55 protein-coding genes and 1 tRNA gene (2 of these 56 only partly in view) are annotated in these 56753 nt (G+C 70.9%); 39 read left to right on the top strand and 17 right to left on the bottom strand.

The features are described 5' to 3' along the window. The 8 genes in view from ACNF49_RS42045 to hisF are tightly spaced (at most 32 nt apart) and all read left to right on the top strand, a layout consistent with a single transcriptional unit that may run on beyond the window. A protein-coding gene (locus tag ACNF49_RS42045; protein ID WP_482941241.1) for a histidinol-phosphate transaminase crosses the window boundary here: on the top strand, positions 1-962 show its 3' portion. The gene continues 139 nt to the left of window position 1, outside the view; 962 of the gene's 1101 nt are visible here — the last part of the coding sequence; the start codon falls outside the window, past its left edge; it ends in the stop codon at positions 960-962. After that, positions 959-1552 carry an imidazoleglycerol-phosphate dehydratase HisB gene (gene hisB / locus ACNF49_RS42040; RefSeq protein WP_357968121.1) on the top strand — a complete coding sequence of 198 codons (594 nt, stop codon included), beginning with the start codon at positions 959-961 and terminating at the stop codon, positions 1550-1552. The genes ACNF49_RS42045 and hisB overlap by 4 nt, the downstream gene beginning before the upstream one ends. Further along, positions 1549-1704, top strand: a complete 156-nt coding sequence (locus tag ACNF49_RS42035) for a CG2302 family histidine operon protein (protein WP_352326349.1) — start codon at positions 1549-1551, stop codon at positions 1702-1704. Before hisB ends, ACNF49_RS42035 begins: the two co-directional genes overlap by 4 nt. Next, complete coding sequence (hisH, locus tag ACNF49_RS42030; protein ID WP_357968122.1) at positions 1701-2336, top strand: imidazole glycerol phosphate synthase subunit HisH; 636 nt, start codon at positions 1701-1703, stop codon at positions 2334-2336. Before ACNF49_RS42035 ends, hisH begins: the two co-directional genes overlap by 4 nt. Next, positions 2333-2662, top strand: coding sequence for a hypothetical protein (locus tag ACNF49_RS42025; protein ID WP_352358374.1), 330 nt, complete (start codon positions 2333-2335; stop codon positions 2660-2662). Before hisH ends, ACNF49_RS42025 begins: the two co-directional genes overlap by 4 nt. Continuing rightward, positions 2663-3385 carry a bifunctional 1-(5-phosphoribosyl)-5-((5-phosphoribosylamino)methylideneamino)imidazole-4-carboxamide isomerase/phosphoribosylanthranilate isomerase PriA gene (gene priA / locus ACNF49_RS42020; RefSeq protein ID WP_352326353.1) on the top strand — a complete coding sequence of 241 codons (723 nt, stop codon included), beginning with the start codon at positions 2663-2665 and terminating at the stop codon, positions 3383-3385. It begins immediately after the preceding gene. Positions 3386-3417: 32 nt separating this feature from the next. Then, positions 3418-3807 carry a Rid family hydrolase gene (locus ACNF49_RS42015; protein WP_352326354.1) on the top strand — a complete coding sequence of 130 codons (390 nt, stop codon included), beginning with the start codon at positions 3418-3420 and terminating at the stop codon, positions 3805-3807. Beyond that, complete coding sequence (hisF, locus tag ACNF49_RS42010; RefSeq protein ID WP_357968125.1) at positions 3804-4565, top strand: imidazole glycerol phosphate synthase subunit HisF; 762 nt, start codon at positions 3804-3806, stop codon at positions 4563-4565. Before ACNF49_RS42015 ends, hisF begins: the two co-directional genes overlap by 4 nt. A gap of 57 nt (positions 4566-4622) precedes the next feature. Here hisF and ACNF49_RS42005 read toward each other — a convergent pair whose 3' ends face one another. From ACNF49_RS42005 to ACNF49_RS41995, 3 genes are all read right to left on the bottom strand, one after another. Further along, positions 4623-5984, bottom strand: a complete 1362-nt coding sequence (locus tag ACNF49_RS42005) for a glutamine synthetase family protein (RefSeq protein ID WP_357968128.1) — start codon at positions 5982-5984, stop codon at positions 4623-4625. A gap of 62 nt (positions 5985-6046) precedes the next feature. Further along, positions 6047-6208, bottom strand: coding sequence for a hypothetical protein (locus ACNF49_RS42000; protein ID WP_185844438.1), 162 nt, complete (start codon positions 6206-6208; stop codon positions 6047-6049). Positions 6209-6371: 163 nt separating this feature from the next. Continuing rightward, complete coding sequence (locus ACNF49_RS41995) at positions 6372-7016, bottom strand: TIGR03085 family metal-binding protein (RefSeq protein WP_357968131.1); 645 nt, start codon at positions 7014-7016, stop codon at positions 6372-6374. Positions 7017-7133: 117 nt separating this feature from the next. On the opposite strand from ACNF49_RS41995, the gene ACNF49_RS41990 reads away from it, so the two are divergent. Then, positions 7134-8936: an ABC transporter ATP-binding protein gene (locus ACNF49_RS41990; protein ID WP_482945657.1), complete on the top strand. Its 1803-nt coding sequence runs from the start codon at positions 7134-7136 to the stop codon at positions 8934-8936. Then, positions 8933-10711, top strand: a complete 1779-nt coding sequence (locus tag ACNF49_RS41985; protein WP_482941240.1) for an ABC transporter ATP-binding protein — start codon at positions 8933-8935, stop codon at positions 10709-10711. The genes ACNF49_RS41990 and ACNF49_RS41985 overlap by 4 nt, the downstream gene beginning before the upstream one ends. Positions 10712-10735: 24 nt before the next feature. Here the strand turns inward: ACNF49_RS41985 and ACNF49_RS41980 are convergent, their stop codons facing one another. Continuing rightward, the gene (locus ACNF49_RS41980; RefSeq protein ID WP_357968137.1) at positions 10736-11113 is read right to left on the bottom strand and encodes an ATP-binding protein; all 378 of its coding nucleotides are present in this window, start codon (positions 11111-11113) and stop codon (positions 10736-10738) included. Between the two features lie 4 nt (positions 11114-11117). Then, on the bottom strand, positions 11118-11954 hold the full coding sequence (locus ACNF49_RS41975) for an MEDS domain-containing protein (protein WP_357968139.1): 837 nt from the start codon (positions 11952-11954) through the stop codon (positions 11118-11120). 142 nt (positions 11955-12096) lie between these two features. On the opposite strand from ACNF49_RS41975, the gene ACNF49_RS41970 reads away from it, so the two are divergent. From ACNF49_RS41970 to trpA, 9 genes are all read left to right on the top strand, one after another. Then, positions 12097-12471, top strand: coding sequence for an STAS domain-containing protein (locus tag ACNF49_RS41970; protein ID WP_482941239.1), 375 nt, complete (start codon positions 12097-12099; stop codon positions 12469-12471). An 8-nt stretch (positions 12472-12479) separates the two neighbouring features. After that, the gene (gene hisI, locus ACNF49_RS41965) at positions 12480-12815 is read left to right on the top strand and encodes a phosphoribosyl-AMP cyclohydrolase (protein WP_357968144.1); all 336 of its coding nucleotides are present in this window, start codon (positions 12480-12482) and stop codon (positions 12813-12815) included. An 11-nt stretch (positions 12816-12826) separates the two neighbouring features. Continuing rightward, positions 12827-13549, top strand: a complete 723-nt coding sequence (locus ACNF49_RS41960; protein WP_482941238.1) for a TIGR02234 family membrane protein — start codon at positions 12827-12829, stop codon at positions 13547-13549. A gap of 44 nt (positions 13550-13593) precedes the next feature. Beyond that, positions 13594-14361, top strand: a complete 768-nt coding sequence (locus ACNF49_RS41955; RefSeq protein ID WP_498703361.1) for a DUF4190 domain-containing protein — start codon at positions 13594-13596, stop codon at positions 14359-14361. Between the two features lie 144 nt (positions 14362-14505). Continuing rightward, positions 14506-15078, top strand: a complete 573-nt coding sequence (locus ACNF49_RS41950; protein ID WP_357968152.1) for a CD225/dispanin family protein — start codon at positions 14506-14508, stop codon at positions 15076-15078. Positions 15079-15097: 19 nt separating this feature from the next. Next, positions 15098-15529: a DUF2752 domain-containing protein gene (locus tag ACNF49_RS41945; RefSeq protein ID WP_357968154.1), complete on the top strand. Its 432-nt coding sequence runs from the start codon at positions 15098-15100 to the stop codon at positions 15527-15529. Positions 15530-15648: 119 nt separating this feature from the next. Continuing rightward, complete coding sequence (gene trpC / locus ACNF49_RS41940) at positions 15649-16488, top strand: indole-3-glycerol phosphate synthase TrpC (RefSeq protein WP_125630391.1); 840 nt, start codon at positions 15649-15651, stop codon at positions 16486-16488. A gap of 20 nt (positions 16489-16508) precedes the next feature. After that, positions 16509-17732 carry a tryptophan synthase subunit beta gene (trpB, locus tag ACNF49_RS41935; protein ID WP_482945656.1) on the top strand — a complete coding sequence of 408 codons (1224 nt, stop codon included), beginning with the start codon at positions 16509-16511 and terminating at the stop codon, positions 17730-17732. 85 nt (positions 17733-17817) lie between these two features. Beyond that, positions 17818-18612 carry a tryptophan synthase subunit alpha gene (gene trpA, locus ACNF49_RS41930; protein WP_357968156.1) on the top strand — a complete coding sequence of 265 codons (795 nt, stop codon included), beginning with the start codon at positions 17818-17820 and terminating at the stop codon, positions 18610-18612. 82 nt (positions 18613-18694) lie between these two features. Here the strand turns inward: trpA and ACNF49_RS41925 are convergent, their stop codons facing one another. Further along, on the bottom strand, positions 18695-20422 hold the full coding sequence (locus tag ACNF49_RS41925) for a glycoside hydrolase family 35 protein (RefSeq protein ID WP_482941235.1): 1728 nt from the start codon (positions 20420-20422) through the stop codon (positions 18695-18697). A gap of 106 nt (positions 20423-20528) precedes the next feature. Here ACNF49_RS41925 and ACNF49_RS41920 point away from each other — a divergent pair, with 106 nt between their 5' ends. The 7 genes from ACNF49_RS41920 (at position 20529) to ACNF49_RS41890 (ending at position 27056) form a co-directional block, all read left to right on the top strand. Then, on the top strand, positions 20529-21368 hold the full coding sequence (locus ACNF49_RS41920; RefSeq protein ID WP_357968161.1) for a helix-turn-helix transcriptional regulator: 840 nt from the start codon (positions 20529-20531) through the stop codon (positions 21366-21368). Positions 21369-21512: 144 nt separating this feature from the next. Then, positions 21513-22022, top strand: a complete 510-nt coding sequence (locus ACNF49_RS41915) for a MauE/DoxX family redox-associated membrane protein (protein ID WP_357968163.1) — start codon at positions 21513-21515, stop codon at positions 22020-22022. Further along, complete coding sequence (locus ACNF49_RS41910) at positions 21994-22758, top strand: DsbA family protein (protein ID WP_357968166.1); 765 nt, start codon at positions 21994-21996, stop codon at positions 22756-22758. Before ACNF49_RS41915 ends, ACNF49_RS41910 begins: the two co-directional genes overlap by 29 nt. 111 nt (positions 22759-22869) lie before the next feature. Then, positions 22870-23823 carry a prolipoprotein diacylglyceryl transferase gene (gene lgt / locus ACNF49_RS41905; RefSeq protein WP_482941234.1) on the top strand — a complete coding sequence of 318 codons (954 nt, stop codon included), beginning with the start codon at positions 22870-22872 and terminating at the stop codon, positions 23821-23823. Further along, a complete protein-coding gene (locus tag ACNF49_RS41900) occupies positions 23820-24524 on the top strand; it encodes a VIT1/CCC1 transporter family protein (protein ID WP_357993584.1) in 705 nt (234 codons plus the stop codon). The genes lgt and ACNF49_RS41900 overlap by 4 nt, the downstream gene beginning before the upstream one ends. A gap of 872 nt (positions 24525-25396) precedes the next feature. Beyond that, entirely contained in the window at positions 25397-26404 is a 1008-nt protein-coding gene (locus ACNF49_RS41895) for a hypothetical protein (RefSeq protein ID WP_482941233.1), read from the top strand. 61 nt (positions 26405-26465) lie between these two features. Then, positions 26466-27056, top strand: a complete 591-nt coding sequence (locus ACNF49_RS41890) for a hypothetical protein (protein ID WP_482941232.1) — start codon at positions 26466-26468, stop codon at positions 27054-27056. A gap of 100 nt (positions 27057-27156) precedes the next feature. On the opposite strand, the gene ACNF49_RS41885 is transcribed toward ACNF49_RS41890, so the two are convergent. Then, positions 27157-28638 carry a bis-aminopropyl spermidine synthase family protein gene (locus ACNF49_RS41885; protein WP_482941231.1) on the bottom strand — a complete coding sequence of 494 codons (1482 nt, stop codon included), beginning with the start codon at positions 28636-28638 and terminating at the stop codon, positions 27157-27159. Positions 28639-28950: 312 nt separating this feature from the next. Here ACNF49_RS41885 and gltB point away from each other — a divergent pair, with 312 nt between their 5' ends. From gltB to pyk, 7 genes are all read left to right on the top strand, one after another. Then, on the top strand, positions 28951-33456 hold the full coding sequence (gltB, locus tag ACNF49_RS41880; RefSeq protein WP_482941230.1) for a glutamate synthase large subunit: 4506 nt from the start codon (positions 28951-28953) through the stop codon (positions 33454-33456). Positions 33457-33469: 13 nt separating this feature from the next. Further along, positions 33470-34948 carry a glutamate synthase subunit beta gene (locus tag ACNF49_RS41875; protein ID WP_482941229.1) on the top strand — a complete coding sequence of 493 codons (1479 nt, stop codon included), beginning with the start codon at positions 33470-33472 and terminating at the stop codon, positions 34946-34948. Positions 34949-35050: 102 nt separating this feature from the next. Continuing rightward, positions 35051-35632, top strand: coding sequence for a TetR/AcrR family transcriptional regulator (locus tag ACNF49_RS41870; protein ID WP_482941228.1), 582 nt, complete (start codon positions 35051-35053; stop codon positions 35630-35632). An 89-nt stretch (positions 35633-35721) separates the two neighbouring features. Further along, entirely contained in the window at positions 35722-37167 is a 1446-nt protein-coding gene (locus ACNF49_RS41865; protein WP_482941227.1) for an MDR family MFS transporter, read from the top strand. 817 nt (positions 37168-37984) lie between these two features. Continuing rightward, complete coding sequence (locus tag ACNF49_RS41860) at positions 37985-39004, top strand: S8 family peptidase (RefSeq protein ID WP_482941226.1); 1020 nt, start codon at positions 37985-37987, stop codon at positions 39002-39004. Next, positions 39001-39351, top strand: a complete 351-nt coding sequence (locus ACNF49_RS41855) for a DUF2784 domain-containing protein (RefSeq protein WP_357968196.1) — start codon at positions 39001-39003, stop codon at positions 39349-39351. The genes ACNF49_RS41860 and ACNF49_RS41855 overlap by 4 nt, the downstream gene beginning before the upstream one ends. 35 nt (positions 39352-39386) lie before the next feature. Continuing rightward, positions 39387-40817: a pyruvate kinase gene (gene pyk / locus ACNF49_RS41850; RefSeq protein WP_357968198.1), complete on the top strand. Its 1431-nt coding sequence runs from the start codon at positions 39387-39389 to the stop codon at positions 40815-40817. A 240-nt stretch (positions 40818-41057) separates the two neighbouring features. Here pyk and dapD read toward each other — a convergent pair whose 3' ends face one another. Together dapD and ACNF49_RS41840 are read right to left on the bottom strand one after the other, a co-directional pair. Further along, positions 41058-42020 carry a 2,3,4,5-tetrahydropyridine-2,6-dicarboxylate N-succinyltransferase gene (gene dapD, locus ACNF49_RS41845; protein ID WP_482941225.1) on the bottom strand — a complete coding sequence of 321 codons (963 nt, stop codon included), beginning with the start codon at positions 42018-42020 and terminating at the stop codon, positions 41058-41060. Between the two features lie 24 nt (positions 42021-42044). Next, positions 42045-42467 (bottom strand): pyridoxamine 5'-phosphate oxidase family protein, encoded by a 423-nt coding sequence (locus ACNF49_RS41840; RefSeq protein WP_357968201.1) that lies wholly within the window; start codon positions 42465-42467, stop codon positions 42045-42047. Positions 42468-42696: 229 nt separating this feature from the next. Here ACNF49_RS41840 and ACNF49_RS41835 point away from each other — a divergent pair, with 229 nt between their 5' ends. Continuing rightward, entirely contained in the window at positions 42697-43290 is a 594-nt protein-coding gene (locus ACNF49_RS41835) for a TIGR03086 family metal-binding protein (protein ID WP_482941224.1), read from the top strand. A 97-nt stretch (positions 43291-43387) separates the two neighbouring features. Here the strand turns inward: ACNF49_RS41835 and ACNF49_RS41830 are convergent. Then, positions 43388-43460, bottom strand: a tRNA-Leu gene (locus ACNF49_RS41830). A gap of 89 nt (positions 43461-43549) precedes the next feature. Here ACNF49_RS41830 and ACNF49_RS41825 point away from each other — a divergent pair. The 3 genes from ACNF49_RS41825 (at position 43550) to ACNF49_RS41815 (ending at position 47136) form a co-directional block, all read left to right on the top strand. Beyond that, a complete protein-coding gene (locus ACNF49_RS41825) occupies positions 43550-44134 on the top strand; it encodes an ANTAR domain-containing response regulator (protein WP_357968205.1) in 585 nt (194 codons plus the stop codon). A gap of 151 nt (positions 44135-44285) precedes the next feature. Further along, a complete protein-coding gene (locus ACNF49_RS41820) occupies positions 44286-45578 on the top strand; it encodes an ABC transporter substrate-binding protein (RefSeq protein WP_482941223.1) in 1293 nt (430 codons plus the stop codon). 250 nt (positions 45579-45828) lie between these two features. Then, a complete protein-coding gene (locus ACNF49_RS41815) occupies positions 45829-47136 on the top strand; it encodes an ABC transporter substrate-binding protein (RefSeq protein ID WP_357968209.1) in 1308 nt (435 codons plus the stop codon). Positions 47137-47139: 3 nt separating this feature from the next. Here ACNF49_RS41815 and ACNF49_RS41810 read toward each other — a convergent pair whose 3' ends face one another. Next, on the bottom strand, positions 47140-47853 hold the full coding sequence (locus ACNF49_RS41810) for a hypothetical protein (RefSeq protein ID WP_498703349.1): 714 nt from the start codon (positions 47851-47853) through the stop codon (positions 47140-47142). Between the two features lie 325 nt (positions 47854-48178). Here ACNF49_RS41810 and ACNF49_RS41805 point away from each other — a divergent pair, with 325 nt between their 5' ends. Next, positions 48179-49474 carry an ABC transporter substrate-binding protein gene (locus ACNF49_RS41805; RefSeq protein WP_357968212.1) on the top strand — a complete coding sequence of 432 codons (1296 nt, stop codon included), beginning with the start codon at positions 48179-48181 and terminating at the stop codon, positions 49472-49474. A 65-nt stretch (positions 49475-49539) separates the two neighbouring features. Here ACNF49_RS41805 and ACNF49_RS41800 read toward each other — a convergent pair whose 3' ends face one another. The 6 genes from ACNF49_RS41800 to ACNF49_RS41775 all read right to left on the bottom strand — a co-directional run bounded on the left by ACNF49_RS41800 (position 49540) and on the right by ACNF49_RS41775 (position 54765). Continuing rightward, positions 49540-49941: a hypothetical protein gene (locus ACNF49_RS41800; protein ID WP_352358300.1), complete on the bottom strand. Its 402-nt coding sequence runs from the start codon at positions 49939-49941 to the stop codon at positions 49540-49542. Between the two features lie 59 nt (positions 49942-50000). Further along, positions 50001-50798, bottom strand: coding sequence for an ABC transporter ATP-binding protein (locus tag ACNF49_RS41795; protein ID WP_352331023.1), 798 nt, complete (start codon positions 50796-50798; stop codon positions 50001-50003). Continuing rightward, positions 50795-51733, bottom strand: a complete 939-nt coding sequence (locus tag ACNF49_RS41790; protein ID WP_482941221.1) for an ABC transporter ATP-binding protein — start codon at positions 51731-51733, stop codon at positions 50795-50797. The genes ACNF49_RS41795 and ACNF49_RS41790 overlap by 4 nt, the downstream gene beginning before the upstream one ends. Then, a complete protein-coding gene (locus ACNF49_RS41785) occupies positions 51723-52721 on the bottom strand; it encodes a branched-chain amino acid ABC transporter permease (protein WP_352358296.1) in 999 nt (332 codons plus the stop codon). Before ACNF49_RS41785 ends, ACNF49_RS41790 begins: the two co-directional genes overlap by 11 nt. A gap of 16 nt (positions 52722-52737) precedes the next feature. Next, complete coding sequence (locus ACNF49_RS41780; protein ID WP_482941220.1) at positions 52738-53895, bottom strand: branched-chain amino acid ABC transporter permease; 1158 nt, start codon at positions 53893-53895, stop codon at positions 52738-52740. Between the two features lie 519 nt (positions 53896-54414). Then, positions 54415-54765: a PaaI family thioesterase gene (locus tag ACNF49_RS41775; RefSeq protein WP_387645449.1), complete on the bottom strand. Its 351-nt coding sequence runs from the start codon at positions 54763-54765 to the stop codon at positions 54415-54417. Positions 54766-54896: 131 nt separating this feature from the next. Here ACNF49_RS41775 and polA point away from each other — a divergent pair, with 131 nt between their 5' ends. Next, positions 54897-56753, top strand: partial view of a DNA polymerase I gene (gene polA, locus ACNF49_RS41770; RefSeq protein ID WP_357968220.1) — the 5' portion only. The gene runs 834 nt beyond the window's last position; 1857 of the gene's 2691 nt are visible here — the first part of the coding sequence; the start codon lies at positions 54897-54899; its stop codon lies off the right edge, out of view.

The raw sequence follows: 56753 nt of genomic DNA, 5'->3' as shown, positions 1-56753 counted from the left end.
CGCCCTCGCCCGCGCTGGTCGCCGACCTGGCCGAGGCCGTCGCCGCGAACGCCGGCGAGCTCAACCGCTACCCCGACCGCGACGCCACCGAGCTGCGTGCCGACCTGGCCGCCTACCTGGGCCACGGGCTGAGTCCCGAGCAGGTGTGGGCGGCCAACGGCTCCAACGAGGTGCTCCAGCAGATCCTGCAGGCCTTCGGCGGCCACGGCCGCACCGCCATCGGGTTCGAGCCGTCGTACTCGATGCACCCGATCCTCACCACCGGCACCAGCACCGAGTGGATCAGCGCCGTCCGCGAGGACGACTTCTCGCTCGACCCCGGCAAGGCCGTCGCGGCGATCGAGGAGCACCGGCCCGACATCGTCTTCCTGGCCTCGCCCAACAACCCGACCGGCACCGCGCAGCCGCTGTCGACGATCGAGGCCGTGCTGGCCGCCGCGCCGGGCGTGGTGGTGATCGACGAGGCCTACGCCGAGTTCGCCCGCCAGGGCACTCCGTCGGCGCTCACGCTGCTGCCGCGCCACCCGAGGCTGATCGTCACCCGCACGATGTCCAAGGCGTTCGCCATGGCCGGCACCCGCCTCGGCTACCTGGCCGCGCACCCGGCCGTGGTGCAGGCGCTGCTGCTGGTGCGGCTGCCGTACCACCTGTCCACGCTCACCCAGACGGCCGCGCGGGTCGCGCTGCGCCACCGCGCCGAGCTGCTCGGCACGGTCGACGCGCTGCGCGCCGAGCGCGACGCCACGGTCACGTGGCTGCGCGGCAAGGGGCTGTCGGTGGCCGACTCCGACGCCAACTTCGTGCTGTTCGGGCGGTTCCCCGACCGGCGCAAGGTGTGGGAGGGGCTGTTGGCACGCGGCGTGCTCATCCGCGAGGTGGGCCCGCCAGAATGGCTGCGTGTGTCGATCGGCACCGGCGAGGAGATGGCGGCCTTCCGCGCCGCGATGGAGGAGGTTCTGTGAGTCGCGTAGGGCGCGTGGAGCGGGCAACGAAGGAGACCTCGGTCCTGGTCGAGGTGGGCCTCGACGGCACCGGCCTGGTCGACGTCTCGACCGGGGTGGGCTTCTTCGACCACATGCTGGCCCAGCTCGGCAAGCACGGTCTGTTCGACCTGACCGTCAAGACCGAGGGTGACCTGCACATCGACGCCCACCACACGATCGAGGACACCGCGCTGGCGCTGGGCGCGGCCTTCCGCCAGGCGCTGGGCGACAAGTCCGGCATCCGGCGGTTCGGCAGCGCGTCGTGCCCGCTGGACGAGTCGCTGGCCCAGGTCACGGTCGACCTGTCCGGGCGGCCGTACCTCGTGCACACCGAGCCCGAGGGCATGGCCCCGATGATCGGCCCCGACTACGACACGACGATGACCCGGCACATCCTGGAGTCGCTGGTGGCCCAGGCGGCCATCTGCCTGCACGTGCACGTGCCGTACGGGCGCAACGCCCATCACATCGTCGAGGCCCAGTTCAAGGCGCTGGCCAGGGCGATGCGCGAGGCGTCCGAGCTCGACCCGCGCGCCTCGGGCGTGCCGAGCACCAAGGGCGTGCTGTGACCGACAACCTCATCGCGGGCGTGATGGTGTTCCTCGGGCTGTTCCTCGCCGGAGGCGTCTTCTCGCTGGCCAAGCAGGGTCTCAAGGTGGGCGCGGCGTGCTGCGCGCTCGGCGCGGCGATGGCGATCACGGCGGGGGTGTTGTGGTGGTGAGCAAGAACATCGTGGTGCTCGACTACGGCTCGGGCAACCTGCGCTCGGCCGAGCGGGCCCTGGCCAGGGTGGGCGCGGACGTCACCGTGACCGCCGACTTCGACACGGCGCTCAACGCCGACGGGCTGGTCGTGCCGGGCGTCGGCGCGTTCGCGGCCTGCATGGCCGGGCTCAAGGGCGTCCACGGCGACCGGGTCATCGGCCGCCGCCTGGCCGGCGGTCGTCCGGTGCTGGGCATCTGCGTCGGCATGCAGATCCTGTTCGCCCGGGGCGTCGAGCACGGCGTCGAGACCGAGGGCTGCGGCGAGTGGCCGGGCACGGTCGAGCGGCTGGAGGCGCCCGTGCTGCCGCACATGGGCTGGAACACGGTCAAGGCGCCCGCTGACAGCGTGCTGTTCGCCGGGCTCGACGCCGCCACCCGTTTCTACTTCGTGCACTCCTACGGCGTGCGCGAGTGGGAGCTGCATCCTGCCGACCCCGGTTTCGCCGCGCCCGTGGTGACCTGGGCCGAGCACGGCGTGCCGTTCGTGGCCGCCGCCGAGAACGGCCCGCTCATGGCCACCCAGTTCCACCCGGAGAAGTCCGGCGACGCCGGAGCCGCCCTGCTGAGGAACTGGCTAGAGACGGTATGAGCAAGGAGCGGGCGCGCCGGCGGGCCGAGCGGGAGGCCGAGCGGGCGCGCGCGATCCGGCGCAACGAGGAGCGGCAGGCGCGCCGCGCCCGGCGCCGCGCCCTGACCGCCCGCCTGATCCCGCGCCCGGTCAGGTTCGCCCGGCAGGGCGGCCTGATCGCCCGCCGCCATCGCGCCCAGAACGTCGCGGTGGCGCTCGGCTTCCTGATCGTGCAGGCGATCGTGTGGCTGGTCTGGGGCTCACCGGCGGTGAGCCTCGCCGTGTTCGTCTTCTCCCTGCTGCTCGCACCTGTTGTCGTGACCCTCGCTTTCGACCGGAGGACCTGAATGTCGCTCGTATTGCTTCCCGCCGTGGACGTGGCCGATGGCCAGGCCGTACGCCTCGTCCAGGGTGAGGCCGGGACCGAGACCGGCTTCGGCGAGCCGCTCGCCGCGGCGCTGGCCTGGCAGGAGGCGGGCGCCGAGTGGATCCATCTGGTCGACCTCGACGCCGCGTTCGGCAGGGGCTCCAACAAGGAGCTGATCAGCGAGGTGATCGGCAAGCTCGACGTCAAGGTGGAGCTGTCCGGCGGCATCCGCGACGACGAGTCGCTGGCCGCCGCCCTGGCCACCGGCTGCCGCCGGGTCAACATCGGCACCGCCGCCCTGGAGAACCCCGACTGGTGCCGGAAGATCATCGCCGAGCACGGCGACCGGATCGCGGTGGGCCTCGACGTGCGCGGCACCACGCTGGCCGCCCGCGGCTGGACGAAGGAGGGCGGCGACCTGTGGGAGGTGCTCGACCGCCTGGAGGCCGACGGCTGCCCCCGTTACGTCGTCACCGACGTGACCAAGGACGGCATGCTCCAGGGGCCCAATCTCGACCTCTACCGGCGGATCTGCGCACACACCGACAAGCCCGTGATCGCCAGTGGCGGAGTGTCCAGTCTTGACGACCTGGTGGCACTGGCTTCTCTCGTCCCGGACGGAGTGGAGGGAGCCATCGTGGGCAGGGCCCTGTACGCTCACGCGTTCACTCTGGAGGACGCGCTGGCCGCGGTACGCGTTTAGCTTCGCCGGGAGGGGGCGGAATGAGCGTCAGCATGGAAAGCACCGGTCCGAGGGTGTTCTCGGGCGGCATCTGGGAGGAGAAGTACGGCTACGCCCGCGCCGTGGTCGTGGGAGAGCGCGTGATCGTCTCCGGGTGCACGGCCACGATCGACGGCGAGGTACGCCACGTCGGCGACGCCTACCGGCAGAGCCTGACGGCCATCGACATCGCGCTCGACGCCGTCGAGGTCGGCGGCCTGACCCGCGAGGACGTCGTCATGGTCCGCTACTACGTGGTGGAGCAGCGCCACTTCGACCTCGTCGGCCGGGCCATCTACGAAGTCTTCGGGCACGTGCGGCCCGCCTGCACAGGAGTGAGGGTCGCCGGGCTGGTCGACCCTCGAATGCTGGTCGAGATCGAAATCGAGGCACTGCGAGCATGACCGTAGCGGTAAGAGTGATCCCCTGTCTCGACGTCGACGCCGGGCGTGTGGTCAAGGGCGTCAACTTCGAGAACATGCGCGACGCGGGAGATCCGGTCGAGCTGGCCAGGCGCTACGACGAGGAGGGCGCCGACGAGCTGACCTTCCTCGACATCACCGCCTCGTCGGGCGAGCGGGAGACCATGCTCGACGTGGTGCGCAGGACCGCCGAGCAGGTGTTCATCCCGCTCACCGTGGGCGGCGGCGTGCGCGTGGTCGACGACATCAACCGGCTGCTGCGGGCCGGGGCCGACAAGGTGTCCCTGAACACCGCGGCCATCGCCAGGCCCGAGCTGCTGACCGAGGCGTCGCGGCGGTTCGGCGCGCAGTGCGTGGTGCTGTCGGTCGACGCCCGCCGGGCGCCGGGCATGCCCAGCGGGTTCGAGGTGACCACCCACGGCGGCCGGCGCGGCACCGGCATCGACGCGGTGGAGTGGTCGGCGCGCGGCGAGGAGCTGGGCGTCGGCGAGATCCTGCTCAACTCCATGGACGGCGACGGCACCCTCGACGGCTACGACCTGGAGCTGCTGCACGCGGTGCGCGCGGCGGTGCGGGTGCCGGTGATCGCCAGCGGCGGGGCCGGCCGGCTGGAGGACTTCCCGCCGGCGATCGAGGCCGGGGCCGACGCCGTGCTGGCCGCCAGCGTGTTCCACTTCGGCACGCTGAAGATCGGCGACGTCAAGGAGACGCTGCGGATGGCGGGCCACCCGGTCCGCTGAGGCCGCCCGTCCGTTGAGGCCGCCCGCCGGCCCCGCCCGCGCGGGGCCGGCGGCCGGTCAGAACACCCGCATGTGGTGGAAGAGCTCGTAGGAGGCGTCTTTGGCGGCGAACGCGGCCGCCTCGGAACGTTTGACCGCCAGGTACGCGCTGCGCCGCAACGGCCCGAGCGCCTCCATGAGCACCTCGTCGGCCTCCAGCGCGTCGAGCGCCTCCGCCAGGGATCCGGGCAGGCGGGGATAGCGGTCCGGCACGGTGTCGGGATCGACGTCCACGGCCTCGCCCGGGTCGAGCTTGCGGCGGATGCCGTCGAGCCCGGCGTGGATGACCGCGCCGAGCGACAGGTACGGGTTGGCCGAGGAGTCCGACGGCTTCAGCTCCAGGTTCGGCTCGCCGCTCTCGCCCAGCGGCGAGCACACGCGGACGGCCGCCTCCCGGTTGTCGGGGCCGTAGACCGCGTAGGCGCTGGACCACATGCGGGGTGAGAGCCGGCGGAAGCTGTTGACGCTGCCGCAGGTCAGGGCGGTCAGGCCGGGCAGGTGGGCGATCAGGCCGCCGATGAAGTGCGCGCGGTCCTCGCCGTCCTCGGCGAACAGGTTCTGGGTGTCGCGCCACAGCGACAGGTGCAGGTGGGCGCCGTTGCCGGCCTGGTCGGCCAGGGGTTTGGGGGCCAGCGAGGCCCACATGGACATGCGCATCGCCACGCCGCGCACGGTCTCCCGGTAGAGCACGTGGTTGTCGGCGGCGCGCAGCGGGGGCGCGTGGTGCACCGACAGCTCCTGCTGGCCGGGGCCGAGCTCGGGATGGTAGTGCTCGACGCGCAGGCCCTGGGTCTCCAGCGCGCGCACGAGCTTGATCGTGTAGTCGTGCGCGGTGTCGAAGCCCGTGCCGGCATAGCAGAGAGAGTCGTCGAGCGGCACCAGCCGGTCGGGGCCGCCGGTGGGGTCGGGCAGGCGGCGGCCGAGCGTGAACTCGGGCTCGAAGGCCGCCTCGATCCGGTAGCCGTCGCCGGCCAGCTCCGCCACGGCGTCCTTGAGGAACGTCCGCGCGCAGGCTTCCCACGGTGAGCCGTCGGGCCGGCGCAGGTCCGACAACATCGCGGCGGCGCCCGGTGCATGGGGCAACGGGACGAACGTGGCCGGGTCGGGGACAATGCGAACCTCGCCCACCGGACCCAGATGCTCGACCTCCTGAAGCTGGTCGAGCATGTTCATCGCCATCATGGCCACCGTGTGCCCGATGCCCGAGTTGAGCCGTTCGGCCAACCGGGACCGGGACGCCGCCTTGCCACGGACCACGCCACCGTGGTCGGCGTACAGGAAACGGATCAGCTCGATGCCCTCAAGCTCTGCTCGTTCGAGGACGCGCCGGGCCTGCGGATCGAGCTGATTGATCTTGGTGCCGCTGGGGCGATCTCTCATCCTGCCTGCGTAACACGATCTGTCAGCGCGTGGAAGCACCTAGCGCGGACAGAACGCGAACATCAGGTCAGAACATTCGTAAAGAAGACCGCCAATTGGTTGGCTCCTTGGACAATTCCGTCAAACACGCCGTTGACCGCGGCCGCCGCCTGGGCCGGCCGGGTGAACAGGTAGAAGACCACGAACGCCACCAGAACGTACGTAGCCACCTTCTTGACCTGCATGGGGGGCCTCCTGCAGTCCATTCCCAGCCGTATATACCCGGATCTGGGCGATCACGGTCATCTTCTGTGAAGATGTCCAAGATCCTAACCGGGGGGCTTCTTTCCTGTGCCATCGTACGGGCTGGAGGTTTAAGACGAGGGGTTTCTGGGCCGAGGGTTTCGGTCAGAATCCGAGCCGGGCTTCGGTTGCCCGGCTCACCGCCGCGTCGTCGCCGGTCAGCTCCACCCGGGCGTGCTCCTGCCGGCCGAAGCAGAACAGCAGCAGCTCCTGGGCCGTGCCGGTGACCTGAACCTTGGCGCCCTCCCGCGCCCCGCCGAGCGCCACCCCGCCGGGTCCCGCCCCGCCGCCGGTGCGGCGCAGCACCAGGCGCACCGGCGAGCGGCGCAGCATGAGCCGGGCGCCCGCCGACACCCGCTTCCAGATGAGCTCGTCGAGGTCGGCCGGCAGCTCGCGCGGCTCCCATCCGGGCTGGGCGCGGCGCACGTCCTCGTGGTGGACGTAGAACTCCAGCGTGTTGACCGCCTTGTCCAGGAAGGGCAGCAGCCCGTAGACGCCGCCCGGCCGGCGCACGATGCCGACCAGCTCGGGGTAGGGGTGCCTGGCCTTCAGGCCGTTCTGCACCGAGGCGGTGTAGCCCGCCAGCGCGCTGATCCCGATGCCGCCCATGGCGTCCGGCCGGCGCTCGCGCAGAACGAGGTGGGCGGCCAGGTCGTAGGTGGTCCACCCCTCGCACAACGTGGGCGCGTCGGGGCCGAGCCGGTCGAACAGATCGCAGAGCGCGGCGCGTTCGCCACGAGCGTGAGTCACCCGGCCAAGCCTACCTGTGGGAATAAGGAGACGATCGGACGTGATAGGGACATAGATAGAAATATCGACGTTTGAAGGGAAAAATACCGAGTGGCGAGCAAGGTCACCTCGGCCGTCATGCGTCAAGGGCTGCGTGTCCTTGGGGTGGCCATTCGCACGGAGAGAGCCGTGTTCGCGATGGCCGCGCTGGCCAGCGCGGTCTACGGCGGCATGACCGTCGCCTCGGCCTGGGCACTGGGCTGGGCGACGCAGAACGTGGTGCTGCCCGCCTTCGACCAGGGCCGGACCACCACCGGCGCCTTGTGGACCGGCACGCTGCTGATCATCGGCACCGCGCTGCTCAAGGCGATCGGCGTCGGGGGGCGGCGCATCCTGGCCGGCGTCGTGCAGTACCGCATGCAGGCCAGGTCACGCAGGGACGTGACCAAGCAGTACCTGCGGTTGCCGCTGTCCTGGCACCACCGGCACCCGACCGGGCAACTGCTGTCCAACGCCAGCGCCGACGCCGAGGCCGCCTGGGCGCCGCTCGCGCCGCTGCCGATGGCCGTCGGCGTGCTGGTCATGCTGTTCACCGCGGCCGTCGCCATGGTGTTCACCGACCTCGTGCTCGCGCTGGTGGGCTTCCTGATCTTCCCGGCCATCGCCGTGCTGAACCTGGTCTACCAGCGCCGGCTCAGCCCCCTGGCCACCCGCGCCCAGCAGCTGCGCGCCGAGGTCAGCGAGATCGCGCACGAGAGCTTCGACGGCGCGCTGGTCATCAAGACCCTCGGCCGCGAGGAGCTGGAGACCGACCGGTTCCGCCGCCGCGCCCACGAGCTGCGCGACGCCAACATCGCCGTCGGCCGGGTGCGCGGGCTGTTCGACCCCATGCTGGAGGCGCTGCCCACGATCGGCGTGCTCGCCGTGCTCGCGGTCGGCGCGCTGCGCCTGTCCACCGGCTCGATCGACTCCGGCGACCTGGTGCAGGTCGCCTACCTGTTCACGCTGCTGGCCTTCCCGATCAGGGCGCTGGGCTGGGTGCTGGCCGAACTGCCGCGCAGCGTCGTCGGCTGGCAGCGGGTGCAGGCCGTGCTCGACGCCGAGGGCTCCATGGACTACGGCGACACGCCCGTGGACTCGTCCGGGCCCGCCGAGCTGAAGGTCGCCGGCGTGTCCTACGCCTACGGCCAGGCCGAGGTGCTGCACGACGTCACCTTCGACGTGCCGCCCGGCCGTACCGTGGCCCTGGTGGGGCCGACCGGGTCGGGCAAGTCGACCCTGGTCCAGCTCCTGGTCCGGCTCGTCGACCCCGACTCCGGGCAGGTGCTGCTCGACGGCGTCGACGTGCGCGACCTGCCCTACGGCGCCATCGCCGGCTCCGCCGCGCTGGTGCCGCAGCAGACGTTCCTGTTCGACGACACCGTACGCGGCAACGTCGCGCTCGGCCTGGACACCGGCGACGACGACGTGTGGGCGGCGCTGCGCCTGGCCCAGGCCGACGGCTTCGTCGGCCGCCTGGGCGACGGGCTCGACACCCGCGTCGGCGAGCGCGGCGCGTCGCTGTCCGGCGGCCAGCGCCAGCGCGTCGCGCTGGCCCGCGCGGTGGTCCGCCGCCCGCGCCTGCTCATCCTCGACGACGCCACCTCCAGCGTGGACCCCCAGGTCGAGGCCAAGATCCTGCACGGGCTGCGCGACAGCGCGGAGGCCTCCACCGTCGTGGTCGTCGCCTACCGGATGGCCACCATCGCCCTGGCCGACGAGGTGGTCTACCTCGACCACGGCCGGGTCGTGGACCGCGGGACCCACGAGGAACTGCTCGTGCGCTGCCCCGGATACCGCAACCTGGTGACCGCCTACGAGCGCGAGGAGGCCGAACGGGCCGCCATCGACCTGTCGCTGGCCCAGGACGCCGAAGAGGAAGAGGAAGAGGTCAGCGCATGAGCGAGGCGCTCCAGGGCAACGTCGAGCGGTCGGCGCTGGCCACCATCTGGCACGGCCTGTCGCTCACACCCGAGTTCCGCAAGGGGCTGGCCGGCACGCTCGGACTGGCCGTCGTGGCGACCATCGGCAAGATCATCGTGCCGATCGCGGTGCAGCAGACGATCGACACCGGCATCAAGAGCGGCACGCCGGACCTGCCGTACATCACCCGGACCGTCCTGGTGTGCGCCGCGGCCGTGCTGCTGACCGCGCTGGCCGGGTACATCATGAACGTGCGCCTGTACAAGGCCACCGAGTCGTCGCTGGCCAGCTTGCGCGTGCGCGGGTTCCGGCACGTGCACGACCTGTCGGTGCTCACCCAGAACAGCGAGCGGCGCGGCGCGCTGGTCTCGCGGGTCACCAACGACATCGACCAGATCAGCACGTTCATGCAGTGGGGCGGGCTGATGATCATCGTGGCGTTCGGCCAGCTCTTCGTGGCCAGCGTGCTCATGCTGGTCTACTCGTGGCAGCTCACGCTGCTGGTGTGGGTGTGCTTCGTGCCGCTGATGATCGCGCTGCCGCGGTTCCAGCGGCTGTTGTCGCGGGCGTACACGACCGTGCGCGAGCGGACCGGCGACATGCTCGCCGCGGTCAGCGAGTCCGTCGTCGGCGCCGCCGTCATCAGGGCCTACGCCTCCGAACGGCGTACCGCGGACCGCATCGACAAGGCGGTGGACGCCAACAGGACCGCGCAGATCAAGGCGCAGACCATCGTCGGCTTCGTCTTCCCGCTGACCGAGATCGTCGCCGCGCTGGCCATCGCCGGGATCGTGCTGCTCGGGGTCAGGCTCGGCGTGTCCGGCGACATCACCGCGGGCAAGCTGGTGGCCTTCCTCTTCCTGGTCACGCTGTTCGTCTCGCCGCTGCAGACCGCCACCGAGGTGCTGAACGAGGCCCAGAACGCGGTGGCCGGGTACCGCCGCATCCTGGGCGTCCTGGACACCCCGCCGGACGTCGCCGACCCCGGCGAGAAGGGCGTGCAGCTGCCCAGGGGCCCGATCTCGGTGGCCTTCGAGAACGTGCACTTCTCCTACCCGGGCGGCCCGCCCGTGCTGCGCGAGGTCTCGCTGGAGATCCCGCCGCGCTCGCGCGTCGCCGTCGTCGGCGAGACCGGGTCGGGCAAGACCACGTTCGCCAAGCTGCTGACCCGGCTCATGGACCCGGTCGGCGGCCGCGTCACGGTGGACGGCCACGACCTGCGCGACGTGCGCTTCTCCTCCCTGCGCGAACGCATCGTCATGGTCCCCCAGGACGGCTTCCTGTTCGACGGCACCCTGGAGGACAACGTCCGGTACGGCAGGCCGCCGGCGACCCGCGAGGAGATCCAGCTCGCGATGACCGAGCTGGGCCTGGCCGACTGGGTCGAGGGACTGCCCGCGGGCCTGGACACGCCCGTCGGCCAGCGCGGGGAGTCGCTGTCGGCGGGCGAGCGCCAGCTCGTCGCCCTGGCCCGCGCCTACCTCGCCGACCCCGACCTGCTGCTGCTGGACGAGGCCACCTCGGCCGTCGACCCGGCCACCGAGGTGCGCCTGGCCCGCGCGCTGGAGGGCGTCACCAGGGGCCGCACGGCCGTCTCGATCGCCCACCGGCTCTCGACGGCGGAGAACGCCGACGAGGTGCTGGTGTTCGACGCCGGCCGCCTCGTGCAGCGCGGCCCGCACGCCGAGCTGGTCACCCAGCCGGGCGTCTACGCCGACCTGCACGCCTCCTGGATCTCGGCGGCGCACTCCTAGACACGCGTTCCTGGACGCGCGTTCCTAGTCGAGGGCGGCGGCGAACGTCACGCTCGTGCCCGCGGGACCGGACACGATCGTGATGTGGTCGCACAACATCCGGGTCAGCCACAGCCCCCGCCCGCGGAACTCCAGCCCCGCGGGCGGGCGCGCCTCGCCCATCCAGCCGGGCGGCAGCCCCGGGCCCTGGTCGGTGACCTCGCACCACAGCCGTCCCTCGCCCGACCACAACCGCAGCCGCCCCTGGCCGCCGCCGTGCAGGACCGCGTTGGTGGTGACCTCGTTGACCGCCAGCACGAAGTCCTCCAGCCGCCGGCCGCTCAGCCCCTCGTAGGCGGCCTGCTCGGCCACGGCCCTGCGCAGGAACGTGATGCGCCCGCGCGCGAAGGTCGCTCGGAGCACCTGCCTACCCATCGCCCACCCGGCGGACGACGACGTGCGAGTCGGCCCTGACCAGCCGGAGCACCCGGGCCACCCGCTCGGCGCAGACGACCACGGTCGAGCCGGACGGCCTGGCCGCGGCCGTGACGGTCAGCAGCCGGGCCGAGCCGGCGTCGATGAAGTCGAGGTGGGAGGCGTCGATCACGACCTGCCCCGGCTCCTTCTCCAGCGGCGACAACACCGAGCCGAACGCCGGCCTGTTGGTGAGGTCGACGTCGCCCCACACCCGCAGCCCCGGCGGCGAGGAGGTGTTGGCGAAGCGCAGCAGGGCCTGCTCGGGCGCGATGGGGTGCACCGCGGTGGCCCGCTCGATGGCGTCGAGGGGGAACAGCTCGCGGTCGTACTGGCACACCGCGGCCAGCCAGCGCTCGCCGAACAGCTCGTTGGCGGCGGCCTCGAACGCCGCCTGGGCCTGCGCGTCGCGCGCTCCCCAGGAGGCGTCGATCAGGGCGTAGACGCCGTGCTGGCCGTGCCTGCGCGCCCGGTGGTGGGCGTCGGCCAGGCCGTGCAGCAGGCGGTCGGGGTCGAGGCGGCCGTCGGTGAAGTGCGTGTCGGCGCAGGACAGGATCTCCACCTGCCCGGCCGCCTCGGCGTCGTCGAACCCCGGGACGAGCGGCGCCAGCCAGCCCCGGGTGCGCTCCGGGGTCTCCGCATGGGTGATGATCACCACCTTGGTCCGGCGGCGCAGCCCGTTGAGTGTGAACTGCCTGGTCGTCGTCATGCGCTCCCGCTCACCCTCGAACGGCAGGCAGACGTGGTCCCCCAGATCCGGGTCGAGGACCGAGCCCGCGACGTGCACCACGATGTGTCCTCCCTAGCACGCGTCGCCTAGAAATTACCGTGATGCCCGCGATCACGTAGCGCGTTCTCGGCAAAACACACCGTTACCCGTTCTCGCCGGTGTACGTTTTCGGCGGGGCCGCCCAGGAAGGGTCATGAAAGGCATGGGCGTGGACATTCTGGAGACGACGCACAGCAGGCACGGGGACATCGTGGTGGTCGCCCTCACGGGCGAGGTCGACGTGGACAACGTCGCCCGGGTGAGGAGGTGCCTCGACGAGGCGGTGGCGGCCGACGGCACGCGGCTGGTGGTCGACCTGACCGGGCTGACCTTCATCGACACCACGGGGCTCGGGGTCCTGGTGCGCCAGCTCGCCGCGTTGCGCGACAGGGACGGCACGATGGCGCTGGTGGCCTCCGACGGCCAGGTGCTGCGGCGGCTGCGCAGGACGAACCTGGCGGCCCTGTTCCCGATCCATGACACCTTGTCGCAGGCGCTGGCCCAGCCGGAGGCGGGAGCACGGGGGCGGGCTGGTTGAATGGCACCATGTCCCTCGACCCCGAGATCGCCGCACGGCTGAAGCGCAACCCGGACGGCCTCGTGCCCGCCATCGCCCAGCAGCACGACACCGGCGAGGTGCTCATGATGGCCTGGATGAACGACGAGGCGCTGCATCGCACGCTCACCACCGGCCGGGCCACCTACTGGTCGCGCAGCCGCGACGAGCTGTGGGTCAAGGGCGACACCTCCGGGCACGTCCAGCACGTCAAGAGCGTGGCCCTCGACTGCGACGGCGACACCATCCTGCTCAAGGTCGACCAGGTCGGCGCCGCGTGCCACACCGGCGACCGCACCTGCTTCGACGCCGGTCTGCTCGGTTAGTGGCCCCCGACATGGCGTCCGACGCAGCGTCCGGCACGGCGTCCGGCACGGCGTCCGGTGAGGTCTCCGGCACGGCGTCCGGCACGGCGTCCGGTGAGGTCTCCGGCAAGGGTTCCGGGAACGGGCGGCGCGAGTTGTGGGCGTGGCTGGCGCTGACCGTCCTGGGCAGCTGCCTGGTGCTGCTGGCGGCCGGTCAGGTCTGGGTGCGGGTGCTCGGCGCGCAGGCCGCCGACGCGGTCGCGCCGACCGGCGGCGACCTGAGCCCCGTGCTCTCGCCGCTGGGGCTGGCGGGGCTGGCGGGCGTGGTGGCCGTGCTGGCGACCAAGGGCGCCGGGCGCCGGGTCGTCGGCGCGCTGGTCGCGCTCTGCGGCGCGGGCGCGGCGGCGGGCACGTGGGCGGGGCTGGCCTCGGCCACCGTGACCGGCTGGCTGCGCGAGCACAACGCGGTCCGCGCGGTGGCCGGCCTGCCCTGGGAGCCGGTGCCGGGGTGGCCGGTCGTGGCCGGGCTCGGCGCGTTCCTGCTCCTGGCCGGCGGTGTGCTGGCCGCGGTGCGCGGCGGCAGGTGGGCGGGCATGTCGTCGCGCTACGACAGGGCGGCCGACGCGACGGGCGAGCGGGCCGGCGAGGGGGCAGGCGCGGTCGCGGCCACGGCTCGCAGGCACCATGAGGACCGCGAGCTGTGGGACGCGCTCGACCGCGGCGACGACCCGACGGAGTCCCCGGACCGCCGCTGAGGTCGGTAGTTACGAAATCTCCACGGTTCTGAACCTCTGTCTGCTTGGCAAACGTTTTCTCAATAAGCTGCCGTTGCAACTCGCCAAAAGACAAGAGGAGCCAGGCTCATGAGCTACGGGGACCAGGGCGGCAGCGGGGGCTACGGTGCGCAGCCCCCGGCGGAGGCTACGGCCAGCAGCCGCCCACCGGCGGCGGCCACGGCCAGGGCCCGGGTTATGGCCAGCAGCCCCAGAGTGGCGGGGGTTACGGTCAGCAGCCGCAGAGCGGCGGGGGTTACGGCCAGCAGCCGCAGAACGGCGGGGGATACGGCCAGCAGCCGCCCAGCGGGGGCGGCTACGGCCAGCAGCCGCCCAGCGGCGGCGGTTACGGCTACAACCAGCAGCCGCCGAGCTACCCCCAGGAGCCCCTCGGCTACGGCCAGCAGCCGCAGCCCCCGAGCGGCGGTTACGCCCAGCCCGGCTACGGACAACAGGGTTACGGTCAGCAGGGCTACGGCCAGCCCGGCTACGGCCAGTACGGCGCGCCGCAGCAGCCCCGCTCCACCAACGGCATGGCGGTGGCCTCGCTCATCCTGGGCATCGTCGGCCTGATCACCTGCGGCGCGACCAGCATCGTGGGCGTCATCCTCGGCCACATCGCGCTCAACCGCATCAAGCGCTCGGGGGAGGAGGGGCAGGGCATGGCCATGGGCGGCCTGGTGACCTCCTACATCATGGTCGTGCTGTTCGTGCTCTTCTGGATCCTCTTCGGCGGGTTCTGGCTGACCCTGATCGGCATCGGCTCGGCGGCCTCCGTCAGCGACTACTCGTGAACGGGCGGGGCGCAGCGTGACGCCCCGCTTGCGGTGTGATTACGAATTGTCCGCAACGTGGGCGTTAGTCCACGTAGGGGAAGCTTTATCGCTAGGCTGCCGCGCGCAACTCGCTTCACGCTGACGACATGAGGAGTCACGAGCATGAGTTACGGAAACCAGGGCGACGGCGGTTACGGCGCCCAGCCGCCCGGCGGCGGTTACGGGCAGCAGCCGCCGAGCGGTGGTGGCGGCTACGGCCAGCAGCCGCCCAGCGGCGGCGGTTACGGCGGCGGCTACGGCCAGCAGCCCCCGAGTGGCGGCGGCTATGGTGAGCAGCCCCCCGGCGGCGGCTACGGCCAGCAGCCCCCGAGCGGTGGCGGCTACGGCCAGCCCCCTGGTGGCGGTTACGGGCAGCCGCCCGGTGGCTACCCCGGTGGCGGTTACGGCCCCGGCGGCGGCGGCACCCCGCCGGACAACCAGCTGGTCCCGGCGATCCTCACCACCCTGTTCTGCTGCCTGCCGCTCGGCATCGTGGCGATCGTGAAGTCGTCGCAGGTCAACTCCAAGTGGCAGGTCGGCGACATCCAGGGCGCCATGCAGGCCGCCGAGGAGGCCAAGACCTGGTGGAAGCGCAGCCTGATCTTCGGCGCCATCGCCATCGTCCTGCTCATCATCTTCTACGTGGTGGTGTTCGTGCTGCTCGCCGCCTCGACGAGCAGCTACGGCTCGTACTGACGGACGGGATACTGGAAGCATGGACATCGCAACAACCGGGCGGCGGGGGACGGGGCGGCTGAAGGGCCTGCTCGCGCCGCTCGGTGTTGCGGCCGCGGCGGGGGCCGTGTTCGGCGTGGTCGGCGTGGTCGACCCCAACCAGCCCGGCCACTACCCGACCTGCCCGTTCCTGTGGGTCACCGGTCTCTACTGCCCGGGTTGCGGCACGCTGCGCACCGTCCACGCGCTGGCCCACCTCGACCCGCTGGCCGCCCTCGGGCTCAATCCGCTGGCCGTCGCCATGATCCCGTTCCTGCTGTTCTGGTGGGGCCGGTGGGTCGTACGGGCGTGGCAGGGCAGGCCGCGGCGCACCACGTTGGCCCATCCGGCGTGGCTGTGGGCCTTCCTCACGGTTGTGATGGTCTACTGGGTCGTCCGAAACCTCCCCTTCGGGGCGTTCCTCGCGCCGTAGTACGGGCCCTGTGGCGAGGTGACCCCGGTGGGGCCGATACCATCGCAGGACAAGGCCGAGAGCGGACGCGAGGCGAACTCTCTGCCACCCCCACTGTCAACCGGAGGGACCCCAAGCGCGTGAGTGAGCGGACGGAAGGACCGAGTGTCCTCGACGACATCCTCGAAGGGGTGCGCGCCGATCTCGCCGCACGTCAGCAGGCCGTGTCGATCGACGAGCTCAAGCGGCGAGCCGAGCGGGCCCAGGGGCCCAGAGACGCGATGGCCGCCCTCGGGGGTGACAGGATCTCGGTGATCGCCGAGGTCAAGCGGTCGAGCCCGTCCAAGGGCGCGCTCGCCGCCATCGCCGACCCCGCCGCGCTGGCGGCCGACTACGAGGCCGGCGGTGCCCACGTGATCAGCGTGCTGACCGAGCGGCGCAAGTTCGGGGGCAGCCTGGAGGACCTTGCGGCCGTCCGCGCCCGCGTCGACATCCCCATTCTGCGTAAAGACTTCATCCTCACCTCCTACCAGCTCTGGGAGGCCCGCGCCCACGGGGCCGACCTGGCGCTGCTGATGGTCGTCTGCCTGGAGCAGGAGGCGCTGGTGTCGCTGATCGAGCGGGCCGAGTCCATCGGGCTCACCCCGCTGGTCGAGGTGCACACCGAGGAGGAGCTGGAGCGGGCGGTCGCCGCCGGGGCGCGGGTCATCGGGGTCAATGCGCGTAATTTGAAGACTCTTGAGGTCGACCGCGACGTCTTCGCGAAGCTGGCGCCGAAGATCCCGGATAATGTGATCAAGATCGCCGAGTCGGGCGTGCGCGGCCCGCACGACCTGCTCGCCTACGCCAGGGGTGGCGCCGACGCCGTCCTGGTGGGGGAGAGCCTGGTCACCGGCAAGGATCCGCGCAAGGCAGTGGAGGCGCTGGTGACCGCCGGCGCTCACCCGTCGACGCGCCCCGACCACTCAGCAGAGGGATAGCAGTGGCTAACGAAGGCTCCATCCTCAGCGCCGCCGACCTGGCCGGCGGCGCCGCGTACGGCAACGACCCCGACCTGCACGGCAAGTTCGGCATCTTCGGCGGCCGCTACGTGCCCGAGGCGCTCATCCCTGCGCTCGACGAGGTGGCCGCCGTCTACGACAAGGCCAAGACCGACCCCGAGTTCCTGCGCGAGTTCGACCACCTGCTGCGCACCTACGCCGGCCGGCCGACCACGCTGACCGACGTGTCGCGCTTCAGCCAGGAGGCCGGCGGCGCGCGCATCGTGCTCAAGCGGGAAGACCTCACCCACACCGGCGCGCACAAGATCAACAACGTGCTCGGCCAGGCGCTGCTGACCCGGCGCCTGGGCAAGAAGCGGGTGATCGCCGAGACCGGCGCCGGCCAGCACGGCGTGGCCACGGCCACCGCGGCCGCCCTGCTCGGCCTGGAGTGCGTCATCTACATGGGCGCGGTCGACTGCGAGCGCCAGGCGCTCAACGTGGCCCGGATGAAGCTGCTCGGCGCCACCGTGGTGCCCGTCCACAACGGCTCCAAGACGCTGAAGGACGCCATCAACGAGGCGTTCCGCGACTGGGTGACCAACGTCGACACCACCCACTACCTGTTCGGCACCGTCGCCGGCCCCCACCCGTTCCCCGAGATCGTGCGCGACTTCGCCCGCATCATCGGCGTCGAGGCCCGTCGCCAGATGCTGGAGCTGACCGGCGCGCTGCCTGACGCGGTGTGCGCGGCGGTCGGCGGCGGCAGCAACGCCATCGGCATCTTCCACGCCTTCATCGGCGACGAGGGCGTGGCCCTGCACGGCTACGAGGCGGCCGGTCACGGCCTGGAGAGCGGCGAGCACGCGCTCACCCTCACCGCCGGCTCGGTGGGCGTGCTCCACGGCTCGCGCACGTACGTGCTCCAGGACGACGAGGGCCAGACGATCGAGTCCCACTCGATCTCGGCCGGGCTCGACTACCCGGGCGTCGGCCCCGAGCACGCCTGGCTGAAGGACTCCGGCCGCGCCACCTACCACGGCATCACCGACGACGAGGCCATGGCGGCGTTCTCGCTGCTGGCCAGGACCGAGGGCATCATCCCGGCCATCGAGTCCTCCCACGCGCTGGCGGGCGCGCTGAAGCTGGGCCGCGAGCTCGGAGCCGGGTCGACGATCCTGGTCAACCTGTCCGGCCGCGGCGACAAGGACATGGGCACCGCCATGAAGTACTTCAACCTCTGACGCCCTCGGCCGCGCGGCGCGGGTGACCGTGAGACGGCCTGCGGCAGGGCATCATGGTGGGACTCGACCTTCGAAACGGACAGACATGACGACTCTTCAGACGGTTTTCGCCAAGGCGAAGGCGGACAACCGGGCCGCGCTCGTCGGCTACCTGCCTGCCGGCTTCCCGTCCAAGGACGGCGCGATCGCCGCCGCCGCGGCCCTGGTCGAGGCGGGCTGCGACGTCATCGAGATCGGCCTGCCCTACTCCGACCCGCTCATGGACGGGCCGACGATCCAGGACGCGGTGCACCGCTCGCTGGTCAACGGCACCCGCATCGCCGACGTGATGCGCACCGTCGAGGGGGTCGCCGCCACGGGGGCCGCCACGCTCGTCATGACGTACTGGAACCCGATCGACCGCTACGGCGCCGACCGGTTCGCCCGTGACCTGGCCAACGCGGGCGGCGTGGGCACGATCACGCCCGACCTGACGCCGGAGGAGTCCGAGCCGTGGCGCACCGCCTCGGCCGCGGCGGGCATCGACACGGTGTTCCTGGTGGCGCCCAGCTCCACGGAGGAGCGCATCAAGGCCGTGGTCGACTGCTGCACCGGCTTCGTCTACGCCGCCTCGCTGATGGGCGTCACAGGCGCCAGGGAGAGCGTGAACTCGGCGGCCGAGGGCCTGGTCAAGCGCACCCGCGCGCACACCGACCTGCCCGTGTGCGTGGGCCTGGGCGTCGGCACGGGCGCGCAGGCGGCCGAGGTGGCCCGCTACGCCGACGGCGTGATCGTGGGGTCGGCGTTCATCCGCCGCATCCTCGACGCGCCCGACGAGGCCGCCGGTCGCGAGTCGATCATGGCGCTGGCCGGTGACATGGCGCGCGGCGTGCGCCGCTGAGCCTTCTCCGGGCTGTCCCGATCGTCGCGAAAGGCGCGTTCCCGAGTGGGGGACGCGCCTTTCGCTCACCGTGCCGCCGGGGTCAGCCCAGGTCGGGTTCCGTACGTAGTTCCAGGGCCGGGCCCACCTGGTCGAGCTCCAGGACGACGATCTCGTTCGTCCCGGCGCGCAGCAGCGGGGCCGGGACGTAGAGGGTGCGCTGCGGGCCGCGGTCCCAGTAGCGGCCCAGGCAGAAGCCGTTCACCCAGACGTACCCCTTGCCCCAGCCGGGCAGCGCGAGGAACGTGTCGGCGGACTCGTCCACCTCCAGGACGAACCGGAAGAACGACCTGGGCCCGGCCGGCGAGCCGTCGGCGAACGGCACCGCGGAGACGTCCTGCAGCGGGATCGGCCGTGCGCTCCACTCGTTCAGGTACTGCTGGTGGTGCAGGACCCCGCCGGTCAGGCCCTTGCTCTCGCCGGTCAGCGGCCCGTAGTTCGTCCGCCCCATCGACTCCACCAGCAGCTCCACCGTGGCGGGGCCGGACACCGTCACCTCCGGCTCCTCGGCGTCGCGCTCGAACACCCCGGCGAGCCGGCCGTCCACGAACACGTGCGCCCGGTCGCGCAGGCCGGGCAGCCGCAGCCGGTACGCGCCGCGCGGCCCCGGCACCTCCCCCCGGTACAGCACCAGCCCGTGCTCCAGCCCCAGCTCCTCGAACGACGGCGGCACCGGCGCGCTCACCTCGGCCCCCGCCACCGCCTCCAGCGCGTCGCCCAGCGACACCGACTGGACCGGCCGCAACGTCGCCGGCGGCAGCACGGCCGGGACCGGCGGCACCGCCGGCGGCTCGCCCGCGTACCGCGACAACACCTCGCGGAAGCGCCAGAACTTCTCGGTCGGCGCCCCGCGCTCGTCGATCGGCGCGTCGTAGTCGTAGGAGGTCACGGTCGGCCGCCAGTCGCCCATCGCCCGCTCGCCGGCCTGGTTGGCGCCCGCCCAGGTGCCGAAGTTGGTGCCGCCGTGCGCCATGTAGAGGTTCACCGACGCGCCGAGCTCGAGGATGCGCTCCAGGACGGCGGCCGCGTCACCGGCGTCCCTGGTCATGTGCTTGTGGCCCCAGTGGTCGAACCAGCCGCACCAGAACTCCATGCAGAACGGCGGGTCGTCCGGCCGGTGCTCGCGCAGCGCGGCGAACGCCCGGTCGGGGTCGGAGCCGAAGTTCACCGTGGCCAGCACGCCCGGCAGGGTGCCGCCGGTCAGGTACCAGTCGGCCGGGCCGTCGGAGGTGAACAGGGGCACCTCGACGCCTCTGGCCGTCAGGCCGTCGGCCAGGTGGCGCAGGTAGGCCAGGTCGCTGCCGTAGGAGCCGTACTCGTTCTCCACCTGGACCATGATCACGTTGCCGCCGCGGGTCACCTGCCGCTCGACGACCTGCGGGAGCAGCCGGTCGAAGAAACGGTCCACGTGGCCCAGGTATTCGGGGTCGCAGGTCCTGATCCGGCCGGTGAGCCAGGCGGGCAGGCCGCCGTTGTCCCATTCGGCGCAGATGTAGGGCCCCGGCCGTACGATCGCCAGCAGCCCCTCCTCGGCCGCCGCGTCCAGGAACGCGCCCAGCTCCTCCATCCGGCGGAACTCGCCCCTGCGCGGCTCGTGCAGGTTCCACGGCACGTACGTCTCGACGGTGTTCAGCCCCATCGCCCGCAGCATCGCCAGCCGGTGCCGCCACTGCCCGGGATGCACCCGGAAGTAGTGCATGGCGCCCGACAACACCCTGAACTCCGTACCGTCGAGCCGGAACACTCCGTTCTCGACCGAGAAAACACCCATAACTCTTCCTCCGATAGGATTTCGCGCCCCGCAACCCTGCCAAGACCGCAGGTCAACGGCCATGGACAAACCCAGACAACCTGTTGGACTCACCCGCGGAGACCGGATGACCCCGCCCTACGACAAGTGGATGCAGTACCTGACCCCGGCGCCCGCCCACCGCGGGCTCGGCCTGGTGTGCCTCGGCGTCGGGCGCCAGGAGGGACGGCTGCCCACGGTCGGGCCGCGCACCCTGCAGCACCACGTCGCCGTCCTGGTGACCGCGGGCCGCGGCTGGTTCTGCCAGGGTGAGGGGCCCGTCGTCGACGTCGTCGCGCCCGCCGTCATCTGGCTCCTGCCCGGCGTACGCCACCACTACGCGCCCGACGAGGCCGGCTGGGACGAGTGGTTCGTCGACTTCACCGGCCCCGCCGCCACCGCCTACCAGGACCTCGGCTTCGTGGACGCCGGAAACCCGGTCACCCCGCTCACCACGGCGGAACCGGCCGCCCACGCCATCGGCCGCATCGCCCAGGCGTGCCGCAGGGGCGGCCCGTACCTGGAGGTGGAGACCTCGGCCATCGTGCACGAGGTCCTGGTCGCCCTCAGGCGCAGCCGCGCCGACGAGGACCCCTACGGCGACCCGGTGCTGGCCGGGCTGGCCAGGGACGCCTGCCTGCCGGTGCCGGTCGCCGAGCACGCCAGGCGCCTCGGCATGCCGCTGACCGAGCTGCGCCGCGCCGTACGCCGGCTGGCCGGATGCAGCCCCAAGGACTACGTGCTGTCGATCAGGCTCAACCGGGCCAAGGACCTGCTGGCCGGCACGGACCTGCCGGTCGCCGCCGTGGCCCGCCGCGTCGGCTACGACGACCCGGCCTATTTCACCAGGTTGTTCACCCGCCGCGCCGGTCTGCCGCCGAGCGAATTCCGGGCGCAGCAGTATCGTGGACTTCCTACCATTTCATGAACGGGACTCTGCCTTAGCCGACGCTTATCCCGAGCGTGATCGGATGATGTCCCGGTACTGTGCGCATTCCCGGCGCAGAGAAAGAGGAGATCACCCGTGGCCGCGTCACAACCGTCACACAACGGCAGATCGGCGATACCCTGGGTGACGACCGTCGCCCGGCTGATCCTGGGGGGCGTGCTGATCGCGGCGGGGGCGCTGAAGATCGGCAATCCGTCCGACTCCGTGGTCGCGGTCAAGGCGTACCAGTTGCTGCCCGAGTCGATCGCCGAGATGGTGGGCTACGTCCTGCCGATCCTGGAGATCGTCGTCGGCGTGCTCCTGGTCGTCGGTCTGCTGACCAGGGTGGCAGCGGTGATCGCCGCGCTGCTCATGTTCGCCTTCGTGTTCGGCATCGCCTGGGCCTGGGCGCACGGCCTGCGGATCGACTGCGGCTGCTTCGGCGGCGGCGGCCAGCTGGAGACAGGACAAGAGCCGGCCTACCTGCTCGACATCCTGCGCGACTTCGGCCTGGTGCTGCTCGGCGCATGGACAGCCCGCTTCCCGCCGGGACGGTTCGCCCTCGACGGGGCGCTCGGACTGGCGGGTGCCGAGGAGGACACAGGTGACGAAGAGGAGATCGAGGATGAGCAAAGCGCAGCGCACCAAGTCTGACCGGAACATGTCGGCGCGCGAGAAGATCAGAGAGCAGCAGGCCGCCGCCCGCGCCCAGGAGAAGCGCAAGAAGCTGGTGACCTACACCACGGCGGCCGTGGTCGCGGTGGCCGCGGTCGGCCTCGGCGCGTGGTACACGATCAGCTCCTCCAAGTCGGAGGAGGCCGGCGCCGCGCTCGCGCCGATCACCCTGCAGCCCGACGGCAGCGCGGTGATGGCCCAGGCGGGGGTGACCCAGCCGGTGGTCGACATCTACGAGGACTTCCAGTGTCCGGTCTGCAAGGAGCTGGAGCGGGTCAGCGGCTCGACGTTCAAGAACCTGGCCGCCGAGGGCAAGGCCAAGGTCGTCTTCCATCCCATCACGATCTTCTCCAGGGAGCCGACGAAGGGCAACTCCGTACGCGCCGCGGCGGCCGCCCGCTGCGTCGCCGACGGCAAGCAGTGGATGGCCTTCCACGACCTGATCTACAAGAACCAGCCGGCCGAGACCGTCGAGGGGTTCAAGACCGGCCAGCTCGTCGAGTGGGGCAAGGAGGCCGGGGTCACCTCGCCCGATTTCGAGAGTTGCGTCACGTCCCAGAAGCACGCTCCCGCCGTGCTGACCGACAGTACGAAGATCATGGGACAGCAGGCGATCGAGGGCACGCCCACCGTGAAGCTCAACGGCACCAGCATCGGCGAGGCGGCGTTCTCGCCGCAGCAACTTCGCGATGCGGTCACGAAGGCCGCCAAGTAGCCGCAGGCTGCGCTACCCTCACCTGACATGCCCCTAGCCTCGATTCCCAGCCCTTCCCAGGGGGTCTGGTATCTCGGAATCATCCCGATCCGGGCCTATGCACTGTGCATCGTGCTCGGCGTCGTCGTCGCCGTCTGGCTGAGCGAGCGGCGCTGGGTCGCCCGCGGCGGCCAGAAGGGGACGATCATCGACATCGCCGTCCCCGCGGTGATCTTCGGTCTGATCGGCGGCCGGCTCTACCACGTCATCACCGACTGGCAGACCTACTTCGGCAGCCGTGCGATCAAGGAGCCGTACCAGGCCCTGTTCATCTGGGAGGGCGGGCTCGGCATCTGGGGCGCGATCGCGCTCGGCGGCGTCGGCGTGTGGTGGGCCGTGCGCAAGCGCGGCATCTCCATGAGCGCCGTCGCCGACACGGTCGCGCCGGGCATCGCCTTCGCGCAGGCCATCGGCCGCTGGGGCAACTGGTTCAACCAGGAGCTCTACGGCGGCCCGACCACGCTGCCGTGGGGCCTGGAGATCGACGTCGACCACGGCGGCGAGCCGGGCGTCCTGTACCACCCGACCTTCCTGTACGAGTCGTTGTGGGACGTCGCGCTCGGCTTCCTGCTCATCCTGGCGGGCAAGCGGTTCACGCTGCGGCACGGGCGGCTGTTCGCCCTCTACGTCGCCGGTTACACGCTGGGCCGCTTCTGGATCGAGGGCCTGCGCATCGACCCGGTCGGCGGGGTCGACCACGCGGTGACCTTCCTCGGCCTGCGGCTCAACCAGTGGACGTCCATCGTGCTGTTCGTCGGCGCGCTGGTCTACCTCTGGGTGACCAGGAACAAGGACACCGAGGAGCGGGTCGTGCCGCTCGACCTGACGGTGGACCCGGCGCACGAGAGCGGCCAGGCCGATCCCGGCTCGTCCGACGCGCCGGCCGTCGTGGCGGCCGAACCTGCCGATCGTTCCGAGGAGGGCGACGGTCCGGCCGACTCGGCCGAGCCCGCCGAACCCTCCGGCACCGACGCGGACGACGACGCGGACGACGACGCCGCGACGAAGGAGAAGAACCCGCGATGACCGGCGGCGCGGAGATCCACCATCGTCATCGCGACGTCAGCGGGGGCTGGTTGCGGCCCTCGGTGTTCGGCGCGATGGACGGCCTGGTGTCGAACTTCGCGCTCATCGCCGGCGTCGCGGGCGGCACCGCCAGCACCAAGGTCGTCGCCCTCAGCGGCGTGGCCGGGCTGGCGGCCGGGGCCCTGTCCATGGCGGGCGGCGAGTACGTCTCCGTGGCCAGCCAGCGCGAACTGGCCCAGGCCGAGATCGCCGTGGAGCAGCGGGAGCTCGCCGGCAACCCGGAGGCCGAGCTGGCCGAGCTGGCTCAGTCGTTCGTGGACAAGGGGGTGGAGCCCGACCTCGCCGCGGCGGTGGCCGGGCAGATCTCCCGCAATCCCGAGCGGGCCCTTGAGGTCCACACCCAGAACGAGCTGGGTGTCGTTCCCGGCGCGCTGCCCTCGCCGAAGGTGGCGGCCGTGTCGTCGTTCCTGTCGTTCAGTGTGGGGGCGGTGCTGCCGCTCCTGCCGTACCTGTTCGGAGTCGAGGGGCTTACCTTGTCGGCCGTGGTGTCGTGCGCGGCGTTGTTCGGGGCGGGCGCGCTGGTGTCCGCCGTGACGGCGCGCAGCTGGTGGTACTCGGGGTTGCGTCAGCTCGTGGTGGGCGCGGTGGCCGCGGGCATCACGTACGGGCTGGGCAACCTGATCGGGGCGTCGGGACTGTGAGATCGGGACGACGCTCCGGCGACTCCTCCGGCGCCGGCGACCACACTCCGGGCACCGGCGGCACCTTCGGCTCCGGCGGCGCTTCCGGCGGGTATGGCGGTGCTCCCGGGGCCTATGACGGTTCCGGGCATTCCGGCGCTGCTCCCGGCGCGCCCGGTGCTCCTGGCGCCCCCGGTGCTTCCGGCGCTTCTGGTGGGGCCGGCGGCGGCGGGCGAGCCGGTGGTTCGCGTGGCGGGCGTGGCGCGGGGTCCGGGAGGGCTCGTCGCCGTTCCGCCGCACGCGCCGCCGAGGCCCCGGCGCCCGAGCAGCCGACGGCCGGCGGCGACGGCGGACAGGACCTCTGGGCGGCCCGCCGCGCCGCCCGCCCCCAACAGCTCCCCGACGCGGGCTGGGCCCCCCGCCCGTCCGCTCCCCAGGGCACCGACGCCGCCTGGCCCTCTCACCCCGCCCCGCAGGGCTCCGACGCGCAGTGGGCGGCTCGTTCCGGCTCCCAGGGCTCGGATGCGCAGTGGCCAGCTGGTCCCGCCGCCTCTCAGGGGCCGAATGCGCAGTGGCCTGCTGGTCCCGGCTCTCAGGGGTCCGGCGCGCAGTGGTCCGCTGGGTCCGGATCGCAGGGGTCGGATTGGGCCGCGCAGCCCGCTGGGCCTGGGACGCCCGCGCCCGCCGACGACGCCGAGGCACCGCGCGGCAGACGTTCCCAGCGGGGCAGACGTTCCCAGGCAGGCACCCAGACAGGCACGGAGTCCGGCCGGGGCAGGCGTGCCCAGGAGGGCGGAGAGGCGTCCCGGGGGAGACGTGCCCACGACGGTGGGGAGACGGCTCGCGGGAGAAGGCGGGCCTCGGACAACGACGACGCGGTCTGGGCCGCGAGCATGGACGACCTGGCGGAGGCCGCCCGTACGGGCCGTCGCAGCGCGGCCACCGGCGGCGGCGAGCAGTCCCGGCCGGGACGCCGCAGCGCCCCCACGGACGGTGGCGGGCACGACGACGGATCTGAGGGTTTCGCCGGGTTCGGGGTGTCGGGATCGTCCGCGGAGTCCGGAAGGACCAGGGAGTCCGCCGAGTTCCCGACCGGCTCCGGGTCGCGCAAGCGGCGTCGCACACCGCGCTCCGACTGGCAGTTCCCGGTGCTCACCGAGTGGGGCCTGCGTCCGGAGCAGCAGCGGCTGATCGTCATCATCGCCACGGTCATCGGCGTCGTCGCGGGCGCGGCGGGGCTCGTGGCGGTCGTCGGCTCGCTCGGCGAATACACCCCTGAGCGGGAGGCCAACGCCGCCGTCCTCGGGCCGGACGCCGCCATGCCCATGTCCTACCAGGGCTGGAGCTCGCCCAAGCTGTTCGCCTCCCTGGCCGACCGGGCCAAGGACAGCCGGGAGCTCACCGACAAGGAGGTGTTCGGGCAGAGCGAGCTCGCGGTCTCCAAGAAGCTCACGCTCAAGCTCGCCGCCAAGCGCATCGACGCCGACTGCTCGGCCGCCCTGTGGGGCACGGCCCTGCTGGAGAAGGTGTCCGAAGCCGACTGCCTCCAGGCGGCCCGCGGCCTGTACGTCAGCTCCGACGGCCGCTACGTCGGCCAGTACACGCTGCTCAACCTCAAGGACGGCCAGTCGGCCGGCGACCTGGTCGAATCCCTGAAGACCCTCTACCGGGGCGGCTGGGTACGGCCGTTGACCTCGTCCAAGGCGGCCTTCCCGGCGGGCGGCTACTCCGAGGGCGGCGGCTACGCGCTCGGCCACTACGTCGGCCTCGTCTGGCTCGGCAAGACCGACGGCCTCGACCCCACCGCCCGGGACGACTTCGTCTCCGTCACGCTGGCCCTGCGCGGCGCCGAGAAGTCCGTCTACCGCCGGGTCGTCGCGATCACGGGCCCGGCCTCGTGACGTCGTCTCCGACGGTCGCGATCAGGAGAGCAGTCGTCATGTCCCGGGAGGCGGTCGCGTGATGTCCCGTCGTGTCGTCGTGGTGGCGGGGGTGGCCGTGGGAGTGCTGGCGGTCGCCGTGGCCGGGTGGTTGTGGCTGCGTCCGGGGGAGCCGCGGCCGGCCGCCTTCCGGGGCGAGCCCACCTCGGCCTTCTACGCGGCCGTCGACTCCCGGCAGGCCGACGCCGCGCCGCTGACCGCGCAGGAGGTCTTCACCGCCGAGACGAAGACGCTCGGCTCGCTGCGGCGGGTCTCCACGCAGGAGCACGCCGACTGCGACGAGGTCCTGTGGGGAGCGTCGGCGTCCGGGTGCACGCAGGTGCTGGCGGCGGCGTACGAGGGCGACGGGCTGGCCGGGCAGTTCGCCATCTTCAACCTGCCTGACGGGCGCGCGGCCGACGCCCTGGTGGCGGCGCTGGGCAAGGACGGCTTCGTGCGGCAGGACGCCGCGTTCGACGCCGCCCGCAGCCGTGCCCAGGCGCGTGCCATGGGCCACTACGTGACGGTGAGCTGGGCGGGCGGCACGGTCTCCGCCGACGGCCTGGTCACGGCACTGGTCGCCCTCGACGGTCTCGGCCGCGTGGTCCAGAACCGCATCCTCGCCGCCACCTGACCGCCCGTGACACCGATTCCGGGGCCGGGGGCATTGCGGGGTCAGGGGGTCGTGGTGGTGAGGGCGGTGACGGTGGTGGAGACGGCGGTGGGGAGCCCGGTCAGGCGGTGGAGGGGGCTTCCAGCGGGGTCAGGTCGTCGGACCAGGGAGCCGTCTGGCGGATGAGCGTGCGGGCCTCGTTCTTGGTGAGCGCCGTGCCCTGGTCGCGGGCCACCGCGATGAGGGCCTCCCGCCAGGTGTTGGCGAGTTTGGCGTGGCCGTTGTCGAGGATCCGGCGCAGCACCGCGTCGGCCGCACCGGCGGGTTGCGGGCGGCGTACGGCGTCGAGCGCCCCGCCCGTCCGGCGGAACTCGTAGACGGCGGTCAGCGCCTCGGGCAGGGGCGGCAGGTCGGCCCCCCACACGCGTACGTGCGCGGCGCGGGTGGCGAGCAGCACGCGGGGGAGCGCCGCCTCCAGCCCTGGCGGCAGCGCGACGGCCACCCGCTCGACGGCCGCCGCGTACGGCTTGGCCAGCCAGGTCGCCAGCCGCACCCGGGGCTGGGGGAGCTCCTTGGGCCACTCGCCCACCAGCAGGTCGGCCTCGAACCCGGCCAGGTCGGGCGCCGGGAACGCCGCCGGGGCCGCCTCGACCGACTGGGGGCCCTGGGTGTAGATGGCCGTGGCCTGACGGCCCAGCCGGGCATTGACCGCCGGGCGGGTCTTGGTCGTGGGACGCAGCAGGTAGAGGTCGGCCGCCGAGCCGATCGCCTCCGCCCCGAAATAGCGATTGAAATCCGGATAGATCGCCTCGTAGGCGAGGTTGAGCTCCGACAACGCCTGCTGGACCTTGAAGGCCAGCATCGGCGTGCGCTCGCTGGCCCCGTACGCCACCAGCACCCGCCCGTCGTCCTTCAGCCCCTCCAGGGCGCGCGCCGTGAACAGCCCGATCCCCTCCGGCGTGTAGGGCGGGTCGGTGAACGCCAGGTCGTGCTCCCGCGCCGAGGCCGGCAGCCCGAGCCGCAGGTCGGCCCAGCGCGTGCGGACCCCGAGCTCCTGCTCGTCGATGTAGGCCAGGATGCGCTCGTCGACGTCGACCACCGTGACGTCGGTCTCGGGATGGACCAGCTTGACGGCCAGCGAGGTCAGGTCGTGGTCGCCGACGCACAGCAGCCGCGCTCCGGGCAGCCAGTAGCGCGCCCCGAGCAGCAGCGCGCGCCGCAACGCCGTCTCCGGCGTGGCCGAGACGTGGTCGAGCACGTGACGGGCCCGCGGCGCGCCCGCGACCAGCGCGGTGAGGCGTTCGAGCACGCCGGGGTAGTGGGGGAGCAGGTGGGCCACCGGGTCTTCGGGCGGCGACGCCATGGCCAGCAGGTCCTGGTAGGCGGGCGTGTCGCCGGCCGGCACCCGGAACTTCTCGCCCGAGCGCTCCAGGCGCACCTCGCGCAGCAGGGCCTCGATCGTCCGCCTGGAGGTGGCGGTCTCCCTGACCAGGCCGCCCAGGGCCCACCACTGGCCGTCGCACAGGAGGGTGAGGGCGTGCCGCAGCCGCCTGCCGTCGACGCCCGCCTCGGCCAGCAGGCGCTCCACCCCGTCACGATCCATGGGCCAACCCTATCGAGGGGCGGGCCCGGCTCCGGCCGCCCGCCGAGCGGCCAGGGCCCGTTCGGGAGGAGCTTCAGTGGTCTGTGAGAGCCATGGGGCAACAGGGGCGTGACCTGGGAATTCTGATGGCCCGGTCCGGGGTTTGGGATGGGAGGTTCGGATGCTGGAACCGTGCGCAATGTTCGCAATGCGGACGTGGCGGGCACCATTCCGGCATCGTGCGGTAATCTCTACCCACGATATGCAGCAGGGCCAACGTCGTCCCCGCCTGTAGAGCAGTTCTTGACAGACGAAGACGACGGGAGGGATTCAATGCCTGCTGCCCACCTCGGATTCCCCGAGCCTCAGGGCCTCTACCACCCCGCCAACGAGCATGATGCCTGCGGTGTCGCCATGGTTGCCGACGTCGCCGGACGCCGTGGGCACACGATCGTGGTCAAGGCGTTGACGGCGTTGTGCAATCTCGATCACAGGGGAGCCAAGGGTAGCGAGCCGGACACCGGCGACGGAGCCGGGATCCTGACGCAGATCCCCGATGGGTTCTACCGCGCGAGCGTGCCGTTCGCGCTGCCCGAGGCCGGCGCGTACGCGACCGGCATCGCCTTCCTGCCGGCCGACGAGCAGGCCAGGGGCGTCGCCACCGGCCTGATCGAGGAGATCGCGGCCGAGGAGGGCCTCACGGTGCTGGGCTGGCGGGACGTCCCCGTCGACCGCGCCCTGCCGGGCCCGAGCGCCCGCGCCGTCATGCCGCACTTCGCCCAGCTCTTCGTGTCGAGCCCCGGCGGCGAGCAGGGCCTCGACCTCGACCGGCTGGCCTTCTGCCTGCGCAAGCGGTCCGAGCACGAGGCGGACGTCTACTTCCCCTCGCTGTCGGCCCGCACGGTGGTCTACAAGGGGATGCTCACGCCCGACCAGGTGGAGCCGTTCTTCCCCGACCTGAGCGACGAGCGTTACGAGAGCGCGATCGCGCTGGTGCACTCGCGCTTCTCCACCAACACCTTCCCGAGCTGGCCGCTGGCCCACCCCTACCGGTACGTGGCGCACAACGGCGAGATCAACACGGTCAAGGGCAACCGCAACTGGATGCGGGCCCGCGAGGCGATGCTGGCATCGGCCCACATCCCGGGCGACATCTCGCGGCTCTTCCCGATCTGCGACCCCGACGGCAGCGACACCGCCAGTTTCGACGAGGCCCTGGAGCTGCTGCACATCGGCGGCCGGAGCCTGCCGCACGCGGTGCTGATGATGATCCCCGAGGCGTGGGAGAACCACACCGAGATGGATCCGGCGCGCCGCGCCTTCTACGAGTTCCACTCCTCCCTGATGGAGGCGTGGGACGGCCCGGCCTCCATCACGTTCACCGACGGCACCCTGGCCGGGGCCGTGCTCGACCGCAACGGGCTGCGTCCCGGGCGTTTCTGGGTGACCGCCGACGGGCTGGTCGTGCTGGCCTCGGAGGCCGGCGTGCTGGACTTCGCGCCCGAGGACGTCGTCCGCAAGGGCCGCCTGCAGCCGGGCCGCATGTTCCTCATCGACACCGCCCGCGGCAAGATCATCGAGGACGACGAGATCAAGGCCGAGCTGGCCGCCGCGCTCCCGTACGAGGAGTGGCTGCACGCCGGGCTGGTCAGGTTCGAGGAGCTGCCCGCCCGGCAGCGGGAGATCCCCACGCACGAGGCGCTGGTCAAGCGGCAGCAGACCTTCGGCTACACCGAGGAAGAGCTGCGGATCATCCTGTCGCCGATGGCCAGGAGCGGTGCCGAGCCGATCGGCTCGATGGGCACCGACACGCCGGTCGCGGTGCTGAGCGAGAAGCCGCGGCTGCTGTTCGACTACTTCACGCAGCTGTTCGCGCAGGTCACCAACCCGCCGCTGGACGCCATCCGGGAGGAGCTGGTCACCTCGCTGGCCAGCGTGCTCGGCCCCGAGGGCAACCTGCTCGACCCGGGCCCGACCTCCTGCCGCCAGCTCGTGCTGCCGTACCCGGTGATCGACAACGACGAGCTCGCCAAGATCATCCACATCAACGACGAGCACGACCTGCCGGGCTTCCACCCGCACGTCATCAGCGGCCTGTACGAGGTCGCGGGCGGCGGCCAGGCGCTGCTCGGCCGCCTGGCGGAGATCAGGGCCGAGGCGTCCAGGGCCATCGCGAACGGCGCGCGGATCATCGTGCTGTCCGACCGCGGCTCCTCCGACGCGCTCGCCCCGATCCCGTCGTTGCTGCTCACCGGCGCGGTGCACCACCACCTGATCCAGGAGAAGACCCGGACCAAGATCGGGCTGGTCATCGAGACCGGCGAGGCCCGCGAGTGCCACCACATGGCGCTGCTCATCGGCTACGGCGCCGGCGCGGTCAACCCGTACCTGGCGATCGAGACCGTCGAGGACCTGGTCGACACCGGTGTGCTGCAGATCGGCAAGCACAAGGCCGTGCGCAACCTGATCAAGGCGTACGGCAAGGGCGTCATCAAGGTCATGTCCAAGATGGGCGTGTCCACGGTGGCCTCCTACACCGGCGCGCAGATCTTCGAGGCGCTCGGCCTGAGCCAGGAGGTCATCGACGCCTGCTTCACCGGCACGACGTCCCGCCTGGGCGGCGTCGGCTTCGACGTGCTGGCCGAGGAGACCGCCCAGCGCCACCGCCACGCCTACCCGCGGGCGGAGAACGCCCACCGCAGGCTCCAGGTCGGCGGCGAGTACCAGTGGCGGCGCGAGGGCGAGCCGCACCTGTTCAACCCCGAGACCGTCTTCAAGCTGCAGCACGCCACCAGGACCCGCCGCTACGAGATCTTCAAGGAGTACACGAGCCTCGTGGACTCCCAGGCCGAGCGGCTGATGACCCTGCGCGGCCTGTTCAAGCTGCGCAAGGGGCAGTCGATCCCGATCGACGAGGTCGAGCCGGTCGAGAGCATCGTCAAGCGCTTCTCCACGGGCGCGATGTCGTACGGCTCGATCTCGATGGAGGCGCACGAGACGCTCGCCATCGCGATGAACCGGCTCGGCGGCAAGTCCAACACCGGCGAGGGCGGCGAGGACCCCGAGCGCCTGTACGACGCCACCCGCAGGTCGGCGATCAAGCAGGTCGCCTCCGGCCGGTTCGGCGTCACCAGCGAGTACCTGGTCAACGCGGCCGACCTGCAGATCAAGATGGCCCAGGGGGCCAAGCCCGGCGAGGGCGGCCAGCTCCCCGGCCACAAGGTCTACCCGTGGATCGCCAAGACCCGCCACTCCACGCCCGGCGTCGGCCTCATCTCGCCGCCGCCGCACCACGACATCTACTCGATCGAGGACCTGGCCCAGCTCATCCACGACCTGAAGAACTCCAACCCGGAGGCCAGGGTCCACGTGAAGCTGGTCGCCGAGGTCGGCGTCGGCACGGTCGCGGCGGGCGTGTCCAAGGCGCACGCCGACGTGGTGCTCATCTCCGGCCACGACGGCGGCACCGGCGCCTCGCCGCTGACCTCGCTCAAGCACGCGGGCGCGCCCTGGGAGCTCGGCCTGGCCGAGACCCAGCAGACGCTGCTGCTGAACGACCTGCGCGACCGCATCGTCGTGCAGGTGGACGGCCAGCTCAAGACCGGCCGCGACGTCGTCATCGCCGCCCTGCTGGGCGCCGAGGAGTACGGCTTCGCCACCGCTCCGCTGGTCGTCTCCGGCTGCGTGATGATGCGGGTCTGCCACCTCGACACCTGCCCGGTGGGCGTCGCCACGCAGAACCCCGAGCTGCGCAAGCGCTTCAGCGGCAAGCCCGAGTTCGTGGTCAACTTCTTCGAGTTCATCGCCCAGGAGATCCGCGAATACCTGGCCGAGCTGGGCTTCCGCTCGCTCGACGAGGCGATCGGGCACGTCGAGATGCTCGACACCACGGCCGCCGAGAACCACTGGAAGGCCGGCGGGCTCGACCTGTCGCCGATCCTGCACCAGCCCGACCTGCCCGCGGGCACGCCCAAGCGGCGCACCGTCGAGCAGGACCACGGCCTGGAGCACGCTCTCGACAACACCCTGATCCAGCTCGCCGAGGGCGCGCTCAACGAGGGCACCCCGGTCACGCTGGAGCTGCCCATCCGCAACGTCAACCGCACGGTCGGCACCATGCTCGGCTACCAGGTGACCAAGCGGTACGGCGGCGAGGGCCTGCCCGAGAACACCATCGACATCGGCTTCACCGGCTCGGCGGGCAACTCCTTCGGCGCGTTCGTGCCCCGCGGGATCACGCTGCGCCTGACCGGCGACGCCAACGACTACCTCGGCAAGGGCCTGTCGGGCGGGCGGATCACCGTCCGGCCGCACGAGGAGGCGCCGCTCGACGGGCACATCATCGCCGGCAACGTCGCCCTGTACGGCGCCACGTCCGGCGAGGTGTTCGTCCGCGGGGTGGTCGGCGAGCGGTTCTGCGTCCGCAACTCCGGCGCCACGGCGGTCGTCGAGGGTGTGGGCGACCACGGGTGCGAGTACATGACCGGCGGCCGGGTGGTCGTGCTCGGGCCGACCGGGCGCAACTTCGCGGCCGGCATGTCCGGCGGCGTGGCGTACCTGCTCGACCTGCGGCCCGAGCGGGTCAACCGGGAGATGGTCGCCATCGAGACGCTGTCCGAGCAGGACGCCGAGTTCCTCAAGGAGACGGTCGAGAAGCACTTCGCCGAGACCGCGTCCCCGGTGGCCAAGCAGCTGCTGGCCGACTGGGACGCCGCGCTCGCCCGGTTCGGCAAGATCATGCCGACCGACTACAAGAGGGTGCTGGAGGCCGCCGAGGCCGCCCGCGCCGAAGGCAGGGACATCGACGAGGCCGTCATGGCGGCTGCGGTTCAGGGCTAGGGAGGCGTACTCGATGGCTGACCCCAAGGGTTTTCTCACGCACGAGCGGGAGCTGCCGGCGCGCCGCCCGGTCGACGTCCGCATCAGCGACTGGCGGGAGGTCTACCAGGACTTCCCGCAGGAGAAGCTGACCAGGCAGGCGGCCCGCTGCATGGACTGCGGCATCCCGTTCTGCCACAACGGCTGCCCGCTCGGGAACCTCATCCCCGAGTGGAACGACCTCGTCCACCGCACCGACTGGCGCGAGGCGATCGAGCGGCTGCACGCCACGAACAACTTCCCGGAGTTCACCGGCAGGCTCTGCCCGGCTCCGTGCGAGGCGGCGTGCGTGCTCGGCATCAACTCCGACCCGGTGGCGATCAAGCGGGTCGAGGTCGAGATCATCGACCGCGCGTTCGCCGAGGGCTGGGTGACCCCGCAGCCGCCGCGGGTGCGCACCGGCAAGAAGGTGGCCGTCGTCGGCTCGGGCCCCGCGGGCCTGGCCGCCGCCCAGCAGCTCACCAGGGCCGGGCACGACGTGGTGGTGTTCGAACGCGCCGACCGCATCGGCGGCCTGCTGCGGTACGGCATCCCCGAGTTCAAGATGGAGAAGCGCCACATCGAGCGGCGCCTGGAGCAGATGCGGGCCGAGGGCACCAGGTTCCGCACCGGCGTCGACGTCGGCGTCGACGTCACCGCGGCCGAGCTGCGCGAGCAGTTCGACGCGGTGGTGCTGTCGGGCGGCGCCACCCAGTGGCGTGACCTGCCGGTCGCCGGGCGCGACCTCAAGGGCGTCCACCAGGCGATGGAGTACCTGCCGCCGGCCAACAAGGTCCAGGAGGGCGACTACGAGGTCGCGCCGATCTCGGCCGAGGGCAAGCACGTCGTGGTGATCGGCGGCGGCGACACCGGGGCCGACTGCATCGGCACCGCGATCAGGCAGGGCGCCGCGTCGGTGACCCAGCTGGAGATCATGCCGCAGCCGCCCGCGTCCCGGCCCGGCAGCCAGCCGTGGCCGACGTTCCCCATCCTGTTCAAGATGGAGAGCGCGCACGAGGAGCTGGCCGACGGCGGCGGGAAGCGCGTCTACGCGGTCTCCACCACCGAGTTCGTCGGCGACGCCGAGGGCAACGTCAGGGCGCTGCGCCTGGTCGAGGTCGAGGGGCCGCAGAACGGCTTCAAGCCGATCCCCGGCACCGAGCGGGAGATCCCGGCCGAGCTGATCACGCTGTCCATGGGCTTCCTCGGGCCGGAGAAGGGCGCCCTGCTGGAGGACCTGGCCGAGGTCGCGGGCGAGGGCTTCTACGACGCCCGCGGCAACGTCGCCCGGGACAAGACGTACATGTCGAAGGTGGAGGGCGTGTTCGTGGCCGGTGACATGGGCCGCGGGCAGTCGCTCATCGTGTGGGCCATCGCCGAGGGCCGTTCGGCCGCCTCGGGCGTCGACCGATACCTGAGCGGGGAGACGGCGCTGCCGTACGCGATCCTGCCGACGGCGCGTCCGCTGGTCTGACCTGCGCGAAGGGCCCCGAAGCCGGAAGGCTCCGGGGCCCTTCGTCATTTGCACACTCTGCAAGACTTGCAGAGTGTGCAAATGCTGCGTAGAGTGCAACACATGGAGAGTCCGGAACAGCGCCGTGAGCGCCGCCGGGCCGAGAAGCGGCAGGCCATCCGGCTGGCCGCGGTGCGGCTGGCGCTCGACGACGGCCTCGACGCCGTGACCGTCGAGGCCATCAGCGCGGCGGCCGACATCTCGCCCCGCACGTTCTTCAACTACTTCGCCTCCAAGGAGGAGGCGCTCGTCATGGAGCCGGTCTGGCGGCCGGACGACATCGTCGCCATGCTCGCCGACCGTCCGGCCGGTGAGCCCGCCTTCCGGTCGCTCAAGGCGGTGGCCCGGGAGCTCGCCGTGCGGGTGCGCCCGATCTGGGACACCATGCAGCCGTTCATGGAGCTCAACAACCGTTATCCCGAGCTGGCCGCCAGGGCGCGCGCCGTCGACCAGACCCAGATCATGGAGACGGTCCTCGGCGCCGTGCGGGCCCGGCCCGGAGTGACCAGCGGCATCCACGCCCGGATGCTGCTCATCGCGACATTCGGCGCGATGATCTCCGCCATCCAGGAGTCGGCCGCCACGGACAAGCCGGTCGAAGAACTGCTCGACGAGGCGTTCGCGCTGCTCGAACGCGGACTCTGACACATCCGAAGAAAAGCGGCGATCGGGGTGGCACCCCCGACCGCCGCGGATTCCTCCTGCCCTCGCGAAAGAAGCAAGGAGACAACTGAATGGTATCGACAATCGCCCAGGAGGCCGCACCGCGGCGCGGCCTCCTGCTCAGCATGGGCTCGCTGCTGCTGTGCCTGTTCCTGGCCGCCGTCGACCAGACGGTGGTGGCCACGGCCACCCCCACCATCGTGGGCGAGCTGAACGGCCTGGAGAACGTGTCGTGGCTGGTCACGGCGTTCTCCCTGGCCTCGGGCATCGTCGCGCCCCTCTACGGCAAGCTCAGCGACATGTACGGCCGCCGCCGCCTGTACCTGTCGGCCATCGCCCTGTTCCTCGCCGGCTCGGCCCTGTGCGGGCTCGCCCAGACGATGGCCCAGCTCATCGCCTTCCGCGCCTTTCAGGGCATCGGCGCCGGCGGCCTGATGGTGCTGACCCTGGCGATCTCGGCCGACATCGCCACCCCGCGCGAGCGCGCCAAGTTCCAGGGCCTGTTCGGCGCGGTGATCGGCGTGGCCGCCGTCCTCGGGCCGGTCATCGGCGGCTACCTCACCGAGCACGTCTCCTGGCGCTGGATCTTCTACATCAACCTGCCGCTCGGCGCGATCGCGCTGGCGGTCGCCTTCGCCGTGCTCCGGCTGCCGCGGCGCACCTCGCCGCACCGGATCGACTGGCCGGGGGCCGCGCTGATCTCCGGGGTGCTGACCTGCCTGACGTTGTTCGCCTCGTGGGGCGGGACGACGTACGCGTGGATCTCGCCGGTCGTCGTGGGGCTGGGCGTGGGGGCGGTCGTGCTGGCGTGGCTGTTCGTGCTGGTGGAGCGCAGGGCCGAGGAGCCGGTGCTGCCGCTCGGGCTGTTCCGCGACCGCACGTTCACGATCGCCACGGCGACCATCGTGCTGATGGCCACCGGGATGGTGGGGGCGGCCACCTTCCTCCCGCTCTACCTGCAACTGGCCGCGGGGGCCAGCGCGTCGAACTCGGGGCTGCTGCTGCTTCCGCTGATGACGGGCATGATCGCGTCCTCGGCCGTCGCGGGGCGGGTGGTGACCGGGCTGGGGACGTACAAGTGGGTCGTGGTGACCGGGGCGGCGCTGGCGACGGTGGCCGCGTTCCTGTTCTCGACCATGGGGCTGGGGACCGGGGCGGTCACGTCCGGGCTGTACATGGTGCTGTTCGGGGTCGGGCTCGGCATGGTGCTGCAGAACCTGATGCTGGCCGTCCAGGTCAGCGCGCCCGCCGCCGACCGGGGCGCGGCCACGTCGGTGGTGTCCTTCGCCAGGAACGTGGGCGGCGCCGTCGGGGTGGCCGTGCTCGGGGGCGTCTTCAGCGGCCGGCTGGGGCAGGCGGCCCTGGCCTCGGGGGCCGCCGGTGCGGTGCCCGAGTCCGTACGTCCGGCGTTCGCCGAGGCGATCAGCGGCGTCTTCGCCTGGGTCACGCCGGTCATGCTGGTCGGCGTCGTCCTGCTGGCCTGTCTGCCGAACGTGAGCCTGCACCGCGACGCCTGACCCCGTAGGACGCGGGCTCTGGACGAAAGCCCCCAGAGCCCGCGTGACCCCCCATTAGCCGAAATTTCACACCTAAGTTGCATCAGCCGTTGAGTGTCGGGAAGATGCAGATTCTGCGACAGTCGGTGGATGGGGGAGCAATGCGGCGAGTCGCCTCTGGCCTGACGGCGCTGGCCGTCGCCGCCGCGCTGACCGCGTGCTCGGCCGCCGCCGGCGACCGGACCACCCCCGAACAGCCCGCGCAGGACGGCCCCACCAGCTCCGCGCAGCCCACCACGACCTCCCGCACCGGCCAGAACCAGAACCTGGTCTTCTACGCCGACGGCAAGCAGAGCCAGGCCCTTGCGGCCGTCAAGCGCGCCGGCGGCACGGTCGTCGAGGAGGACGGCAAGCTCGGCTACGTGCTCACCCAGGGCGGCGGCGACGGTTTCGCCGAGGGCGTCGGCGCCGACCCGGCCGTCGTCGGCGTCTCGCCCGACCGCCGCGTCATCGGCTCCACCTCCTCCCGCGCCGCCCGCCCAGCCGGCGGGGGCTTCCCCGACGCCGGATCCATGGCCGGGAAGGGCCTGGCCCAGGAGCCGCTGGCCCACCTCCAGTGGGACATGAAGATGATCGGCGCCGACCGGGCCAACGCCAAGGCCCCCGGCAGCAAGAAGGTGCTGGTCGGCGTCATCGACACCGGCATCGACGGCAAGCACCCCGACATCGCGCCCAACTTCGACCGCGAGCTGAGCCGCAACTTCGTCATCGACAAGCCCAAGGACGAACGCGGCGAGACCCTGGACGGCCCCTGCGAGGCCCCTCCTGCAAGGACCCCGTGGACGAGGACGACGACGGCCACGGCACCCACGTCGCCAGCACCATCGCCTCCCCGATCAACGGCATCGGCATCGCCGGCGTCGCCCCGGACGTGCGGCTCGTCAGCATCAGGGCCGGCCAGGACTCCGGCTTCTTCTTCCTCAAGCCCAGCCTCGACGCCCTCACCTACGCCGCCGACATCGGCGTGGACGTCGTCAACATGAGCTACTACGTCGACCCCTGGCTGTTCAACTGCGCCGCCAACAAGGCCGACACCAAGAAGGAGCAGCTCGAACAGCGGGCCGTCGTCGTCGGCATGCAACGCGCCCTCGACTACGCCCGCGGCAAGGGCGTCACGCTCGTCTCCGCCCTCGGCAACGGCTCCACCGACCTGGGGCACCCCACGGCCGACAGGCAGAGCCCCGGCTACCCGCGCGGCGACGAGAAGACCCGCAAGATAGACAACTCGTGCGTCAACGTGCCCGCCGAGTCCAAGGGCGTCATCTCGATCTCCGCCGTCGGCCCGTCCGGACGCAAGGCCGTCTACAGCGACTACGGCCTGGAGCAGACCGACCTGGCCGCCCCCGGCGGCGACGCGCTGGACGGCAAGGGCGCCGCGGCCACCCGGTCGATCCTGGCCGCCGCCCCCGAGCACGTGCTCAAGGCCGGCGGCCGGATCGACGCCGCCGGCAAGCCCAAGGGCGCCGACGTCGTACGCGACTGCCACAAGGGCGCCTGCTCCTACTACCAGTACCTCGACGGCACCTCCATGGCCGCCCCGCACGCCACCGGCGTCGCGGCCATCCTGATCAGCCGGTTCGGCAAGCCCGGCCCCGGCGGCCTGGCCATGGACCCCGCCACCGTCGAGGACCTGCTCTACCGGACCGCGACGCCCGTGGCCTGCCCGACGCCGCGCGCCTACGTCTACAAGGTGTACGGCGAGAACAAGACCCACCAGTGTGAGGGCGACCAGGCCAAGAACGGCTTCTTCGGGCACGGCGTCGTGAACGCCTGGAAGGCGGCCACCATAGAGCCATGATGTACCGCCTGCTCGCGGACGCAGTGATGGTGACGCACTTCACCTTCCTCGCCTACGTGGCCCTGGGCGGGTTCCTGGCCTGGCGGTGGCGGCGGACGATCTACCTTCATCTCGCGGCCGTCGGCTGGGCCGTGGTGACACTCGTCACCGGTGTGGACTGCCCGCTGACCGTCGCCGAGGACTGGGCGCGGCGCAGGGGCGGGCTGCCGGGCCTGCCGCCGAGCGGCTTCGTCGACCACTACATCGAAGGCGTGATCTACCCTGAACAGTACGCGAACTTGGTACGGCTCGGACTCGCCGTTCTCGTGTTGTTCTCCTACGTCGGGTACGTTCTCCGTCGTCAGTGACTGCCAAGTGGTCTGTACCAATTAAGGTAGGACTCGTGACTCGTCGCGCGAAAATCGTCTGCACCCTAGGCCCAGCCACTTCGTCCAAAGAACGCCTCCACGAGCTGATCTCCGCGGGCATGGACGTGGCACGGTTCAACCTCAGCCATGGCAACCATGACATGCACAGAGAGGTCTACGACCGGGTCCGGGAGGTGGCGGCCGACCTCGGCCGCGGCGTAGGCGTGCTCGCCGACCTGCAGGGCCCCAAGATCCGCGTCGGCACCTTCGAGGAAGGGCCGGTGCGCCTCGGCTTCGGCGACGTCTTCACCATCACCACCGAAGACGTGCCAGGAGACCGCGAGCAGGTCTCGACCACCTACAAGGGCCTGCCCGGCGACGTGCGTCCCGGCGACAAGATCCTGGTCGACGACGGCCGCCTGGTCCTGGAGGCCACCCGTGTCGACGGCGACCGCGTCACCACCCGCGTCGTCATCGGCGGCATGATCTCCAACAACAAGGGCCTCAACCTGCCGGGCGTCAACGTCAGCGCCCCCGCGCTCACCGACAAGGACGAGGCCGACCTGCGCTGGGCGCTGCGCACCGGCTTCGACATGATCGCGCTGTCCTTCGTCCGCCGTCCCTCGGACGCCGACGTCGTGCGCAACATCATGGAGCAGGAGGCCGTCCGCCTGCCGCTGCTCGCCAAGATCGAGAAGCCGCAGGCCGTCGACCGCCTGCCGGAGATCGTCGAGGCCTTCGACGGCATCATGGTCGCCCGCGGCGACCTCGGCGTGGAGCTGCCGCTGGAGCAGGTGCCGATCGTGCAGCGGCGCATCATCGGGCTGTGCCGCGAGAAGGCCCGCCCGGTCATCGTCGCCACCCAGATGCTCGACTCCATGATGAGCGCCCCGCGCCCCACCCGCGCCGAGGCCAGCGACGTCGCCTACGCCGTCATGGACGGCGCCGACGCCGTCATGCTGTCGGGCGAGACGTCGGTCGGCAGCTACCCGATCGAGTCGGTCGCGACGATGGACCGCATCGCCTGCGCCGCCGAGAAGTCGTCCCTGCACGCCACCCACAGCCTGGAGCGCCTGCCGGAGACCACCGGCGGGGCCATCGCCAGGGCCGCGGCCGAGGTCGGGGCGATCGTCGGCGCCAAGGCGCTGATCGCGTTCACCATGTCGGGCGAGACCGCCCGCCGCCTGGCCCGCTACCGCTCGCCGATCCCGCTGCTGGCCTTCACCTCGGCCCCGCACGTGCGCGGGCAGCTGTCGCTGACGTGGGGGGTGGAGACGTTCCACGTGCCGTTCGTGCACCACACCGACGACATGGTGCGGCAGGTGGAGGCGTCGCTGCTGTCGCTCGGGCGGCTGGAGAAGGGCGACAAGGTGGTCATCGTGGCCGGCTCGCCTCCCGGCACGCCGGGCAGCACCAACGCGCTGCGGGTGCACACCATCGGCTCCGCGGTCTCCCACGCGAACTGACGCGCACGCCGCCGCCCGACCCGCCCACGCTCCGCGCAGGCTCGCCCAGGCGGGCGAGCCTGCGCCGGTTGCCCCGTGCGGACTTTTCTTCCTTACGGCTTCGCCCGGCCGGCCACCCGCCGCACTCCGGCCGGGGGCCCTCCAGGAAACGCCCGCTGACCCTTCACCGGCGCGCCGCCGTGACGGAGCGCCCTGTGGGCCCCCTCCGTGGCAGCCGGCCGGCGGAGAGGGCCTTGACGGTCAGTGGGCGTGCAGGGCGGCGTTCAGGGTGATGCCGGAGCCCGTGCGGGGGATGGCCTCCACCGCGCCCGACTGCGAGTTGCGGCGCAGCAGGATCCCGTTCGAGCCCGACAGCTCCGCCGCCTTGACCACCGTGCCGTCGGGCAGCGTCACCCGCGTGCCCGCGGTCACGTAGAGGCCCGCCTCCACGACGCAGTCGTCGCCCAGCGAGATGCCGATGCCCGCGTTGGCGCCCAGCAGGCAGCGCTCGCCGATCGAGATGACCTGCTTGCCGCCGCCCGACAGCGTGCCCATGATCGAGGCGCCGCCGCCGACGTCGGAGCCGTCGCCGACCACCACGCCCGCCGAGATGCGTCCCTCGACCATCGAGGTGCCCACCGTGCCGGCGTTGAAGTTCACGAAGCCCTCGTGCATGACGACCGTGCCCGACGCCAGGTGGGCGCCCAGCCGCACCCGGTCGGCGTCGGCGATCCGCACGCCCTCCGGCAGCACGTAGTCGACCATCCGCGGGAACTTGTCCACCCCGTACACCGTCACCACGCCCTTGGCCCGCAGGCGCAGCCGGGTGCGCTCGAAGCCGGGCACCGGGCACGGCCCGAAGTTGGTCCACACCACGTTCGCCAGCAGGCCGAACTGGCCGTCCAGGTTCACGCCGTGCGGCCGGACGAGCCGGTGGGAGAGCAGGTGGAGCCGCAGGTAGACGTCGTGCGCGTCGACCGGCGGCTCGGAGAGCTTGGCGACGCCCGTGCGCACCGCCACCACCTCGACGCCCCGCGCCGCGTCGCGGCCGGTCAGCGCGGCCAGCTCGCCGGCCTCCTCGGCGGAGATCCGCTCGGTGCCCGTCGCGGGCGGCTCGCCCAGCTCGGGAGCCGGGAACCAGGTGTCGAGAACGGTGCCGTCGTCGGCGATGGTGGCGAGGCCGACGCCGAACGCGCCGGTCGAGGTGGGATCGATTGCAGTCACGAGCCAAAAATACCGGGCGCCCGCTCAGCCCAAGGAGCCCAGGTCCGCCGACAGCCACCGCTCGGGCCGCATCCGGAACGTCACCAGGACGTGCAGGTCCGAGCCGTGCACGTAGCCCGACACCGCCTCCTGCGGCAGGTAGCGGGCGGCGATGCGGGTCAGCTCCTCGATCGTCGTGGGGTCGGAGCGCACCACCGGGCCCTCGACCGACACGTACCGGTAGGTCGGGCTGACCCGCTGGACCAGCATCGTGAACCGGCCCGCCTTCGCCACCAGCCGCGCCTTGCGCGACTCGCTGTCGGTCAGGAACCTGATCTCGCCGCCGGGGCTGTAGTCGTACCAGACGGGCACGGCCAGCGGCGACCGCCCCGCGCCCGTCTCCACCGCCAGGCTCGCGATGTGCGGCTCGGCCAGGAACGTCTCCCGCTCGGTCACGCTCAACGGCATCCCCCGCCACCCCCGTCTCGTCCGTCGCAATTCGTCACAGAGGACTGTTCCCGGCGAACCGCCCGCGAAATCCCGCCCGGCCGCCGCGCCGGCTCCTTGATCGCGCCGGCGCCCTCACCGGCGAAAACCACTCGCACCGCCGCCGGGGGGCCGCCATCATCGTCAGGTTGGCCACCCTCGGGCCGGACGGGTCGACCGGTGGGTTCTTCGACGACGACGGGACATCGCCTTGGCAGACATCATCGAGCTCAACCGGCGGTCGGTGCGGGCCACCGTCGACCTGGTGAACACGATCAAGCCCGCCGACCTCGACCGGCCGACGCCCTGCGCCGGATGGGCCGTCCGCGACCTGCTGGAACACCAGATCGTGCAGAACCACGGCTTCGCCGTGGCGGCCTCGGGCGCGCGGTCGGAACTGGCGAGCTGGCAGCCGCGCCCCCTGGGCGAGGACCACGTGGCCGAGTACGCGGCCTCCGCGCAGGCCGTCATCGCCGCCTTCGCCGCGGACGGCGTGCTCGACCGGGCCTTCTTCCTGCCCGAGATCCGCGACGGCGGCCCGTTCCCGGCGGCCATGGCGATCGGCTTCCACTTCATCGACTGCGTCGTGCACGCCTGGGACTTCGCCAGGGCTCTCGGCGTGCCGCCCGGCATCGACGACGACCTCGCCGCGGCCGCTCTCCCGCTGGCCGCGCAGGTGCCCGACACGCCGGAATCGCGCGGTTCAGGGAAGGCGTTCCTGCCCGGCGTGGAGCCCGGCGCCGCCGCCGCGGCCCTCGACCGCGTGGTCGCCCTCCTCGGCCGCTCGCCCTACTGGACGCCCTGACCCGGTCAACGATTTCGGGCCCACCTGTCGAGCCGGCAGTCACGGGCGGAAAAAAGAAAACCGCCCGGCCTACGAGGGGGCCGGGCGGTCAGGCCGGTGCCCCGGGTGGGATTCGAACCCACACTGTATGGATTTTGAGGCCATCGACTCTGCCGTTGGTCTACCGGGGCGACTTCGTCCGGTTGGTGATCTCGCAGCGTAATGCCCGAGGCCGCACCGGCGTGGATCTAATCTACCGGACGTCTGTACTCTTCTGCTCGTGAGTACGCAGCGGCGAGTAGTGATCGCGGAAGACGAGGCCCTGATCCGCCTCGACCTCAAGGAGATGCTCCAGGAGGACGGTTACGTCGTCGTGGGCGAGGCCGGTGACGGGGAGCAGGCGATCCGGCTCGCCGCCGACCTGCGGCCCGACCTCGTCATCCTCGACGTGAAGATGCCCGTGCTCGACGGCATCTCGGCGGCCGAGCGCATCGTGGCCGACCGGATCGCGCCGTGCCTCATCCTCACCGCCTTCTCCCAGCGTGACCTGGTGGAGCGGGCCCGCGACGCGGGGGCGATGGCCTACCTGGTCAAGCCGTTCACCAAGGCCGATCTGGTGCCGGCGATCGAGATGGCGGTCAGCAGGCACGAGGAGATGGTGGCGCTCAGCGCGGAGGTGTCCAGCCTTTCCGAGCGGCTGGAGACCCGCAAGCTGGTCGAGCGGGCCAAGGGCCAGTTGATGGCCCAGCACGGCTGGACGGAGCCGCAGGCGTTCCGGTGGATCCAGAAGGCGTCGATGGACCGGCGGCTGAGCATGCGGGAGGTTGCTCAGATCGTTATAGACGACGCGGCCGAGCGGGCATGAAAAGCGCCTATATCAGGTGATTTAGCCCCGCGGGTTGTGGCCCGGTCACGACTGGGCATCCAACCGGCTTCGGCTTCTTTCTGCGCAGGCGTCCCGGCGCATGCTGATGGGCGGACGGAAGGTCCGCTCATCTCGAACGGAGACGCTTTCGATGATCCGCATTTCCCGCGCGCTGGCCGTCGCCACAGCGGCGAGCCTGGCACTGGCGGCGTGTTCGACCGGCGGCACGACCGCCGGGACGGGCGCGACCGGAGCCGCGTCCGTGACGCCCTCCTCGGCCGCTCCGGTCAAGGGGGACGGCACGCTGACGATCGGCACCGTGCTGCCCCAGACGGGCAATCTCGCGTATCTGGGACCACCCGAGTTCGCCGGGGTCGACCTGGCGCTGAAGGAGATCAACGACGCCGGGGGAGTGCTCGGCAAGCCGGTGGCGAAGATCGACACCGACTCGGGCGACACCACGACCAACATCGCCTCGCAGTCGGTGGACAAACTGCTCGGCCAGAAGGCCGACGCGATCATCGGCGCGGCGTCCTCGTCGGTGTCGGAGTCGATCCTGGACAAGATCACGCGGGCGGGCGTGGTGCAGTTCTCGCCGGCCAACACCTCCGACAAGTTCACCACGATCAACGACCAGGGCCTGTACTTCCGTACGGCGCCGCCGGACAAGCTGCAGGGCCGCGTGCTGGGCGACCTGGTGGTCTCCGACGGCAACGACACGGTCGGCATCCTGGCGATGCAGGACTCCTACGGCTCCGGCCTGGCCGACCAGGTGACCAAGGCGGCCGAGGAGGCCGGTGCGACCGTGGTCGAGCGGGTGGACTACGACCCGAAGGCGGCCGAGTTCTCCGCGGACGTGGCCAAGGTCAAGGCCAAGAACCCGAAGGCGATCGTGCTGATCGGCTTCGAGGAGACGGCGAAGGTCGTGCAGGAGCTGGTCAAGCAGGGTCTGACGGCCGACAAGGTCAAGTGGTACATGGTGGACGGCAACATGTCGAACTCCAACTACCTCAAGATGCCCAAGAGCACGCTGAAGGGCGTCAAGGGCACGATCCCGGGTGCCGCGGCCCCGGAGGCGTTCCAGAAGCGGCTGCTGACGGTGAACCCGAAGCTGACGAACTACACCTACGCGGCGGAGTCGTACGACGCGACGACCCTGATCGCGCTGGCGGCCGAGGCGGCCAAGGACGACTCGGGCACCGCGCTGGCCCCGAAGCTGATCGAGGTCAGCACGGGCGGCGAGAAGTGCCAGGACTTCAAGGCGTGCGCCGACCTGCTGAAGGCGGGCAAGGACATCGACTACGACGGCGTGAGCGGCCCGGTGGACTTCAACGACGCCGGTGACCCGTCGGTCGCGACGATCGGCGTCTACCAGTACGACAAGGACAACAAGTACGACGCGGCCAAGGCGCTCGAATATCGCAAGGGCAACATCGCCGGCTAGGCAGTGGCGGCTCCGAGCCGGACAACCCGCCATAACCACCCCAGTCCCGAAATTTCGGGCTGGGGTGGTTCATGTGGAGTCATGACCGTAACGCTGATGAAACATGCAATTACAGAGGGTGATTGCGACATTACAAATTAGCATAAAAGTACCCGAAATCCCCCACATCTCCCCGTCAAAGAGGCATGCTGAGCTCGGAAAACGCAGCGAGGGAGATCGTTCCCCGCTGGGAATAAGGGGAGTCTCTTTTATGATCCGCATTGCTCCAGCAGGGCGCTTCCTGGCCGTCGCGGCAGCGGCGAGCCTGGCCCTGACGGCCTGTGGCGGCGGTGGCGACACGGCCGCGCAGCAGACCACGTCCGCGGCGCCGTCCTCTTCGGCCCCGGCCACCCAGACGGAGGCGGCCAAGGGCGACGGCACGCTCACGATCGGCACCGTGCTGCCGCAGACCGGTTCGCTGGCGTTCCTCGGCCCGCCCGAGTTCGCCGGCGTCGACCAGGCCGTCAAGGAGATCAACGACGCGGGCGGCGTGCTCGGCAAGCCGGTCACCAAGATCCACACGGACTCGGGTGACACCACCACGAACGTGGCCTCGCAGTCGGCGGACAAGCTGATCGCGCAGAAGGCCGACGCCATCATCGGCGCCGCCTCCTCGTCGGTGTCCGAGTCGATCATCGACAAGGTCACCGGTGCCGGCGTGGTGCAGTTCTCGCCCGCCAACACCTCTGACAAGTTCACCACGATCAGTGACCAGGGCCTGTACTTCCGTACCGCGCCCCCGGACAAGCTGCAGGGCCGCGTGCTCGGCGACCTGATCGCCGCCGACGGCAACGACACCATCGGCATCCTGGCCATGCAGGACTCCTACGGCTCCGGCCTGGCCGACCAGGTGACCAAGACCGCCGAGGCGGCCGGCGCCAGCGTCGTGGAGCGCGTGGACTACGACCCGAAGGCGGCCGAGTTCTCCGCGGACGTCGCCAAGATCAAGGCCAAGAACCCGAAGGCGATCGTGCTGATCGGCTTCGAGGAGGGCGCCAAGGTCATCCAGGAGCTGGTCAAGCAGGGCCTGACGGTCGACAAGGTCAAGTGGTACATGGTGGACGGCAACATGTCGAACACCAACTACCTCAAGATGCCCAAGGGCACGCTCAAGGGTGTCAAGGGCACGATCCCCGGCGCCGAGGCTCCGGAGGACTTCCGCAAGAAGCTCCTGGAGATCAACCCCAAGCTGGAGGACTACACCTACGCCGCCGAGTCCTACGACGCCTCGATCCTCATCGCCCTGGCGGCCGAGGCGGCCAAGGACGACAGCGGCAAGTCCATCGCCGCCAAGCTGCCCGAGGTCAGCAAGGGCGGCGAGAAGTGCAAGACCTTCAAGGAGTGCGCCGACCTGCTGAAGGCCGGCAAGGACATCGACTACGACGGCATCAGCGGCCCGATCGAGTTCAACGACGCCGGTGACCCCGCCGTGGCCACGATCGGCGTCTACCAGTACGGCGACGACAACAAGTACGCGCCCAAGGCCCTGGAGTACCGCACGGGCAACATCGAGGGCTGACCCTCACCCGCCGCCCAGGCCGCACACTCGCAACGAGTACTGGATCAACCGGTCCTGCAGCGGCTTGGGCGGCACCACGATCACCACCCGCTCGGGCCCGCCGTCCACGGTGGCCCGTACCGGGAACAGGAACGCCTTCTTGGCCTCGGCGAAGGCGTGCGGGTCGCAGCGGCCGGGGGTGAGCGTCACCGGCACCTCCAGCCGCTGCTGCCCGGTCTCCAGCACGGCCACGGGCCGCCCGCCGGCCTCCGGCGTGATGATGTAGTGCGTGGTGCCGCCGAGCTCGGTCAGCGTCACCTTGCCGCCGCCGCGCCGGGTGACCACCAGGTTGCCACGCATCTCCTTGCCCACCTGCTTCCAGTCGGGCCCGAACTCGATGCCGGCCGCCTCCTTGATGAGGAACTCCGAGCATTCGTCCCGTAGCAGGCGGGTCAGCAGCGGGCTGGGGTGCGGCACCTTGAAGACCACCCGGCGCGGCTGCTCGGCGCCGGCGCGGATGTTGGCCACGACGGTGGCGGGCTGGAGCTGCGGCAGGCCCGTGGGCAGGCAGTTGGCCGCGCCGAAGGTGATGCGCAGGTCGGTGCGCTCGGTCCGCTTGATCGTGGCGTCCGTCTTTTCCGGCGGCAACGTTTTGAACGACGGCGTCACGAGCTGGACGTCGGCGAAATACACGGGTATGCCGCTGGTATTACGGACGGCCACCTCCAGCGCGTGCACGGGCTCGTCGGAACGCCATTGCTCCAGCGTGACCGATACGCCGGCGGGAGGATCCGAGGAAGGCGGCGGGGGCGGCGGCGAGGAGGCGCACCCGGCAAGAAGGACCGCCGTGACAAGGACAGGCGTAAAACGCTTCACCCGTCGCACATTAAGCCTGCTAGCGCAGGTCCGTAAGTTGAGGACTGATTACGACTCCGCATCCAAGTGCCGACAGTTCACCCCGCCATCTGGTTCGAGTACACGGCGATTTTGTACGTTTCCGTCATTCGATCGGGAGCGCTCGGCGGTGCTGACGATCCCGGCCTGGAAATGAAGGAGACACTTCATGATCCGCATTGCTCCCGTGGGGCGGGCGCTGGCTGTCGTGGCCGCCACCAGCTTGGCCCTGACGGCCTGCGGCGGTGGCGGCAGCAACACCGCCACGCAGTCCTCGCAGCCGGCCGCGCCATCCTCGTCGGCTCCCGCGGCCAAGGGCGACGGCACCCTCACGATCGGTACGCTGCTGCCCCAGACCGGTTCGCTCGCCTTCCTCGGCCCGCCCGAGTTCGCCGGCGTCGACCTGGCCATCAAGGAGATCAACGAGGCCGGGGGCGTGCTGGGCAAGCCCGTCACCAAGTACGACACCGACTCGGGCGACACCACGACCAACATCGCCTCGCAGTCGGTGGACAAGCTCCTGGCCCAGAAGGCCGACGCCATCATCGGCGCGGCGTCCTCCTCGGTGTCGGAGTCGGTGATCGACAAGATCACGGGCGCGGGCGTCATCCACTTCTCGCCTGCCAACACCTCCGACAAGTTCACCACGATCGAGGACAAGGGCCTGTACTTCCGCACCTCGCCGCCCGACAAGCTGCAGGGCCGCGTGCTCGGCGACCTGGTGGTGTCCGACGGCAACGACACCGTCGGCATCCTGGCGATGCAGGACTCCTACGGCACCGGCCTGGCGGACCAGGTGCAGAAGACGGTCACCGACGGCGGCGGCGAGGTCGTCGAGCGTGTCGACTACGACCCCAAGGCCGCCGACTTCTCCGCCGACGTGGCGAAGATCAAGGCCAAGAACCCCAAGGGCATCGTGCTGATCGGGTTCGAGGAGACCGCCAAGGTCATCCAGGAGCTGGTCAAGCAGGGCCTGCCGGCCGACAAGCACAAGTGGTACATGGTCGACGGCAACACCTCCAACACCAACTACGCCAAGATGCCCAAGGGCACGCTTGAGGGCGTCAAGGGCACCATCCCGGGCGCGGCCGCTCCGGAGGAGTTCCAGAAGAAGCTCCTCGGCATCAACCCCAAGCTGGAGGACTACAGCTACGCCCCCGAGTCCTACGACGCGATGAACCTGCTCGCCCTGGCCGCCGAGGCCGCCAAGAGCGACGCGGGCACCGACATCGCGGCCAAGCTGGCCGAGGTCAGCAAGGCCGGCGAGAAGTGCAAGGACTTCAAGAGCTGCGTCGACCTGCTCAAGGCCGGCAAGGACATCGACTACGACGGCGTGAGCGGCCCGGTCGAGTTCAACGACGCCGGTGACCCCGCCGTGGCCACCATCGGCATCTACCAGTACGGCAAGGACAACAAGTACGCCACCAAGGCGCTGGAGTACCGCACCGGCAACATCGCCGGCTGATCAGCCTCCCGCAGCACCCCGAGAAGGGCCCGGTCCGCGCGGACCGGGCCCTTCCGGCATGTCCGTCATGCGCAGCCGGCCACGATCTGCTCGGCGGCGGCCCGGTACTGCCGCAGCAGCGCGACCTGCCGGGCGTGCGGCACGTCGTTCCTGGACAGGCCCGCGGTGGCCGTCTCGACGCTCTGGACGGCGGCGTGCAGCGAGGCCGGCAGCCGGTCGCCGAACTGGAGCGTGATGCCGCGCAGCTCGGCCAGCCGGCCGATGACGGCGTCCTCGAAGTACTGCTGCTCCTCCTGGCCCTTCGGCCTCAGCATCAGGTCGGCGTACCCGATGGCCGAGACCACGCGCGCGCACGGGCTGTCGGTCGGGTCGCCGCCGGTGCTGTACCGCTGCGCCGAGGAGGCGTCCTCCTGGCAGCCGACGAGCAGGACGGGCAGGACGAGCGCCACTGTCAGCATTCGTTTCACAGCGCTCATTAAAAAACGGAGAAGGGACCCCGGGGGAGCCCCTTCTCCGTTCGATTCGGTTACGCCTTGGCCAGCGTGCCCAGGTACAGCTCGATGACCTTGGGGTCGTTGGCGAGCTGCCGGCCGGTGCCGGTGTAGGCGTTGCGGCCCTGGTCGAGCACGTAGCCGCGGTGGCAGATCTGCAGGCAGCGGCGGGCGTTCTGCTCCACCATGATCACCGTCACGCCCGCCTTGTTGATCTGCTGGGCCTGGATGAAGACCAGGTCCTGGAGCTTGGGCGACAGACCCGCCGACGGCTCGTCGAGCAGCAGCACCGACGGCTCGGTCATGAGCGCCCTGGCCATGGCCACCATCTGCCGCTCACCGCCGGACAGGGAGCCGGCGCGCTGCTTGCGCCGCTCCTTGAGCGCGGGGAACAGCTCGGCGACGAACTCGAAGCGCTCCTTGAACTTGCCGGGCACCTGGAAGGCGCCCATCTCCAGGTTCTCCTCGATGGTGAGGCTGGGGAAGACGTTGTTGGTCTGCGGCACATAGCCGACGCCGCGGGAGACCAGCGAGTGCGCCTTCATGTTCGTGATGTTCTCACCCTTGAGCAGCACCGTGCCGCTGCGGATGTTGACCAGCCCGAACATGGCCTTCAGCAGCGTCGACTTGCCGGCGCCGTTGGGGCCGATGATGCCGATCAGCTCGCCCTCTTTGACGTAGAGGTCGGAGCCGTTGAGGATGTTGACGCCCGGCAGGTAGCCGGCGATCAGCTCGTCGCACCGCAGCACGGCGTCTTCGGCGCCTTCCAGGTGCGCGGTGCGGTCGGTGACGGCCGCCTGCGACTCGGGGGCGGCCTCGGGGGCGTCGCTCACTTCTGCGTCTCCTCTTCGATCTCGGCCTCCAGAGCCGCCTCGGCCTCGTGGAGCTGCGACTCCAGTTCGGTGTCCGAGAGCGGGGCGTCGTGGTGGGCGCCGAGGTAGGCGTCGATCACGCGCTCGTCCGACATGATCGTGTCGGGTGGGCCCTCGGCGATCACGGCGCCCTGCGCCATGACGATCACCCAGTCGCTGATGTCGCGGACCATGTCCATGTCGTGCTCGACGAACAGCACCGTCATGCCCTGCTCGCGCAGGTCCTTGACGTGGCCGAGCAGCGACTGGGTCAGGGCCGGGTTCACGCCCGCCATGGGCTCGTCCAGCATGACCAGCTCCGGCTGGACCATGAGGGCGCGGGCCATCTCCAGCAGCTTGCGCTGGCCGCCGGACAACGATCCGGCGAAGTCGTCCCGCTTGGCGCCGAGCTTGAAGCGTTCGAGGAGCTCCTCTGCGCGGACGGTGATCTCGTCCTCCTGGCCGCGCCACATCGACGGGATGAGCGCCCGCCAGAACGTCTCGCCCTTCTGCCGCTGGGCGCCCAGGCGCATGTTCTCCATGACGGTCAGGCGGGACAGCGCCTTGGTGAGCTGGAAGGTGCGCACCATGCCGGCGCGGGCGACCTTGTGGGCCGGCACCCCGCTCATGCTGCGCCCGTTGAACGTCCACGAGCCGGAGTCGGCGGTGTCGAAGCCGGTGAGCTGGTTGAAGAAGGTCGTCTTGCCGGCGCCGTTGGGGCCGATCAGCGCGGTGATGGAGCCCCGCTGGATCTCGACGTGGCCGACCTCGACCGCGGTCAGGCCGCCGAAGCGGCGCACGACGTTGTCGACCGTGAGGATCGGGTCAGGCTTCGGCACGCCCGGATCGCGGGCCAGGTCCTTGAAGGCGGCCAGCGCCGCGGCCTTGCGCTCGGTGGCCGTGGATTCAGCGTGCATTGATTGCTATCTCCCTCTTGTCGCCGAAGATGCCCTGTGGCCGGAAGATGAGCAACAGGACGAGACCCAGGCCGACCAGGATCCAGCGGACGGCGCCCACCTGGTTCGTGTCCATGAAGGTGATGATCCCGGCGCCGACGGCCTCGGACAGCACGCCGTAGATCAGGACGAGCAGCACCCAGAAGATCGACGCGCCCACGACGGGGCCGAGCACGCGGGCGGCGCCGCCGAGGATGACCATCGTGTACGCGTAGAACGTGGTCTCGGTGCCGAAGATGTCGGGCTGGACGGAGGCGTAGGCCAGGCCGTAGATGAAGCCGCCCAGGCAGCCCACGACGCCGCCCAGGATGAGCGACTGCATCTTGTAGGAGAAGACGTTCTTGCCGAGGCTGCGCACGGCGTCCTCGTCCTCGCGGATGGCCTTGAGCACGCGGCCCCAGGGGCTCTTCATCAGCAGGTAGACCAGCCCGCAGCACAGGGCGATGAGCACCCAGCCGACGGTCAGCACCCACAACACCCGGTGGTTGAAGAACAGGGGGACGGAGCCGAGGTTGAAGCCGTACTGGCCCTCGGGGTAGGGGTTGAGCGCGTAGAAGCCGTCGGAGAAGCCGCGCTGGCCGTCCGAGCCGCCGAAGACGCTCTTGAACGCCACCGAGCGGAACACCAGCCGGACGATCTCGGCCGCCGCGATGGTCACGATGGCCAGGTAGTCGGCGCGCAGCTGGAGGGTCGGGATGCCGAGCAGGATCGCCAGGAGCACCGCGGCGAGCAGGCCGACGATGATGCCGACCCAGAACGGCAGGCCCATCACGGTGACGGTGACGGCCAGGCCGTACCCGGCCACGCCCATGAACGCCGCCTGGCCGAAGTTGAGCAGGCCGGTGTAGCCGAATTGGATGTTGATGCCGATCGCGGCGAGCGCGTACAGCACGGTCTCGACGCCGACCGCGGACTTCAGCGTCGTGCTGATGATCGTGATCCAGTCCATTCTGATCCTCCCCCGATCAGCCGATTCGCTCGCGGCGGCCCAGGATGCCCTGGGGCCGGACGAGGAGCACGATGATGAGCACGACCAGCGCGCCGACGCTCTTGAGCTCCGGCGGCACCCACAGGGTCGAGACCTGGATGAACAGGCCGACCACCAGCGAGCCGACCAGCGCGCCGAAGGCGGTGCCGAGCCCGCCGAGCGTGACGCCGGCGAAGATGAGCAGCAGGATGTCCTGGCCCATCGTGTACTTCAGGTTCTGGGAGAGCCCGAGCATGATGCCGGCCAGCGCCGCGATGGCGCCGCCCAGGGTCCAGATGATCCGGATGACCCGGTCGACGTTGATGCCGGACGAGGCCGCGAGCGCGGGGTTGTCCGACACGGCCCTGGCCGCCTTGCCGGTACGGGTGCGCAGCAGCGCGAAGCCGACCAGCAGCAGCACGGCCAGCTCGATGCCCATCGCCACGAAGTTCTTGGGCGCCGCGGAGATCGGCCCGAACTCGACACCCGGCTGGGCCGTGTACTGGGCGTAGGCCTCGTTCTGGCCGCCGAAGAAGATCAGCATGACGTAGCGCATGACCAGCGCGACGCCGATGGAGACGATCATCATGGCGACGATGCCGGTGCCGCGCCTGCGCAGCTGGCCCCAGAAGAGCCGGTCCTGGGCGTATCCGAACGCGCCGCCCAGCGCCACGGCGAGCACCGCGGCGGGTATGAGATGGAGGCCGAAGCCCACGTTGAACATGTACGCCAGCACGGCGCCGAGCGTGACCAGCTCACCGTGGGCGAAGTTGGTCAGGCCGGTCGTGCCGTAGATCAGCGACAGGCCGAGCGCGGCCAGGGCGATGATCAGCCCGAGGTTGAGCCCCTCGAAGGCGAGCTGCGCCGCGGTGTCCCAGACGCTGCTCTCCCCGCTCTCGTCTCCCTGTGGCTGCCCGGCGACACCCTTGGCCTGCAACGCGAACAGCACGGTCGAGCAGTTGCCCTCGAAGACGGTCGGCGTGCGGACGTTGCTGCCCCCGCGCACCTCGGCGTTCTTCGGAAGGGAGTTCAGGTCAAGGGTGACCTTGAACTTGCCCTTGTCGGTAGGAACTTCCCACGTGCCCTGTGCGTTTGTAGTGACCTCCTTGACGGGTTGTCCGCCCTCGGTGGTCACGGCGATTTTGACGCCGTTCACTGGCTGGCCTTGGAGTTTGAGCGTCCCCTTCAAACCCTGGCATCCGGCCGGCCCCGCCTGCGCGGGACTGGCCAGCAGGAAGATGAGTCCACCCAGGAAGGCCGTGAACGCGATCACGGCTCTGCGCAATGGTGCTCCCTCAAATAGGTCAAGGCGGGGTTGTACCCCTCCATCTCGACACGCGCGCATCGCAGGCACAACTGGGATGCAATGGCGGGAGCTTATTCCGCAGACGCCCGTTTCAGTATGGTTCGTCACCAATTAGTGACATGCGTGTGCCACACATGTGAGCAAACAACGCGGCAGGTCAGGGGCTAAATGAGGGAAGACGCCTGGCCCACACCGAAAACGAAACGGTAACGATGGGGAGAAAACGTGGACGAGCCCGCGGAGCGGCCTTTGGGGCCATGTAGGGCTTCCCCGGCCGTACACGTTATCTACCGGGCCTCCCCGCGGGCTCTGTTCGGACAACCGTAGCGATCGATGGGGCCGCTGCGCAAAGGTTCGGTCAAAGTGACGTCAGGGGCGCTGGTCGCGCAGCATGCACGTCAATCTGGAGGTGCACACCCGCCGTCCCTCCTCGTCGGTGATCTCGATGTCGTACGTCGCCAAAGTGCGTCCGCCGTGCAACCGCGTCGCGACCCCGGTCACGTACCCGGAGGTCGCCGAGCGGTGATGGGTGGCGTTGATCTCGATGCCGACGGCGATGCGGCCGGGGCCGGCGTGGATCGCCGCGGCCACCGAGCCGAGCGTCTCGGCCAGCACCGCCGACGCGCCGCCGTGCAGCAGGCCGTAGGGCTGGGTGTTGCCCTCGACCGGCATCCTGCCGACGACGCGCTCGGGCCCGGCCTCGACGAACTCGATGCCCATACGGTGGGCCAGCGTGCCCTCGTGCACCGCGCCGTACGCGGAGAAGTCAAGAGGATCGGTCTGCGTCAAGGGGATGTCTCCACTCTTCCGAGCTCGGGTTTTCTGTCGTTGACGCAGACTAGGCTGCGTACGTGCCGAAGAGTGAAGTGACCCCCAGCCGCCCGTGCCTGTTGCTGCTTGACGGGCATTCCCTGGCCTACCGCGCCTTCTACGCGCTCAAAGACGCCAACCTCATGACCACCGACGGTCAGCACACCGAGGCGGTCTACGGGTTCACCTCGATGCTGACGAACATCCTGCGCGACGAGCAGCCGACCCACGTGGCGGTGGCCTTCGACCGGTCGGAGCCGACGTTCCGCCACGAGGAGTACTCCGACTACAAGGCCAACCGGAGCGAGACCCCCGAAGACTTCCGCGGCCAGATGCAGCTCATCTACGAGCTGCTCGACACGCTGCGCATCCCGCACCTGTCCAAGGCGGGCTTCGAGGCCGACGACCTCATCGCCACCCTGGCCACCCGCGCGGCCGGCGACGGGATGAACGTGCTGATCGTCACCGGCGACCGCGACGCCCTGCAGCTCGTCAACGAGCACGTCACCGTGCTGATGACGCGCCGCGGCATCAGCGACATGACGCGGTTCACCCCCGAGGCGGTCGAGGAGAAGTACGGCCTGACCCCGGCCCAGTACCCCGACTTCGCCGCCCTGCGCGGCGACCCCAGCGACAACCTGCTGTCCATCCCCAGCGTCGGCGAGAAGACCGCGGCCAAGTGGGTGCGCGAGTTCGGCTCGCTCACCGCCCTGGTCGACCGCGTCGACGAGGTCAAGGGCAAGGTCGGCGACAAACTGCGCGAGCACGTCGCCCAGGTGCTGATGAACCGCCGCCTGACCGAGCTGCTGCGCGACGTGCCGCTCGACGTCGAGCTCGGCGACCTCACCCAGGGCGCGTGGGAGCGCGAGGAGATCAACAAGCTGTTCGACACCCTCCAGATCCGCGGCGAGCTGCGCGAGCGCGTCTTCAAGGTGCTCGGCACCGGCGAGGCGGAGCCCGAGCAGGGCTTCGAGGTCGAGACCGTCATCCTCGGGCCCGACCGGGTGGCCGGCTGGCTGGCGGCGCTCCCGCAGGGCCGCGCCGGGCTGGCCTTCAAGGGCTCCTACGGCAGCGGCTCGGGCCGCATCGACGGCATCGCCATCGCCTCGCCCGACGGCACCGCCGCCCACATCGACCCCGTCAAGCTCACCGAGGCCGACGAGGCGGCGCTGCGGGCCTGGCTGGGCGACCAGAGCAGGCCCAAGGCCGTCCACGACGCCAAGGGCCCGATCCTGGCCCTGTGGGCCCAGGGCATGGAGCTGCGCGGCCTGAGCTGCGACACCGCGCTGGCCGCCTACCTCGCCATGCCGGGCCAGCGCACGTTCGCGCTGGAAGACCTGGCCAGGCGCTACCTCCACCGCGACCTGCGGGCCGAGGAGGAGTCCGGCGGCCAGGCCGCGCTGTTCGGCGACGACGAAGACGCGCCGGCCAAAGACCTCGCGCTGCGCGCCCACGCCGTGCGCGAGCTGGCCGAATCCCTCGAGGGCTTCCTGGCCGGCCGCGGCGGCACCCAGCTCCTGACCGACGTCGAGCTGCCGCTGCTGTCGGTGCTGGCCGAGATGGAGCGAGCCGGCATCGCCGTCGACAGCCAATACTTCGCGGGCCTGGAGGCCGAGTTCGGCGCCGCGGTCAAGCACGCCGTGGAGGAGGCCCACCGCTCGGTCGGCGAGCAGTTCAACCTGGGCTCGCCCAAGCAGCTCCAGGAGATCCTGTTCACCCGGCTCAACCTGCCGAAGACGAAGAAGATCAAGACCGGCTACAGCACCGACGCCGACCAGCTCGCCTGGCTCGCCACCCAGACCGAGCACGAGCTGCCGACGATCATGCTGCGCCACCGCGACCAGCAGAAGCTGCGCACCACGGTCGAGGGCCTGATCAAGGAGGTCGGCGACGACGGG

It is taken from the genome of Actinomadura sp. ATCC 39365, from assembly GCF_054392275.1.
The sequence above is the reverse complement of the archived record's forward strand: the minus strand, read 5'-3'. Positions and strand labels throughout refer to the sequence as shown.

What these genes read in the sequence shown, in the direction of transcription:
- ACNF49_RS42025 (WP_352358374.1), top strand. Translation starts at nt 2,333, where the DNA reads ATGAGCAAGGAGCGGGCGCGCCGGCGGGCCGAGCGGGAGGCCGAGCGG.
- priA (WP_352326353.1), top strand. Translation starts at nt 2,663, where the DNA reads ATGTCGCTCGTATTGCTTCCCGCCGTGGACGTGGCCGATGGCCAGGCC.
- ACNF49_RS42015 (WP_352326354.1), top strand. Translation starts at nt 3,418, where the DNA reads ATGGAAAGCACCGGTCCGAGGGTGTTCTCGGGCGGCATCTGGGAGGAG.
- hisF (WP_357968125.1), top strand. Translation starts at nt 3,804, where the DNA reads ATGACCGTAGCGGTAAGAGTGATCCCCTGTCTCGACGTCGACGCCGGG.
- ACNF49_RS42005 (WP_357968128.1), bottom strand. Translation starts at nt 5,984, where the DNA reads ATGAGAGATCGCCCCAGCGGCACCAAGATCAATCAGCTCGATCCGCAG.
- ACNF49_RS42000 (WP_185844438.1), bottom strand. Translation starts at nt 6,208, where the DNA reads ATGCAGGTCAAGAAGGTGGCTACGTACGTTCTGGTGGCGTTCGTGGTC.
- ACNF49_RS41990 (WP_482945657.1), top strand. Translation starts at nt 7,134, where the DNA reads ATGCGTCAAGGGCTGCGTGTCCTTGGGGTGGCCATTCGCACGGAGAGA.
- ACNF49_RS41985 (WP_482941240.1), top strand. Translation starts at nt 8,933, where the DNA reads ATGAGCGAGGCGCTCCAGGGCAACGTCGAGCGGTCGGCGCTGGCCACC.
- ACNF49_RS41970 (WP_482941239.1), top strand. Translation starts at nt 12,097, where the DNA reads ATGGGCGTGGACATTCTGGAGACGACGCACAGCAGGCACGGGGACATC.
- hisI (WP_357968144.1), top strand. Translation starts at nt 12,480, where the DNA reads ATGTCCCTCGACCCCGAGATCGCCGCACGGCTGAAGCGCAACCCGGAC.
- ACNF49_RS41960 (WP_482941238.1), top strand. Translation starts at nt 12,827, where the DNA reads ATGGCGTCCGACGCAGCGTCCGGCACGGCGTCCGGCACGGCGTCCGGT.
- ACNF49_RS41950 (WP_357968152.1), top strand. Translation starts at nt 14,506, where the DNA reads ATGAGTTACGGAAACCAGGGCGACGGCGGTTACGGCGCCCAGCCGCCC.
- ACNF49_RS41945 (WP_357968154.1), top strand. Translation starts at nt 15,098, where the DNA reads ATGGACATCGCAACAACCGGGCGGCGGGGGACGGGGCGGCTGAAGGGC.
- trpA (WP_357968156.1), top strand. Translation starts at nt 17,818, where the DNA reads ATGACGACTCTTCAGACGGTTTTCGCCAAGGCGAAGGCGGACAACCGG.
- ACNF49_RS41925 (WP_482941235.1), bottom strand. Translation starts at nt 20,422, where the DNA reads ATGGGTGTTTTCTCGGTCGAGAACGGAGTGTTCCGGCTCGACGGTACG.
- ACNF49_RS41920 (WP_357968161.1), top strand. Translation starts at nt 20,529, where the DNA reads ATGACCCCGCCCTACGACAAGTGGATGCAGTACCTGACCCCGGCGCCC.
- ACNF49_RS41910 (WP_357968166.1), top strand. Translation starts at nt 21,994, where the DNA reads ATGAGCAAAGCGCAGCGCACCAAGTCTGACCGGAACATGTCGGCGCGC.
- ACNF49_RS41900 (WP_357993584.1), top strand. Translation starts at nt 23,820, where the DNA reads ATGACCGGCGGCGCGGAGATCCACCATCGTCATCGCGACGTCAGCGGG.
- ACNF49_RS41895 (WP_482941233.1), top strand. Translation starts at nt 25,397, where the DNA reads ATGGACGACCTGGCGGAGGCCGCCCGTACGGGCCGTCGCAGCGCGGCC.
- ACNF49_RS41890 (WP_482941232.1), top strand. Translation starts at nt 26,466, where the DNA reads ATGTCCCGTCGTGTCGTCGTGGTGGCGGGGGTGGCCGTGGGAGTGCTG.
- ACNF49_RS41885 (WP_482941231.1), bottom strand. Translation starts at nt 28,638, where the DNA reads ATGGATCGTGACGGGGTGGAGCGCCTGCTGGCCGAGGCGGGCGTCGAC.
- gltB (WP_482941230.1), top strand. Translation starts at nt 28,951, where the DNA reads ATGCCTGCTGCCCACCTCGGATTCCCCGAGCCTCAGGGCCTCTACCAC.
- ACNF49_RS41875 (WP_482941229.1), top strand. Translation starts at nt 33,470, where the DNA reads ATGGCTGACCCCAAGGGTTTTCTCACGCACGAGCGGGAGCTGCCGGCG.
- ACNF49_RS41870 (WP_482941228.1), top strand. Translation starts at nt 35,051, where the DNA reads ATGGAGAGTCCGGAACAGCGCCGTGAGCGCCGCCGGGCCGAGAAGCGG.
- ACNF49_RS41865 (WP_482941227.1), top strand. Translation starts at nt 35,722, where the DNA reads ATGGTATCGACAATCGCCCAGGAGGCCGCACCGCGGCGCGGCCTCCTG.
- ACNF49_RS41855 (WP_357968196.1), top strand. Translation starts at nt 39,001, where the DNA reads ATGATGTACCGCCTGCTCGCGGACGCAGTGATGGTGACGCACTTCACC.
- ACNF49_RS41840 (WP_357968201.1), bottom strand. Translation starts at nt 42,467, where the DNA reads ATGCCGTTGAGCGTGACCGAGCGGGAGACGTTCCTGGCCGAGCCGCAC.
- ACNF49_RS41820 (WP_482941223.1), top strand. Translation starts at nt 44,286, where the DNA reads ATGATCCGCATTTCCCGCGCGCTGGCCGTCGCCACAGCGGCGAGCCTG.
- ACNF49_RS41815 (WP_357968209.1), top strand. Translation starts at nt 45,829, where the DNA reads ATGATCCGCATTGCTCCAGCAGGGCGCTTCCTGGCCGTCGCGGCAGCG.
- ACNF49_RS41805 (WP_357968212.1), top strand. Translation starts at nt 48,179, where the DNA reads ATGATCCGCATTGCTCCCGTGGGGCGGGCGCTGGCTGTCGTGGCCGCC.
- ACNF49_RS41790 (WP_482941221.1), bottom strand. Translation starts at nt 51,733, where the DNA reads ATGCACGCTGAATCCACGGCCACCGAGCGCAAGGCCGCGGCGCTGGCC.
- ACNF49_RS41785 (WP_352358296.1), bottom strand. Translation starts at nt 52,721, where the DNA reads ATGGACTGGATCACGATCATCAGCACGACGCTGAAGTCCGCGGTCGGC.
- ACNF49_RS41775 (WP_387645449.1), bottom strand. Translation starts at nt 54,765, where the DNA reads ATGGGCATCGAGTTCGTCGAGGCCGGGCCCGAGCGCGTCGTCGGCAGG.